The organism is Pseudomonas sp. UMAB-40, from assembly GCF_900095275.1.
Lineage (GTDB): Bacteria > Pseudomonadota > Gammaproteobacteria > Pseudomonadales > Pseudomonadaceae > Aquipseudomonas > Aquipseudomonas mandelii_B.
Genome location: NZ_LT607551.1, coordinates 514,577 through 572,247 on the forward strand (window position 1 = coordinate 514,577; position 57,671 = coordinate 572,247).

Below are 57,671 nucleotides of genomic sequence, written 5' to 3' on the forward strand. Positions count from 1 at the left end.
CGAACCCCGGGGTCTTGTCGAAGTCCTTGCCGACCACGTTGCCCTTGTTCTGGTCGATGCGGTTTTGCGCCGCAACCACGCGCCACAAGGCCCCGGCGCTCCAGTTGTCTTCGCTGTAGGTCAGGCCGAAACGCGCGTCCAGCGGTGGCATTTGCGGCAACGCGTTGCCATCGCTGCTGTTCTTGCCCCAGGCGTAGGCCAGGGTCGCGTCGGCTTTCCAGTTTGAAGTCAGTTGGTAGGCCGCACCGAGTTCGCCGCCCATGATTCGTGCGTCGATGTTCTGAGCCTGGGAGGTGGTGCCCATCATGGTCGGGGGGTAATCGAACAGGATGTAATCGCGCACCTGGCCGACATAACCCGAGGCCCAGGCATCGAGGTTTTCGGTCTTGTATTGCAGGCCGAAATCGAGCTGGGTGGTTTTTTCAGGCTTGATCGAATCGAAGGCATTTACCGATCCGGCGGGGCCGGACTTGGGTGAAAACAGTTCCCAGTAATCCGGAAAACGCTGGGTGTGACCGAGGCCGGCGTAGAGCGTGGTCGGGCTGTCGGCGAGGTCATGCTCGTAGCGCACGAAGCCGCTTGGCAACGTGTCGGCGCGGGTGTCGTCGGCGGTCGGATTGGGGCGCGTCATCATCCCTGAGCCCGTGGTCTGCCGGAAATCCTTGGTCGAGGCACGGTCCAGGCGTGCACCGGTAATCAACCGGTCACGGTCGGCGGCGTACCAGGTCAATTCGCTGAACACGCCGTAGTTGTGGAAGTCGGCATCCTTGGTGTACGGCAAGTCCTTGTAGGTATCGATGCCCATGCTGCCGCGTTGGCGATGCTCGTTGGTCTGCGCATCGATGCCGCTGATCACCTGCACATCAGCCCAGCGCCAAGTGGCCTTGATCCGCGCGCCGAGGGTGCGGCGGTCGACGTTGGAGGCCATTGGGCCGGCCATCATCCCGGTGCCCGACGGCGTGCGCAGCGTGTAGTTGTCCATCACGTGATCGGCGTAGTTGTAGTAGATCTGCGCTTCGACCTTGTCCAGCACCTCGCCGATGTTGGATTTTTCGAAGCGCAGGCCCAGGCTTTCACGCTTGAACTGCGAGCCGTCCATGCCGCGCCCGGCGTAACGCGCTTCACCATCGCCCTTGCCGGCGGTCAGCTCCAGCAGGGTGTCGGCGTCCGGCGTCCAGCCGAGCGCCACATCTCCGTTCCACTTGTCGTAGCGCGACGGCACGGTGTCGTTGTTGCCGTCCTTGTAGTCGTCGGCGTGCGCGGTGTTGCCGATCACGCGCACGTAGCCCAGCGGCCCGCCGGCAGCGGCGTCCACCACTTTGTCAAAGCGCCCGTTGGAGCCGGCCAATACGCTGGCGTTCACACGGGTACCGAGTTCGCCGAAACTTTCCGGCTCACGCTCGAAGAGGATGGTGCCGGCCGATGCGCCCGGTCCCCACAGTACGGTTTGCGGACCTTTGATCACGGTGAGTTTGTCGTAGGTTTCCGGCGAGATGTAGGAGGTGGGCGCGTCCATCCGGCCGGGGCAGGCGCCGAGCAATTGGCCGCCATTGGTGAGGATGTTCAGCCGCGAGCCGAACATGCCGCGCAGCACCGGATCACCGTTGGTGCCGCCGTTGCGTACCAGGGCGAAGCCGGGGATGGTTTTCAGGTAGTCGCCACCGTCACTGGCCGGAACGGGTTGGCGCGGGTCCTTGGGGTTGGTGACGATGGTCAGCGGCGAACTTGGCGCGATGGCGGTGATGACCGTCGGGCTCAGTTCTTCACTGTGGCCCGCGTGTTCGTTGGCCAGCACCGTGGGTGTCAGCAATGCGCCGCAAAGGACGGCGGTGGCGTGCCTGAAACGAATACTCGATTCGTTCGGGGCAAAAGAAGCTTGGGCAGGGCTCAAGCGTGTGTCAGCAGAAAACCTGGACATGACAATTTCCATCGAACAGTCGTAAACGACACGGCCGACAGCCTGTGGCTGTCTGCAAAACCGTGTGAAATCAGAGGTGCGTGTTTACGCGACGATGGGCGGGGCGCGGGTTCGGGCGCCGGGGAAGACGGTGTGCCGGGCATGGCCCAGGCGAGGGGAGGGAGCGGTGAAGGTGGTGGCTGTTGGCGTGTCGAACGTGACGAAGGTCTGGCCGCCGGTCAGGGCCGGGCAATTGAACAGCAGGCTGCAATAGCCACATTTTTCCCAGAGCGCATGATGCGAGGCTTCGGGTGGGCAATGTTCGGCGGCGGCTTGTGCGCTGTGGTCGGCGTGCTCCATGGCCGACATGTCCATGCTCATGTCCATCGACATGCTCATCGACATCGACGAGGCGCGCTGATCCATCGGCATCGACTGGGAAATCAGCGGTCCGATAAAGATCATCAGCATGGCGAACAGGCTGATCCAGCTGCCGCGCGTCAGGCTTGACGACTGACGACGGTGTGCGGATGACCTGGCGCTAAGCGGGCGCATGGGCGTGTTCAGCTCAGTCGATTACTGGGCGTGGGCGTGCATCTGCATGTCTTCCGGCGGCTTCTTCTGCACCGAGACTTCGACGGTGACATCACCGGCCTTTTCGAAATGCATCGTCAACGGGAAACGCTTGCCGTCGCTCAGCAGGCTGCGGTCTTTCAGGTTCACGAGCATCACGTGATAGGCCATCGGCGCAAACGTGACGTTGCCACCGGCAGGAATCTCGACGCTCGGTACCTGCTGCATTTTCATCAGGTCGTTTTGCATGATGTGCTCATGCAATTGCGCTTCACCGGCAATCGGCGAGTCGACGCTAAGCAGGCGGTCGGTGGTTTTACCTGGGTTCTGAATGACAAAGTAGGCCGCTACGGTTGGCGCGTTGGGCGGCAACTCCTGCGACCACGGGTGAGCGATCTCCAGTTCGCCGGCTTTGTATTCGTGGGCATTGGCAAAGCAGGCAGGCAGCAGCAACGCAACCAGAACGATGAGTTTGTTCAACATGGCAGTTCTCCAGAGCGATTCAAGACGCAGGTCAATTGCGAGAAGGAATCACACCAGAGGGGATGCGCGGGGGTTGAGGCTCGGCCATTGCTGGCGCGGGGTGGGGGTGTCGAGAGTGCTGGCAGGCACGCTTCGATTGGCCTCGAAGCGAGCGAAATACAGCTGCGGCACATGCCCCGGCAGCGCCACCAATGGCGCGGAACCTGAACAGCACCAGCAATGCTGCATGTTGGAATGGTCGTCGTTCTGCGGGGCTTTCTGCTCAAGGTCGCCCAGGGAAATCGCCACCATCTTCGTGCCGCTGGACGTACAGAAACTGCCCCACAACAATTGCTCGGCGGGTGATTTCGCCGACTGCACCATGGCTCCGGTCATCGGCATGGCGAGCATGTTGAACAGCACTGCGAAGCAGGCGATCCAGGCAATTGCGAGCCGTTGTCGGGACATGGGACAAAATCCGTTGGGTGGGCGATCAGGCGCGGCTATTTAGCCTGATCAGGGCCGATAAGTAAAAAAGCGGCGTGCGGTGTGGTGTCGCAGTGCGATCAGAGAGCCGTGGCATGCAAGCGCAGGCCCAAGGCTTTCATAACCTTCATGATAGTCGCGAATTCCGGATTGCCAGTGCTTCCCAATGCTTTGTACAAACTTTCACGACCCAGGCCTGCGTCACGGGCAACCTGGGTCATACCCTGTGCGCGGGCAATGTCGTTGAGTGCGGCACGTATGAGCACTCCATCGCCTGCATCTTCGTCAAAGCATGCATCCAGATAAGCGGCCATTTCCTCAGGTGTTTTGAGAAATTCGGCAGCGTCGAAACGGGTGAATTGTTCGGTCATGATGACTCCCCATTACCGATGTTTTGCGCTAGTTGAATGGCGCGTTTGATATCTCGTTTTTGTGTCGACTTGTCACCGCCCATCAGCAGCAGATAAACCACTTCACCTCGTCGGGTGAAATAGATCCTGTAACCGGGACCGTAATGCACGCGCATTTCATAAACAGTGCCGCCTACGGGTTCGCAATCTCCGAAATTCTCATGTTCGGCTGCTCGAAGCCTCGCGATGATCCGAGCTTTGCCAATGACGTCTCTCAGTGAATCAAGCCAATCACCAAATGCTCGGGATCGTTCAAAGTCGATCATGTTCGATCGTATTCCTTGGGATACAGGTTGGCAAGCCGCACTTTCCTCGGGCCGAATTTGATCGTCCCTAAGATGTTGGGTTGGTGTGCTTGTTAGAATTTGAGAACCCGGACTATAGGATTGAAGCCATAGCGTGAATAGCCAGCTCCGTCCGAGAGTGTTGCCGGCAGATTCGCAGGGTTAGGCAGAAATCAGGATTCGTCTGACACCGACAGGGCTTTCAGCACTTCACCCACCGACCCAAACTCCCGATCCACCCCCGGCAACACCGGCCGCTGCAACACAATCACCGGCACCCCACGCTCCCGCGCCACTTCCAGTTTCGGTTCGGTCGCGGTGCTGCCGCTGTTCTTGCTGATCAGCACATCAATCTGCCGACGTTCAAACAGCGCCCGTTCATCCTCGATCAGAAACGGCCCGCGTGCGCCGATGACTTCGCAGCGTTCGTTACCGGGGTAAACGTCCAGGGCGCGCAAGGTCCAGAATTGCTCCGGCGGGATTTCGTGCAGGTGCTGCAACGGTTCGCGGCCGAGGGTGAACAGCGGTCGGCGGAAGGGTTTCAGGGCTTCGATCAGGTCGGCCCAATCGCTGACGTCCCGCCAGTCATCCCCAGCCTGTGGTTGCCAGGCAGGACGGCGTAACGCCCAGCATGCAATGCCGCTCAGCTGCGCGGCGGTCGTGGCGTTGTGGCTGATTTGTGCGGCGTAGGGATGGGTCGTGTCCAGCAGCAGGTCGATGCCTTCATCGCGAATGAATTGCGCCAGGCCTTCGGCGCCGCCGTAACCGCCGACGCGCACCTGGCAGGTCAGGTCCGTCGGCACGCGACCGACGCCGGCCAGGCTGTAGATGTGTTCCGGTCCCAAGGTGCGGGCGATGGCCAAGGCTTCGGTGACGCCGCCCAGCAGTAAAATACGTTTCATTGAAAAGCGCCCGCATGGCCGACAATCCCGCCCTGGCGATCGATGGCGAACACTTCAACCTGAACCTGCGCCGGCACCACGCTGCGGGCGAAATCCAACGCGTGCTGACACACCGCATCACCGAGTGCGATGCCCGCCGCGCTGGCCATCGCCAGCGCTTGCTGACTGGTATTGGCTTCGCGAATGCCTTGCTGCAACGCCTCGTCGGCGCCAATCGCGGCGGCCCATTCGGCCAGTTGCGGCAGGTCGATGCTGGAATGCCGGCTGTGCAAATCCATGTGCCCGGCCGCCAGTTTGCTGATCTTGCCGAAGCCACCGCACAGGCTGAGTTTATCCACAGGCACTTTGCGCACGTGTTTGAGGACGGCGCCGACGAAGTCGCCCATTTCGATCAAGGCGATTTCCGGCAGGTCGTAGACGCGGCGCATGGTGTCTTCGCTGGCGTTGCCGGTACACGCGGCGATGTGCAGGAAACCGTTGGTTTTGGCGACGTCGATGCCCTGGTGGATCGAGGCAATGTAGGCCGCGCAGGAAAACGGCCGGACGATGCCGCTGGTGCCGAGGATCGACAGCCCACCCAGAATGCCCAGTCGCGGGTTCATGGTTTTCAAGGCCAGCGCCTCGCCGTCCTCGACGTTGACCGTGACCTCGAAGCCGCCGGCGTACCCGAGTTCTTCGGCCAACAACGTCAGGTGCTCGGTGATCATTTTGCGCGGCACCGGGTTGATCGCCGGCTCGCCGACGCCCAGCACCAGCCCCGGCCGGGTGACCGTGCCGACGCCACGTCCGGCGCTGAAACGGATACCCGGCTCGCCGCTCAGTCGCACCTGGGAATACAGCAACGCGCCATGGGTCACGTCGGGGTCATCCCCAGCATCCTTGATTGTCCCGGCTTCGGCGCCATCGTCGATCAGTCGGCAGAACTCCAGGCGCATCTGTACCTGCTTGCCCTTGGGCAGCACGATCTCCACGGCATCAGCGCTCATCCCGCCCAATAACAAACGGGCCGCTGCCAGGCTGGTCGCGGTGGCGCAGCTGCCGGTGGTCAGGCCGCTGCGCAGCGGGGCGGGTTGTTCGGCGGTTTCGTCACGCATCGAGGGGCTTCGTCACGTCCAGCAAGGTAATAGGCAGCGCCTGACGCCAGGTGTCGAACTCCCCCAGCGGCTGGGCCTGGGCAACGTGAATGCGGGTCAGCTCACCGCCATGGCGTTCGCGCCAGGCCATCAGGGCGATTTCGCTTTGCAACGTGACGGCGTTGGCGATCAGTCGGCCACCGGGTTTGAGTTGTGCCCAGCAGGTGTCGAGCACACCGTCACGGGTGACCCCGCCGCCGATGAAAATCGCATCCGGGGGTTCAAGACCGGCCAGGGCCTGCGGCGCACTGCCGCGAATCAGTTGCAAACCGGGTACGCCAAGGGCATCGCGATTGTGTTCGATCAACAGCTGCCGACCTTCATCGGCTTCGATGGCCAACGTGCGGCAACTGGGGTGGGCGCGCATCCATTCGATGCCGATCGAGCCGCTGCCGGCGCCGACATCCCACAGCAGTTCGCCGGGCACTGGGGCGAGGCGCGCAAGGGTGATCGCGCGGACGTCGCGTTTGGTCAGTTGACCGTCGTGCTGGAAGGCCGAGTCTGGCAGGCCGGCCAGTCGCGAGAGCCTCGGGGTGTCCGGCGCGGCGATGCACTCGATGGCGATCAGGTTCAGATTGGCGAAAGCTGGAGCGTTCCAGTCATTGGCCACCCCATCGATGCGCCGTTCGTCTGCGCCGCCCAAATGTTCCAGCACCGTGAGACGGCTTGGACCGAAACCGCGTTCACGCAGCAGTGCGGCAATGGCGGCCGGGCTTTGGCCATCGTTGCTCAGCACCAACAAACGCACGCCGCTGAACAACTGCGCGTTCAGTGCGGCGAGGGGCCGGGCCACCACCGAAAGCGTCACTACCTCCTGCAATGGCCAGCCCATTCGCGCCGCCGCGAGCGAGCAGGAGGAGGGCGCGGGCAGGATCCGCATTTCAGCGTCAGGCACTTGCCGGGCCAGGCTGGCGCCTACGCCGAAGAACATCGGATCACCGCTGGCCAGCACGCAGACCGGTTCGCCACGCAGCGCCAGCACGGGCTCAAGGGAAAACGGACTGGGCCACAACTGCCGCTCGCCACGGATGCAGGCCGGCAGCAAATCCAGTTGTCGCTGACCGCCTATGATCCGCGAAGCGCGCAACAGGGCGTGCCGGGCATTTTTGCCCAGGCCCTTAAAGCCGTCTTCACCAATGCCCACTACTGTCAGCCAAGAGGCCATGTTGCTCCTTAATCCAATGCCCATCGTCAAAGGCGACATGATAGCGCGGCTTCTGTCATCTGATGCAGGCCTATGGCGGGGAAAGGTTCTTCGGGTTGCAGACACTTGATGTTGTCGAAAAATTGTCTGTTGTGATGACAGTTTTGGTAGTTTGGTTTTTGTTCGGGCTGCGCAATCTTATATGTATAAATATTGGCCAATAGTTGATGTTGGTCGTGACACGATCAAGGATGAAAGGAACTTAAATGGATAACGGGTTAACTAAAATTGGCATCGCACATGATGCGCTGATGACGAACAATGTTCTGTTGGTCGGCATGGCTGGTCAGACCGCCGCCGATAAAAACTTTGTCAAAAATTGCATTTTCCTGGCCCAGAATGGCGCGGATAAAGTCGCAAAGAGCGATACGCAGCCGGGGCCCTGGTTCGATCATTACGCCGGTATGTTCTGGTCAATGGACTGGACGCTTGCCGAGCCTGTCGAGTACGTCGAACCGCAGTTCTCGGGCAGTTTGAAACAGGCCTGGTTGAAGGTGGCACGCCCATGGCTCGCGAGCGCTCAAATAGCACAGATTGAAGCAGTACTTGGAAGACTGGAGAGTGATGCCACGTTGCTGACGAAGATGGCGGGCTTGAGTGGGAAAATATTCGGATTCAATATCATCCCGTTCAGTTATAAAGCCAACGGAGATCTGGAAATGGTGGTGACTCATGTCAGGTTGATCAAATTGGGCATTACGACACCCTACTTGTTCTGGACAATCGACCAGAGTCTTTCTCAATTGGATATCCGGATTCGGCCGATGGAGATCAAGCGTCGAGAGATGGACGCCGTTCGACAAAGCGTGGAAGACGCCACTCGAGCCCTGGCACTCAAGTTCAGCGAGTACGAGCTTTAATCCACACAAGTCGAAGCGTTCTTTTTTGCTGATGGATACTTCGGCAGCGTTTCCGACCGGCAGACTTTTCATGCGCTCGGGCAAAGCAGGCATAATGGCAGCCCTTCGCCCTTCACGTGCATCCAGTCAGCCGGTCACTCATTGAACGAACACCCGAAGTCCTCAGCCTTACGCCCCTCGGCCTGCCCGGGGTTGCTGCGTATTGTCCAGGCACTGGATGGCGGCATCTGCCGGATCAAGTTGACTGGCGGCTCGATCAGCGCGGCTCAGGCCGAAGCGGTGGCGGATGCGGCCGAGCATTTCGCCGGCGGGGTGATCGAGGCAACCAACCGCGCCAACCTGCAGATTCGCGGGATCGGCAGTGAGCACGCCGCTTTGATCGACAGCCTGATGGCGGCCGGACTCGGCCCGACCAGCGCGGCGGGCGATGACGTGCGCAATCTGATGCTTAGCCCCGGCGCCGGCATTGATCGGCAGATGCTGATCGATACGCGCCCGCTGGCCGAACAGATCCTCGCCACGCTGCAAAGCGATGAACGCTTTCACGACCTCAGCGCCAAGTTTGCGGTGCAACTGGATGGCGGCGAAGGGCTGGCAATGCTTGAACACCCTCATGATCTTTGGTTGTCCGCTGCTGAGCGACACGGTGAGCGAGTGTTTGTCTTCGGCCTGGCGGGTTGCCTTGTCGACCTGCCCGCAGGCGCGGTGTCGCTGGAACAGGGCCATGCGCTGGTGGTCGCGGTGCTGGAATTGTTTCTGGAACTCGCGCGGCCCGACCAGACCCGCATGCGGCACCTGCTTGCCGAATGTTCGCTAGAAAGGTTTCTCGCGCGTCTCGCCGAGCGTGTGCCGTTGATGCCCATCGAGGGGTGGCAGCGCGAGGCAACGCCAAGTGCCCTGCACATCGGCGCTCATCCTCAGCGTGACAGCGGCCGTGTGTACATCGGCGCAGTGCCGCCGCTGGGCCGCCTGAACCCGGCGATGCTCAGAGGCGCCGCACAACTGGCCCGCGAACAGGGCAACGGCACGCTGCGTTTCACGCCTTGGCAAAGCCTCTTGGTGCCCGGGGTCCATGATAACCAGGCGCCTCACGTTATCCACAGCCTTGAACACCTCGGCCTGCGCTGCTCAGCCGACGATGCCCTGGCGCATCTCATCGCCTGTACTGGCTCGACCGGCTGCAGTAAAGGCCTGGCTGACACCAAGGGCGATGCCCGACAACTGGCGGCGCTGTTGCAACGTCACGGCCAGACGCTGAACGTGCACCTGTCCGGCTGCCCGCGTTCCTGCGCGGCGGCGCACATCGCGCCGGGCACGTTGCTGGCGGTTTCTTCCGGTCATTACGACCTCTATTTTCGCGATGCAGCGCAGCCGGGTTTCGGCGCGCTGCACGCACGCAATCTTACTATTGAAGCGGTCGCGACCTTGCTCGACGCCCGCTCACGGAGCCCTTTAGATGCTTGATTACATCCGCGACGGTCAGGAGATCTATCGCAACTCCTTCGCGATCATTCGTGCCGAGGCCAACCTCGAGCGAATCCCGGCCGATCTGGAAAAACTCGCGGTGCGGGTGATCCACGCCTGCGGCATGGTCGACGCCATCGACGGCCTGCAATTTTCGCAAGGCGCGGGCAAGGCCGGGCGTGAGGCGCTCGCCGCCGGTGCACCCATCCTGTGCGACGCACGGATGGTCAGTGAAGGCGTGACCCGCACGCGGTTACCGGCCAACAACGAAGTGATTTGCACCCTGCGCGATGAAAGCGTTCCGGAACTGGCCCGTGAGTTGGGCAACACCCGTTCCGCCGCGGCGCTGGAGCTGTGGCGCCCGCATCTGGAAGGCAGCGTGGTGGTGATCGGAAACGCGCCGACTGCGCTGTTCTATCTGTTGGAAATGCTCGATGCCGGTGCCCCGAAACCAGCGCTGATCCTCGGCTTTCCGGTCGGCTTCGTCGGCGCCGCCGAATCCAAGGCAGCGCTGGCGGCCGACAGTCGCGGCGTGCCGTTTGTCATCATGCAAGGCCGGCTGGGCGGTAGCGCCATGGCCGCCGCCGCCGTCAATGCCCTCGCCACGGAGATCGAATGATGCAGCAGCCTGGACGCTTGATTGGCCTGGGCGTCGGCCCCGGTGACCCGGAGCTGATTACCGTCAAAGCCCTGCGCCTGTTGCGCGAGTCGCCCGTGGTGGCGTACTTCGTCGCCAAGGGTAAAAAGGGCAACGCCTTCGGCATCATCGAAGCGCATTTGCAGGACGCACAAACGCTGCTGCCGCTGGTGTATCCGGTGACCACCGAAGCGCTGCCGGCACCGCTGTCGTATGAGCAAGTGATCAGCGATTTCTACGATGCGGCCGGCGAAGAACTCGCCGCGCATCTGGATGCCGGTCGTGACGTGGCGGTGATCTGTGAAGGCGATCCGTTCTTCTACGGCTCCTACATGTACCTGCACGATCGCCTGGCCGACCGCTACGAAGCCGAAGTGGTGCCGGGCGTATGCTCGATGCTGGGCGGTGCTTCGGTGCTGGGCGCGCCGCTGGTGTATCGCAATCAGAGCCTGTCGGTGCTCTCTGGCGTATTGCCGCACGAGGACCTCAAGCGTCGTCTGGCCGATGCCGATGCGGCGGTGATCATGAAGCTGGGACGCAACTTTCCCAAGGTCCGTCAGGTGCTCGAAGAACTGGGGCTGGCAGAGCGGGCGTTGTACGTCGAGCGCGCGACCATGGCCAATCAGAAGATCGTGCCGCTGGATCAGGTCGAGCCGATGTCCTCGCCGTACTTCTCGTTGATCATCGTTCCCGGCGAACGGTGGCAAGGCTGATGGCCCGTCCAGTTCCGGCGATTGTCATTCTTGGCAATGGCAGCCTCGCGACCGCACGCAAGATCCAGCAGGTCTACCCCGGCGCCTTGATTCATGGCCTGGCCGGACGGGTTGAAGGCGCGGACCGTGTCTATCACGAGTTCGGCGCGACCGTGCGCGAGTTCTATCAGCAGGACACGCCGATCATTGCCTTGTGCGCGGCCGGGATTGTGATCCGCACCTTGGCGCCGTTGCTGCTTGAGAAGGGCGCCGAGCCGCCCGTGCTGGCCGTGGCCGAAGACGGCAGCGCCGTGGTGCCACTGCTGGGCGGCCTCGGTGGCGTGAACGTCATGGCCCGGGAGATTGCTGACGGTCTCGAAGTGGCGGCGGCGATCACCACCAGCGGTGAACTGCGCTTTGGCACTTGTCTGCTCAATCCACCCAGCGGCTACGCCCTCGGCGATCTGGAACTGGGCAAACGTTTTGTCTCGGATCTGCTCGCTGGCCAAAGTGTGCGCATCGAAGGCACCGCGCCGTGGCTGGCGCAAGCGCAGCTGCCGGAAGATCCACAGGCGCCGTTGTCGATTCATGTCGGCAGTGCCGAGCGCACGCCGGCGGCCAATGAATTGCTGATCTACCCGCGCAGCGTGCTGGTGGCAGTGAGCGCCGAGGTGGTGAATCTGCCGAACGCGATTCGCGCGGCGCTGCATCAGGCAAACATCGCCGTGCAATCGCTGGCGTGCTTGCTGGCCAGCGATCTGCACATGGCCAATCCGGCATTGCGTGAAGCGGCGCTTGAGCTGGGCGTGCCGCTGCGGTTTGCCTCGGTCAGCGGCGGCGTCAGCGAGCTGGCCCGCCACACCGTGCCGAACGCTACCGTCGTGGCGGCGGATACCGGCATCGCGATCGCGGTGGCCAGTCAGCCACTGGAGCTTGCGCAGATCGGGCGTGCACGCGGTCGTCTGGCCGTGATCGGCCTGGGCCCTGGCGCTGCCGAACTGATGGTGCCAGCGGTGAAGACCGAACTGGCGCGCGCCAATGACGTGCTGGGTTATGAAACCTACGTGCGCATGGCCGGCCCGTTTCGCGAGGATCAAGTGCTGCATTGCACCGACAATCGCGAGGAAATGCAGCGCGCTCGCCACGCCTTTGAACTGGCAGCCCAAGGGCGGTCGGTGGTGGTGGTTTCGTCGGGGGATCCGGGCGTATTCGCCATGGCGGCCGCCGTGCTCGAAGCGCTGCACGAGTCGAGTGAGCCGGGCTGGCACAACGTCGATCTGGAGATTCTTCCAGGCGTCTCCGCGTCCCTGGCAACGGCCGCTCAGGCCGGCGCGCCATTGGGGCACGACTTCTGCGTCATGTCGCTGTCGGACAACCTCAAGCCCTGGTCGATCATCGAGCAGCGGCTGGACCTGGCATCTCAGGCCGACCTGGCGCTGGCGTTCTACAACCCGATTTCGCGGTCGCGTCCTTGGCAACTGGGTCGGGCACTGGAGATTGTCGCGCAGCACCGCACCGCTGAAACGCCGGTGGTGTTGGGGCGAGACATCGGCCGTCCGGGCCAGACATTGCGTGTCACCACGCTGGGTGATCTGACCCCGGATCAGGTCGACATGCGCACCATGGTGCTGGTCGGCTCTTCCACCACCTGCGTGTTCCCGCGTGCCGAGGGAGGCCAGTGGGTGTATACGCCTCGGTGGTACGGCGACAAGCCCTCTTCGTGAGTGTCGGCGGCCTCGTTCTGAGGCCGCTTTTATAATGTTCTGCCGTGAATGAACAGGACGTAAATGCGGCAGGCCGTTCGATGTTTTGATGTAAGTCGATGTTTTACTCAAGTGTAAGGTAACTGCCGAATTTATTGATGGTTGTCCTTTATCTCGTCTTTTATCTGTTGTTTTTTAATGTTTAAAGTTTCTGAATGTTCGGCTGGTCATCAATTGTTTGTTTTCTTCTTGGAAACGGAAAAATCGTTCGGTTAGTGTTGTTTTATAACCGGATGGGTTCTCCGTCCTGGTGGGTAACCCGCTTTTATTTTTACAGGGAAGTATTTTTATGGGTGAACAAGCAGCTCGTCATGTAAACGGCTACGTCAATTTTATTGATCTATTCAAACTGTCCGATCTTGAACAGGCGTTACTGGAACATAAAGGTACAGACGAATACGACGCGGTATTTCGATATTACTTTGCTTGTATCACAGTGCTCGATTTTCCGAGAATGCTTGCACCGCTGGGTTTGCTCCGCGAGGCCCTCGGGTCTTTTGTTGAACCCAAGCGCCGGCGTCGACGCGCAGCAGGCGTGGAACAGCCCACTGCGCAGCAGGACTACGCCGCGCCGGGGCTGACTGAGATCCGCGACAGGGTCGAAGGCTTTCACTCGCGCCTGTCCAATGGCATTGAACAGTTGAGCATCGCGGCCACCGAAGTGCCAAAAAATCTGCACTTCGTCTGGCTTGGCGGTGGTTTGGGTGCGATCCAGCGCGACTATATTAATGTCTGGCTCAAGGTGTTGGCCGGGCAGGGCTATGCCGTGAAACTCTGGTACGACAGCGATGCACTCCTGGCCTATGAAACCAACCGGATCATTGTCGAAGCCGCGAAGGCCGATGCGATGGTTAATGGCGGGCATGGCAGCGAATCGTATCTTGATCTTGTTGATAAGTATGAGGAGCGGGCCATTGTTCTAAAAAAACAGATGTTCGCCCATATCAATAATGCGGTAGCGCACGGTGTTAATGCGGATGAGGCACGCATTGATCTTCTGGTTCGTGGATATGGCCAGAATGAAACTACCTTGAAAACCTTGCGGGACAAGAATAACCAGAGTCTCTCGGCCATGGCCGAGGGCGGTGTGGAACTTCGTAATATTGCAGCGAATGTAACACCGCTGCACATGCAGGCCATTTACCAACGGGAAATCAGTCTGCGAGGTAACTTTGCCGCGGCTTCCGATGTGGTGCGCATCGAGGCCTTGATGGCTGAAGGCGGAAGTTATGCGGATGTTGATAACCTGCCGCCGCTCCAGGAGCGGCTGGGCGATGTGGATACTGGTCAACTCAAAGACGACGCGCGCCTGGGCGTATTGCAGTTGTTGCTGGATCAGAACCCGGAATGGATGCCGGGTCGTGAGGCATCAAGAAGCAAGTACACCAGCTACTTTGAGCACGTCCCTGAAGAACAGCGTCCAGCGCTGGAACGGTTCGCGAAAAGTCGTCCGCCGTTGAATAGCGTTTTTCGCGCGCCCGCAGAACGTCTCGTGCGGGCGGACGGACTGCGAGCGGTTGCAGAACGGGGCAGCCTGAGTAATGCGTTTCTGATGGCTCATCCCGGATCGGCGATGGTCGGCGCTGTGATCGATCGCTTCAAGCTCAACTATGAAATTGTTGATGCCACCGCCCGCTTGGCCATGGAGAAGCAGGTCTCTGGCGATGTTGAGGCGGTAGGTCGTATTGCGCTGGAGGTCGTCGAAAAACAATTCGGTTCGTTGCAAGCGCTGCCAATGGAGGTAGAGCTCGCCCTGTATTTTCTGGCAAAAGCTGCGACCTTTTACTACAGCGACGGCATTCGCCCACAAAGTGAAGAGACCATCTATTTGACCGGGCCCGCGGCGATGCGCGATGCGCTCGCGGATTACGCAAGCATGCATTTCACCCCTCGCGCAGCAGATGCCTGGCGAACGGATGTGGCGATTGACCCCGCCGCAACGGTGAACCGGGCCACCGAGGAGGAGCTGGACCACTCCTGGAAAGAAAATGAAAGTGACACCGAGGCGTGGCTCAAGAACGAAAAACAACGCTGGGAAGCCGGGCAATTCAAGGCGCGTTACGTGGGCAAAGTGGATCAGTTGCTAAAAGGGCAGACGATCCTGTTCGATCATGGCTGGCCAGTCATTGAAGGACGACATGTGTTGTCGACTGAACTGCTGCAATCCCTGGCGCAACAGCTTGGTGAACCCTTTTGGCGCACGATGAGTCAGCGGACCACCGGTGAGGTGACTTTCGACCAGCCATTGCAGCTGAGCTTTGACGAGCGTCAATCCATGCTTGCGCAGGCGGTCGCGCCACCGCCGTCGCTGGTCGGTGAGCCGGCGACCGCCGATTTACCGCTGGATGAATTGCTTCACCGAATTGGCCGAGGGACCTTGCAGGTTGAGCAGCTTGATCCCCGACAGCGCCTGCTGATGGGTTCATTGCTGGGTGCGCGGGCCATGGATCAACACCACTTTGATCAAGTCCGCGCGCGCCTGGAAAACCTCGCCAATAACGTGTCTGAATTGGGCGTGTCACACCGTTACGGGGCTATTGAGCGGGAGTTGTTCAAAGAAAATCATCCGGCGTTCGTTGACGGTCTGGCCAGTGCCTCGACACCCTCCGTGGCATTGTCCGAGACCAGCATTGAACTGAAGAAGCAGGCGTTGGAGCAGTCGCTGACCTTGCTGCAATGGGGGCGCCAGGTTGCGCGGATTCAGCAGGTCGCAAAACACGAGTTCCGTGACCGCATCAGCGAACGCATGACCGATGTGCTGGAGAGCTTCGATCAAGGCACCTTCAAACTGGTGCCACAGGATTTGTTGCTCCAGGGCGCCGGTGACCGGATCGCCGGGCGTTGCTATCCGTTGGCCTTGGCCATGGCGGCGGCGATCAGCAAGGGGAGCGAAGCGGGCAACATCCTTCGTGAGCGGTTTTACCTGGCGGTCATTGAACCCGGTACCCGCGATTCGAATGCATTCGTGAACGTTATCGAAGAGCTTCGAGACGTTGACGTCCATGACCTCGGCGGGCCGGTGGTGCGCTCGGATCTGGCAGAGGTGATCACCACGCTTGATGCGAAAACCGGCAGCAGCACGTTGATGCTCAACTCGGATAACCACTCGATGCTGCTGGCCAAAAGTGTTGTGGACGAGCGCAGTACCTATCATTTCTACGATCCGAACTTTGGTGTTTTCGAGTTCGATACCGCTCAAGCGCTCAGCGCAGCACTCACCCATTTTTTCGTTAGCCAAGAGATGGCCGGGCCTTATGCCGCTTATGGAGAACCCAGTCGTCCGGCCTTTGACTTGATTGAGCTCGACGCCGGCCGCCTCAATGCAAAAGTGTTGTCGTCGGGTGTCCGGGTGTCGAGTCTTTCCGATTCGGGCAACCTGCCAGAACAGGCGCCTCGGGTCAGGCAGCGGCTGGCCAGCGCGCGAGGGCAGTCACTGGTCAATAATGGGGTGCTGGGCAGTTCGCTACTGGAACTTGACGCCCACTGGTGGGGTAGACAGATCGCGCAGGCGACACGGCAGTTGCAGGCGCAACACGGGCTGTCGTCCGGCGCCGTTGCGTTGTTCGAGACGCTGGAGATCACCCCGGCAGGCGAGTACAAAATCAGCCTGGTCGATACCGATCCAGCGCGGACCGTTGTGCGCGTCACCTCCGATGATCCGCGATTCCTGAGGATCAAGAACTACCTCTCGGAGACCTTCCATACGCTGGCAGCGCAACCGCATGAGTCGGCCAGCTTGTCTGACCCCACGGAGGCCAGCAGCGTCCATACGCTCAATGCCGGTTTCACCGTGCAAGCCTTGATGAACGCGCTGCGTCATCACGAAGGCGCAGCCAGCGGGGGTGACAAGGCGCTGACCACGGCCATTCGCTTGCATGCCTACGTCAATTACGCCCAATTGGTCCACGGCAACGTGGTGGATGTGGTTGGCGTTGTGACACTGGTGCGTCAGGCACTGGACGATGAAAAGCTGATCGCCCGCACCAGCGCGCCGTTGGTGCAAAAGGCATTGGGGCATGTCGCCAATGAAGGCGTCGGTACGGTGCTGGGGATGGTGAATGTCGGGTTTGATATTTACCAGTTGAGCCATGCCACCAATGACATTGAAAAGGCGCAGTTCGGCACGCAACTGGCGTTCGACTCCGCGAGCGCCGTGTTGGGCGCCGCCGGACTGGGTGCGGCATTGGCCGGCGCGGGTACCGTGGCGGCGGTGCTGGGCGGTGCCGGGGTGATTCTGGGCGGGTTGGCGGTGGGCGTCGCTGCGCTGGCCGAAGGGTTTGCCACGATTGCCGAGGAAGCCAAGGAGGTCGCCCTGTTTTTTGAGGGGCTGGAAAAGGCCTATCGACAGGGAGGCTATCATCTGGACAAGGCCTCGAATGCCTGGATTGCTCATCCCTTGCCGGTGTTCGCCGAGCTTGATTTGCGCGCATCCTGCGTCCGTTTCGACAGCCCCAGGCTGTTTCCGCTTCGGGACCATTTCGGGGTTCCCGATTTCGATGTCGATTACGTCCGCGCCACCGACATCCGCGTTGGCCTTGGGTTGCCAGAGTCGGCGCCTTTCTTGCCGCAGCACGGGCAGACGATCGTTTTGCCCGGCACACCCAAAACCTGGTACGGCTATGACTACAAGTTGCTGCCGTTTGTCACGTTTCGTCATGCTGGCGGCTTCGATACAGCCCGTCGACTGGAGAAAAAGAATGAGCAGGGGCAATGGCAGTTTCTGTTTTCGTTTTACTCGTTTCCCGGCGAGTACGTGGTCAACCGGCTGAACCCTGTCTACAAGCCAACGGTATTTAACGTGCGTCTCGACAATATCGAACGCTCGCTGGTGGTGCCGGCCCTGCCGAAGGCCTGGCATGGCCTGGTTTCCTACCGCATAGAAGGTGCCGGTGCCCAGTGTTCCGTTCTGCTTAATCCCGGGGTGAACCTTGTCCTCGAGGCGCCCGGTCACACGGCCATGCGCTGGGTGCTGCAAGCTCCCTGGCTGGCGGAGGCAGACCTGCGGATAGCCCCTGGCGGCAGGCTCGTTTCGGACACGCTGGGTGTGAAGTTCAGTGGCGGCGGCGTTCACAATGTGTTGCTCAAACTGGCGGGCAACACAATCATGCGCGTTGATCTTGTCGACCTGAAGTTGGAGGTGGTCGAGGAAGAGGCCGATCCGGCGCTCGGGGAGCAGGCGCTGCTGGATCACTTCAAGTCATTGGCCCGCGAACATCGCCTGGCCATGCCTTACACCCCCGTTCACAACTTCGTGGTGCCGTTTGAAAAGCCGGACGAACCGAGGACGGTGGCTGCGTATTACGACTCGGCTCAGGATCGTTTCCTTTATATCCGCGACCCGAATGTCCTGCTGGCGGATGAGGCTGTGCTGGGCGCCGTGGTCGAGGGCTCGGCCTATTTCTATCACCCCGAGAGTTTCGATGTCTGGCAGGTCGACGCGATCACCGGCACGCTGGTTCAACGCTATCGGTTACTGATCAGGGATGGCTTGACCATTGCCCGCTGTGAGGCCGTGGCCAACGGCGGTGTTCAGATTGTGCTGCAGTACGTGCCAAAGGACGGCCAGCGCGATGAACTGACTTTCCTGATCCATGGGCAAGCGGTGTTGCTCTGCTCGATCACCCTGGGTCAGGATCCAGCACTGCAGGCTGTTTTAGAGGCTGACACGCTGACGGACTGGAAGCCGGTACTGGGCAATTATGTGGTGCCGCCAGCGTCCATCAATACCGTGAACTGGCGCCCCGGTGCGCTGGTTTCGATCTGTTGGCAGCGCGAAGACAAGTCCCGTGATCTGGTCTGGGTCCGCGATGTTGACGGGTTGATCCTCCGTGCACCTGCCCGGCGTCACCATGTGCGGGGCTGGAAGGATTCGATCAAGGCCTTGAACACCCTTTTACTTATCGCTCCCTACGGTGCCGAGGGTGAGGTCTTCGTTACTTACGACAAGGACATTCAAAGCCTCGTGCGCCAGCAAAGATCGATGGTCGAGGGGCGTGTGCAATGGTCTTCCACAGAAATTGCCCCTGCCGGGTTGAAAAATGTTGTCGCGGTTGAGCAGGGTCATCTCGCTGTGACCGACTCGGGCCTGTTTTTCAATATGACGCCGGACGGCTATTTGCACTTGGGCGGATTGACCGAAACCTGGTTCAAGGATCGAGCCCAGTGGTGGTCCGAACTGCCAGCGGTGGCGACGCAATATCCGGTGTCGAGTTTCGCCCTCCTTGGGTTGACCCTCTTTACGGGGGCCGCCGGTTTGTGCGCCTGGTACCTGGAAGATCGGCTGTTGCTCGCGGACCTTGGCGATGGCAAAGAAGTGCGGTTGCTGAGTATTGTTCCGGACAATCAGGCCGCTTGGTTATTCGATCTTTCAACGGGCAAGATTTTCAGCCAGCGCTTTATCGAAACGACACACTTGAACGCCGCATTTGGCCAGGGAACTCGACTTTTGCAAGCCGAGGCATTGCCCGCCCCGATGCAGGAGTGGGCGTCCTGGACCTTTTCCGACGTGAAAGTGGAGGGCGCTGGCCTGAGGGCAACGACGCTCGATGGTCTGGAGGTGGATTTACAGCACAACGCATCGGTACGGATTACGGGTGTGGGCAGCCGCTGGGTCGCGGCACTGGAAGGGTCATTGAGTGAGGGGCTGGCGGCGCTGGCGAACGAATATCGCTGCGCCGATTTCCTGTCCGTCAAAGCCCCTGACAACCTTCAGTGGTATGTGGTCCGCAGCGGGCGATTGATCCGGGTTCCGAAAGCCGCCGCTGCTGCGCACTACACGCTGGTGGGCACTCGGGATCAAACCAGTGTGATGTTGCACGAACGCGAAGACGGTTTATTGCGCACCTATCCGCAAAAAAGCACGGTCGGGCCGCTCGACTATGTCCAGCGAAACGCCGAAGTGCTGGTGGTGGAGGGGCCTAAGACGGCCCATGATCTTCTGCCGTTGATTGCCGACGATGTCAGCATCCTGGTGCTCAAAATGGGTCAGGGGACCACGACAAGCCGGCTGACCCGAGCGGCTTGGTTGAAACTTGAATCGGTCATCGTCGATTGTCGTTACCCGCTTGAGCGCCCACCGTTGATTCCGGGGAAACTGGTTCTGGATGCTTCAATCATGGATCAGTTATGGGTCAGCCTGGTCGATGAACACTTGGTGATGACCGGCCTGGACAGCGGGCACAGCCTGATTTTTCGTGGCGTTTACTCAGCGGATGTGGCGTTGCGAGGTGACGTGTTTCTTTCGCTCAATGGCTATCGGTCACAGGCGGTTTCGCACATCGTGACCGAGTTGTTGAGGCGAAAGGGCGTTTCCGGCAGCGCAACATTAGCGGAGTTGATGTCGGATTCTCAGGTCGCAGAATTGGCAATTCGGGACGTTGCGCTCCCCGGCTGATCAGGGCACCAGGTAACCTTTCACGCCCGTGAAGATAATCTGTGCCGCCAGCGCGCACACGAACAAGCCCATCAGCCGGCTGACAATCTGCAAGCCCTGGTCGCCGAGAATCCGTTCGATGCGGTTGGACAAATAAAGGACCACGCCGACCGTAAAGCTGGCCAGGGCAATGCTGAGAATGGCCGTGAGTTTGTCGTCCCAATGCGGCTGGCTCACGCCCATCACCAACAAGGCACCGATGGTGCCGGGGCCGACCGTCAATGGAATCGTCAGCGGGACGATCGTCACGTCCTGCTGCACATTGTCGGTCTGCACCGCCGACTTGCCTTGGGCCATGCCCAGTGCCGAGATAAACAGTACGCTGCCGGCGCCGATGCGGAACGCGTCCACAGTGATGCCGAAGACACTGAAAATCACCCGTCCGAACAAGTACAGCAAGACGCTGGACACCAGTGTGGCGGTGGCCACTTTCCAGGCCAGCCGACGCTGTTCCTTGCGTGAATAACCGCGGGTCAGGCTGATGAAGCAGGACAACACGAAGAACGGGCTGTAGAGCACCAGCATCTTCAGGTAAACGCTGAATAACACATGGAGCATGGTTTCGGCTCGCATCAGGAGAGAGGATGACGAGGAGTCTATCAGTCAGTTAATTGCTTGTGGGTGTGAGTTGTGACAGGTGCGTCAGTTAATTTTCCTGTTGGGTGTTTTTTATTAGTTGCCTGGGTGTTGTTGTAACTTATATTTAGTGGGTGGATATGATGTTACAGGTTTAAGTTTGTGGTTGTTCGTTTGTTTGGTTATTGTTCTATTGCAAGTTCATGATGAACTTGTTTGATATTTTTATAAGGAATTCATTGTGTATAATCAAGCTATTCGTGAAAGTTATGTTGCTGCCTGTATTGAAGCGATTGAAGAGTGTGAGATCGACGAGCAGGTCATTATTCGTCCTCGTGGCCTGATGGTTGTGGGCGACCAGATCGAAGCACCGTCGAAAGGCTCCATTGTGGGTGAAGGCACGTTGGGCTTTTCTGGCAAGCTCAGTGCCGAAAACAAGTCGGACGCTCAAAACGCCTTTCTCTTTGCATCCCGTGCAGCAAACAAACTTTACCCTGAAGAACATCAGGGCAAAGAGTGGTACTTGAGGTTCCGGGAAGTCATGACCCTCGCAGGCTGGACGCCTGTCAGCAAGTACTACAGTGATCTGGAAGTCAGCGGCACCAGCGTCCGTATGGACAAACTGGTGTTGGAGATTCTCGGTTCGGTGGTTGCCGGCGTTGCATTGCCTGGTCCAGCGACTGCGTTGATGCTCAAGGTCGCGGGTGATGCGATCGCGGCCCTGCAAAAGCGGGACACGGCTGCCCTGACTGTTTATGAGCGAAATCTGCTGCAAAACGGCGTCGGGGGAATCTCGGCAGGTGCGTGTGTCGAAGTCGAGGGCGAGGCAATCATGGCCGTGGGTGCAGTGCGTTTTCTTCGAAAGAACAGCTCCACCAAAGTAATGTTCGTTGATGTGGATATCCGCAATGTGAACCTGTATCGCGGCGAAACGGTATTTGCCAAAAATACATTGGTCGCTGACGCAGTTCGTGAGTCCATCAAGAGCAAACTTGTCCCGCATAAAGACCAGATCCTGGACATTGATATCTAATTGATCTAAATCGGCAGCCGGTTATCGGCTGCCTTTTTTTATTGTCGAGGAAGTTGATATGAGTTGCGAATATTCTGTATTGATCGTTGGAGCTTGTGTCGTGATTATTCCGGCCGCGGATGGAGCAGCCCACTATAAGGATCTGGTCGACTCCGTGTTGCTGGCGCAATTGATTGCCAATAAGAAGATCGAAAAAGCTCCGGATATCGACTGGTACAACGCTTATGTAGAATTTCTGGATGACTACTGGCTGCGACGTACAAGAATGCGACAGGAATGGCCGATTGCCCAAGGCAGTGTCGAATCTGTCAGCGACTGGGTCATTGCAGCGATTTCACAAGATGCTGGGGATAAAGGAGGCGCTACGGCGGCAACATTGCAGCGGCTGGCAAGGTTGTCCGGCAACGAGCCCGCAATGGGTTTGCTGCGCGGTCACATGCAGAAAATATCCACGGACGAGTCGGGTGATGTTCTTGCGCCCGCAAAGGCTGTGCGTTTGCTGGTGGTTACAGCTCAAACGCCGACATCGCTCACAAGCGTGTACATCGAGCTTAAGACCCGCCAGATCATCAGTGCCAATCCGCTGGCCCAGCGACATCTGGCCGAGGATGTACAAGGCAGCGTTTGCATGCGCTACGCCAGTGCTGACTTGTCCGGAATCCTCTACGGCCCCGTGCGCGACGCCATTGCCTTGAAGGTCAGGGACAAGTATCAGGACAACGTAGCGATGTTGACGCTGACCGATGATGCTTCGACCATGGAGATCTGCGCAGCAGATTGAGTCATGCCGGAGCTGATTGCCCTACACACCTGCCTGGAGCGTTGAGGCCGTGCGATTCTGCTGATCACGCTGGGCAACCCAATGCTCGATCAGATCGCGCAGTTGCGACAACTCGACCGGTTTGGCCATGTGCCCGTCCATGCCGGCCTGGCGCGCGCGCTCTTTGTGCTCGGCAAGGATGTGCGCGGTCAGCGCTACCACCGGGGTGCGAATCCGCTGGTTGCCGACTTCCCAGGCACGTAACTGCTGGGTGGCAGAGAAGCCATCGAGGATCGGCATTTCACAGTCCATCAGGACCAGGTCATAGCGCTGGGCTTTCATTGCCTGCAAGGCTTCTTCGCCATTGCTGGCGGTGTCCGGTTGCAGGTTGAGCTTGCCGAGCATGCCGCGAATCACCTTGGTCGAGATGTTGTTGTCTTCGGCCACCAGGATGCGGAAATCACTCGGGACCTTGACTGGAAGCGTCGGACCGGAGGGCAGGTGCGGCGAGACGGCCGGGCCCTTGTTGCGCTGATTCAGCTCGTCCGCCAGAGTGGTCTTGAGGGTGTAGCCGGCCACCGGTTTGGCGAGGATGCGTTTGATCCCGCAATTGCGCGCGATGATCTTGCTCGGCGCGTTGCTGATACCGGTGAGCATGATCAGCAGAATGTCGTGGTTCAGGCTCGGGTCTTCCTTGATCTTGGCCGCCAGCTGCATGCCGGTCATGCCGGGCATGTTCTGGTCGAGCAGGACCACGTCGAAATAATCGCGCAGGTGAGCCTTGGTGCGCAGCAGCGCCAGTGCCTCTTTACCGGAAGGCACGGCGCTGACATTCAGGCCCCAGGCGCTGCACTGCTGCACCAATACTTTGCGGCAGGTGTCGTTATCGTCCACCACCAGCACACGCGCACCTTGCAGCGGCCCGTCGAGGTCGGAGGTCGGGTGCTCGAGACGATCAGGGTCCAGCGGCAGGGTCAGCCACAACGTGCTGCCTTGGTTGGCGCCACTCTTGATGCCGAATTCGCCCTGCATAAGGCGGATCAACTGACGGGCAATCACCAGTCCCAGGTTGCCGCCCAGGCTGGTTGCCGAAAGGAAGTGCTTGCTATGCAGCTCGGCGTGCATCAGTGCCTCGCGTTCTTCGGCCTCCATCGGCACGCCGCTGTCCTGCACGGCGATGCGCAGGCGCGGTTGGGCGCTGCGTTCGTCGAGGGCGACGACGATCAGGATCTCGCCCTCGTCGGTTTTCTTCAGGGCGTTTTCCAGCAGGCTCAGCAAGGTCTGGCGCAGTCGCGTCGGGTCACCGCTGATGACGCGCGGCACTTGCGGCTGGATGAAACTGATCAGCTCGACGTTCTGCTGTTCGGCCTTGGCGCGGAAGATGCTCAGGCAGTCTTCGATCAAGGCATTGAGATCGAATTGAACGTCGTCCAGTTCGATCTGCCCGGACTCGAGCTTGGAGATGTCGAGAATCTCGTTGATCAGGGTCAGCAGTTCGTTGCCGGCGCTGTGGATCGTCTGCACATAGTCACGCTGCTTGACCGACAGCGGTGTGCCCAGCAGCAGTTCGGTCATGCCCAGCACGCCGTTCATCGGGGTACGGATTTCGTGGCTGATCTTCGCCAGGAATTCGGCCTTGGCGTTGATCTCGGCGTTGCTGGCCGCCAGGTCGCGACTGACGCTGAAGCGATCTTCGGTGATGCTGCGCTGACGTTCGCTCAGTGCAATGCTCATCAACACGCCGCTGATGCAGATCAACCCCAGCAGCGTCATGATCAAGCCCTGCGGCGCGACCAGCGTCAGCCCCAGCAGGGCCGGCAACATGATCAGCGTGCCAATGTTGAACACGATCATCGCCGCGACGAACAGGCGCGCCGGGCGATAACCTTTTTGCCAGTGATAGGCACTGACGAACAACATGCTCAGACCTGCCAGGGCGACCAGGGCGTAGGTCATGATGTTCAGCGGCAGCGTATTGACGAACAGCAGCAGCAAGCCGCACATCACGATGAACAGAATGTCCCCCAGCAGCAGCTTGTTCAGCGGGTGCGGGCCGAGTGGCGCGAAGAAGCGATAGGCGAACATCAGGCCGCACGGCGCCGTCAGCAGCAGGGCGAGGTAGGCGCCGGGTGTCTGCACCGCGTGCCAGTTTGGCAACCAGGGCCCCGCCAGATTCAGCAACAGCAACAGGCTAAGCATCAACAGTGCTTCGCATCCGGCCAGCCAGAGACTGCTGCGCGAGCGGGTATAGGCGTAGCGGACGAGGCTGTGCAGGATGAGCATCCCGAGGCAACCAAACAGAAGGCCGTAAATCAGCATCTGGTTCTGATTGGCCGCGGTCATGATCGCCGATTGCAGGGTGATATACGGCCGCAACTGGTGTTCGGACACCAGCCGCAGGTAGACGTCGAGGGGTTTGTCGCTTTGCGGCAGCGGCAGCATGAATTCGCTGCTGGGCAGGGGACGGTCAGCCTGGGGCTGCTCGGTGCCGGTGTTCAATTGATCGATCAGCGTGTCGCCGTCGAGCACGTACAGATTGAGGTGCGACAGGTCGGGGGCAAATACTCGCAGCAATTGCTCGTGCTTGCCGGGTGCGAGCCGGAAGCGCAGCCACAACGCTCCTTCGGGCTCGGCCGCGGTGAGTCGGTCGAGTTCGATGGGGCTGAATTGATTGGTGTAGCGCGCGGAACGGATGTCGCTCAGCTGCAGGTCGCCCTGTTCGTCAAGCAATACCGCCCAGCCACTGCCTTGCGCGGCCTGGGCCGGAAGCATGCAGAGCAAGGTCAGCAGCGTGACAGTGAAACCTATGGCAATCCTGAGCCAGCGCACGGCGAAATCCCTTCGTAGGTTGATGCCAGATTATAACTATGCGCGGCGCCGGAACAGTCCGGCAAGGGCCTGAAGCACAAGCCCTGCCGAACGGATCGCTTATTCCTGATTTTCGCCACGTTCGCGGGCAATGGCACGGTAGCCAATGTCCTTGCGATAGAAACAGCCTTCCCAATCAATTTTTGCCGCCAGTTTGTAAGCCTGTTGCTGGGCAGCATCAACGCTGGCGCCCATGGCGGTAGCGCAAAGCACGCGGCCACCGGCGGTCACGACTTGACCGTCCTTGAGCGCAGTGCCGGCGTGGAAGACTTTGCCTTCCAGTGCGGCGGCTGCATCCAGACCGTTGATGGCGACGCCTTTAGCGTAGTCGCCAGGATAGCCGCCAGCCGCCAGCACGATACCGACGCTCGGACGTGGATCCCATTGCGCTTCGACCTTGTCCAGGGCTTGCGCCAGGGCTGCTTCGACCAGCAACACCAGGCTCGACTGCAAACGCAGCATCACCGGTTGGGTCTCAGGATCACCGAAACGGCAGTTGAACTCGATAACTTTTGGGTTACCAGCCTTGTCGATCATCAGGCCGGCATACAGGAAGCCGGTGTAGACGTTGCCTTCATCGGCCATGCCGCGCACGGTCGGCCAGATCACCAGGTCCATGACGCGCTTGTGTACTTCAGCGGTCACGACCGGGGCTGGGGAGTAGGCACCCATGCCGCCGGTGTTAGGGCCGATGTCGCCGTCGCCGACGCGTTTGTGGTCCTGGCTGGTGGCCATCGGCAGCACGTTCTTGCCGTCGACCATGACGATGAAGCTGGCTTCTTCGCCATCCAGGAATTCTTCGATCACGACGCGCGAACCGGCGTCGCCGAACGCATTGCCCGCGAGCATGTCGCGCACGGCGTCTTCGGCTTCGGCCAGGGTCATGGCAACGATCACGCCTTTACCGGCGGCCAGGCCGTCGGCCTTGATCACGATCGGCGCACCTTTTTCACGCAGATAAGCCAGGGCCGGCTCGATCTCGGTGAAGTTCTGGTAATCGGCGGTCGGGATCTTGTGGCGCGCCAGGAAATCCTTGGTAAAGGCTTTCGAACCTTCCAGCTGGGCCGCACCGGCCGTCGGGCCGAAGCAATCCAGGCCACGGGAGCGGAACAGATCGACGACGCCAGCGACCAGTGGCACTTCCGGGCCAACGATGGTCAAGGAGACGTTTTTCTCGGCAAAATCGGCCAGCTGCTCAAGGGCCAGCACGTCGATAGCGACGTTCTCGCACTTGGCTTCAATGGCGGTGCCGGCGTTGCCCGGGGCAACGAACACTTTCTGTACACGCGGATCCTGAGCCACTTTCCAGGCCAGTGCGTGTTCACGGCCACCGCTGCCAATGATCAAAACATTCATTTCAAAAACCTCGGATGACGCTAATTCTGTTTTAGAACCTAAAGCGCTTTACGCTGAAGGAGGTCGCAATGAAGTCGGTAGATGCAAGGCGGAGGCTACCTTGATGAGCGGAGTTGCTTTTGGCAATGAGCATCATCAAGGTAGCCTCCAACGCAGCAGATGCCGGCTTCAGTGCGGCCGTTGTCTGATTAGTGACGGAAGTGGCGCATGCCGGTGAACACCATGGCGATACCGGCTTCATCAGCAGCGGCAATCACTTCCGCGTCACGCATCGAGCCACCCGGCTGGATCACCGCGGTGATGCCGACCTTGGCCGCGTTGTCCAAGCCGTCGCGGAACGGGAAGAACGCGTCGGAGGCCATCACCGAGCCTGCCACCTGCAAACCAGCGTGTTCAGCCTTGATTGCAGCGATACGGGCGGAGTTCACGCGGCTCATCTGGCCAGCGCCGACGCCGATGGTCTGACGGTTCTTGGCGTAGACGATGGCGTTGGACTTAACGTACTTGGCAACTTTCCAGGCGAAGATCAGGTCGTGGATCTCTTGCTCGGTCGGGGCGCGCTTGGTCACGACTTTCAGGTCATCGGCGCCGATCATGCCGATGTCGCGGCTCTGTACCAGCAAACCGCCGTTGACGCGTTTGTAGTCCCAGGCAGCGGCGCGATCAGCCGACCACTCGCCGCAGGCCAGCAGGCGCACGTTGGCTTTCGCCGCCACGATGGCGCGGGCTTCTTCGCTGACGCTTGGGGCGATGATCACTTCGACGAACTGACGCTCGACGATGGCCTTGGCGGTTTCAGCATCCAGCTCGCGGTTGAACGCGATGATGCCGCCGAACGCCGACTCGGTGTCGGTGGCATAGGCCAGTTCGTAGGCCTGGCGGATACCGCCTTCTGCGTCCGGGCTGACCGCAACGCCGCACGGGTTGGCGTGCTTGACGATCACGCAAGCCGGCTTGACGAAGCTCTTCACGCATTCCAGCGCGGCGTCGGTGTCGGCGACGTTGTTGTACGACAGCTCTTTGCCTTGCAGTTGGGTCGCGGTGGCGATACCGACTTCGGCAGGCTTGGCTTCCACGTAGAACGCCGCGCTCTGGTGCGGGTTCTCGCCGTAGCGCATTTCCTGTGCCTTGACGAACTGGCTGTTGAAGGTGCGCGGGAACTCGCTGCGACCTTCGGTGCTGAGGGTCTCGGCGGCCTGGTTCACGGTGCCCATGTAGTTGGCGATCATGCCGTCATAGGCCGCGGTGTGTTCGAAGGCCTTGAGCATCAGGTCGAAACGCTGAGCGTAGGTCAGGCCGCCGGCCTTCAGGCTTTCCAGCACGCTGGCGTAATCGCCGGCGTTCACCACGATGGCCACGTCTTTATGGTTTTTTGCGGCCGAGCGGACCATGGTAGGGCCGCCGATGTCGATGTTTTCGATGGCGGTCGGCAGATCGCAGCCAGGCTTGTTGATGGTGGCTTCGAACGGGTACAGGTTGACCGCCACCAGGTCGATCGGCTTGATGCCGTGCTCGTTCATGATGGCGTCGTCGATACCGCGACGACCGAGGATCCCGCCGTGGATTTTCGGATGCAGGGTTTTCACCCGACCGTCCATCATTTCCGCGAAACCGGTGTAGTCCGCGACTTCCACTGCAGCAACACCGTTGTCGCGCAGCAGCTTGAACGTTCCGCCGGTGGAGAGGATCTCGACGCCCAGGGCTTCAAGCTCTTTGGCGAATTCGAGGATCCCGGTCTTGTCGGAAACGCTGATCAAGGCGCGGCGGATCGGCAGGCGGGTAGTCTGGTCGGTCATTTCAATTTCCATCAAAAGCAAAGGAGTCAGCAAAAAAGGCGACCGTTTTTACGCGGGCGCCTTTCTGGTTTGATTGAATGCTTACAGCAAATCGTACTGCTTGAGTTTCTTGCGCAGCGTGCCTCGGTTCAGCCCGAGCAGCTCGCTGGCCTTGGTCTGGTTGCCCTTGACGTAGTTCATCACGCACTCGAGCAGGGGGGCCTCGACTTCGGAGAGCACCAGGTTGTACACATCCGTGACGGCAGCGCCCTCAAGGTGGGCGAAATAATTGTGCAGCGCCTTCTCGACACTCCCGCGAAGGGTCTGACCTTCTTCGCTCGGCGTATTGAGGTGCTGTTTCAAATTCACGTTGTCGCTCACGGGTGTTGTTCCACTCACTAAAGTCTCGGTCATCATCGTCATGCGGCCACCCCTTCTCCGTCCCCTGTCAGGCTCTTGTAACGTTCGGCGAAGAAGCCCTGAACGTTGGCGCATTGTGCTTCCGTATCTTCCAAACGATTGAAGTGGGCGCGAAACTCCCTGGCGCCCGGCAAGGTTGCGAGATACCAGCCCACATGCTTTCGAGCGATACGGACGCCCATCACGTCTCCATAGAAGACGTGCAGCGCAGCCAGATGCTCTAGCAGAATGCGTTCCACCTCGATCAATGCCAGCGCCGGGAGTTTTTCACCGGTACGCAGAAAATGATCGATCTCACGAAAAATCCATGGCCGCCCCTGGGCGGCCCGGCCTACCAGCAGGCCATCGGCACCGGTCGCGTCGAGCACGTACCGGGCCTTCTCGGGTGAATCGATATCGCCGTTGGCAAAGACCGGCATCGACACCGCCTGCTTGATCGCGGCAATGGTGTCGTACTCGGCTTCACCGGTGTACAGGTCGGCGCGGGTGCGGCCATGGACCGCCAACGCCGTAATGCCTGCCTGCTCGGCGATCTTCGCCACCGTCAGGCCGTTCTTGTTGTCCCGGTCCCAGCCGGTACGGATCTTCAGGGTGACCGGCACATCAACCGCAGCCACGACGGCTTGCAGGATCTCGGTCACCAATGCTTCATCCTTCAACAGCGCGGAACCGGCGGCCTTGTTGCAGACCTTCTTCGCCGGACAGCCCATGTTGATGTCAATAATCTGTGCGCCCAGTTCGACGTTGGCCCGGGCCGCATCCGCCAGCATCTGTGCATCACCTCCGGCGATCTGGACCGAGCGTGGCTCGGGATCACCTTCGTGGATCATGCGCATCCGCGATTTGCGGGTGTTCCACAAGCTCATGTCGCTGGTGACCATTTCCGAGACTACAAGCCCTGCGCCCAGTCGCTTGCACAGCTGACGAAAGGGCTGGTCGGTGACGCCCGCCATGGGGGCGAGAATCAAGCCGTTGTGCAATGTATATGGACCGATGCGTACCGCCGACATAGGACTTCCCTGTTGTGGGGCCGGATCATGAGAGTTCGAAAAAGGGTTGGCATGATACCCGCTCTCGATGACTGGATAAAGGCTGAATTGAACAAAATCTGAACAGTAATTCTGTTATCGCCAGTGGTTTGGTAAGAGCGGTCAAAGTCAGAAATATGCCGTCAATGCCGTAACACTGAAGCGTTTCACTCGGGCGAATGGAAGCTCAGGCTGTAATTCACCGCTTTGGAGCCTGGATCGAGGATATCCAGTGCGATGTGGATCGGCGTTTGCGGCGGCATCTCTGCCAGGCCTTCGAGGTCGCCGTTGAGGTACTCGCCGGGCTTGAAGCGCCGGCTGGCGATCAGGTGGCCGTTAAGGTCGGCGAAGCGCAGTTCCAGCAGCGGGAAGGGCTGGGAGAAGGGCGCGCGGTTGTAGATGATCGCATCGACCACCAGCGCACCGTTGAATTCAGGGTGACTGCGGACCACCAGGTTGCTGCTTTTGATTTTCGCGATATCAACTTTCGATGGCACCGTGCAGCCGACTTGCGGGCACAGTTGCTGGAACCACGGACGGTACTGATCCTGGCGCGCCAGTTCGTCGAAATGGTAAGCGATGTATTGGCCGGCGAGAGCGCCGGCACCGAGCAGGACCAGCAGCAGCCAGAAAAGCCGTCGGCCCCAGGGGGAGCGACGTTGTTGCCAATCCAGTTGCAGCGGGTCGTCGGTCAGGTCCTGCAAGGCGTCGGCCCGTTCGGTCGACTCGCTGCGTTCGTGCCGCTTGCGCAGAGGGGCAATCGGGGGCAGGTCGTCGTCAGGTGCATCGGTTGCCGACAGGCGATCATGGTGCAGGGGCATGTCGAGCGGATCATTCAGGCGCAGTTGTGGCACCTTGGGCTCGTCGTCCAGATCAACCGGTTCCAGCGAGAACGAAGGTTCCGTGCGCGAGTGCTTGCCCGGTTCGGTCTGCGTTTCCCGTTGGTCGGCTTCGATCGCCTGGGCGCGATCGGTTGCCGATTCGCTGAAGAGGCTGTCGGACCAGGGTTCATCGTCGTGCTCGACAGAGTCGCGGCGAGCACTGAGGCCGTTTTCGTGGTGCCGGCCGAATTCCGTGGTGGGCTGGATTTCCCGCTGTTCGAGCCGGGCGAGTTCTTCGTCCAGGTCCAGGCTGTCCAGATCCAATTCGGCGGCGGACCATTGCTTTTGGCTGATGGCGCGCTGTGCCGGCGGTTCGACAATGGCGGGGGCGACCGGTTTGACCGCTTCCTTGTCGGCCCGTTGCTCAAGCAGCTGCTTGGCGGCGTTGAACACCTGCAAGCACGAGCCGCAACGAACCACTCCACGGGCCACGCTCAATTGGGCATGGCTGACGCGGAAGCTGGTTTGGCAATGCGGGCACTGGGTGACGAAGCTGTCGGTCATGCGGCGATCCGGTTTATGCAGGCGCTCATTCTAGCGCCGACGGCCAGTGATGCGCACCCAGCCATCGCGATTGGCGATCGGGTCCAGATCGAAGTCTTGAGCGTAGGCTTTGGCGACTTCTTCGCCTTGCTCGGCGAGGATGCCCGACAACGCCAGACGACCACCGGGCTTGACCAGGCTGGACAATTGCGGCGCCAGGGAAACCAGCGGTCCGGCCAGAATGTTGGCCACCAGCACGTCGGCCTGAACCTGTGGCAGATCTTCCGGCAGGTACAGCGGGAAGAGTGCGTCGGCAATGTTGTTGCGCCCGGCGTTGTCGCGGGAAGCTTCGAGCGCCTGCACGTCGATGTCGGTGCCGACGGCTTCCTTGGCACCCAGCAGTAGGGCGGCAATCGCCAGAATCCCCGAGCCGCAACCGAAGTCGAGGACGTTGCAGTCTTTGAGGTCCTGACCGTCGAGCCATTCCAGGCACAGTGCGGTGGTCGGGTGCGTACCGGTGCCGAACGCCAGGCCGGGGTCCAGCAGAATGTTCACGGCGTCGGGTTCAGGGGCGGCGTGCCAGCTTGGGACGATCCACAGGCGTTGGCCGAAGCGCATTGGCTGGAAATCGTCCATCCAGCTGCGTTCCCAGTCCTGGTCTTCGATGACTTCGCTGTGATGTTCGGGCAGCGGGCTGCCGGTCAGCAACTCAAGGTGGGCCAGTACGGTGGCGGCTTCGGTGCCACCTTCGAACAGGGCCAGCAGGTGTGTGTGCGACCACAGCGGCGTGGTGTTGAGTTCTGGTTCGAAGATCGGCTGATCTTCGGCGTCCATGAACGTCACCGATACGGCGCCCACTTCAAGGAAAGCGTCTTCGTAGGTTTCGGCTTGTTCTGGGCTGATGGCGAGACGGACTTGCAGCCAAGGCATGGCGGGCACCTTTGAAAAATATTGATTGCAGCCTAGCGGGCTGCGAGAAGCGCGCAAGTTTACGCGAGCGCGGCGCAGAAGACGACCGGGTTGCCAGGGTTCAGCGGTTAACAAATCACCTGTGGCGAGGGCGCTTGCTCCCGCTGGAGCGCGAAGCGCTCCCAAAATGGCAAGGTCGGATCAGTCTGATACAGCGAAGTTGAATGGTTTTGCGGTTGCTGCGCAGCCGAGCGGGAGCACGCCCCCTCGCCACAGGGTTTCTGTGCGTAGCAATCTCCAGAAACAACAAAGCCGCCCTAGGGCGGCTTTGTTGATCGGGCTAAAGCTTAGTGCTTTTCGCCAGCCAGCTTGTGTTCCAGGTAGTGGATATTGATCCCACCTTTGCAGAAGCCTTCATCGCGGACCAGGTCGCGGTGCAGCGGGATGTTGGTCTTGATCCCGTCGACAACGATTTCGTCCAGCGCATTGCGCATGCGCGCCAGCGCTTCATCACGGGTTGCGCCGTAGGTGATCAGCTTGCCGATCAACGAATCGTAGTTCGGCGGAACGGCATAGCCACTGTACAGGTGCGAATCGACGCGAACGCCGTTGCCGCCTGGTGCGTGGAAATGCTTGACCGTGCCTGGGCTCGGCATGAAGGTTTTCGGGTCTTCGGCGTTGATTCGGCATTCCAGGGCATGACCGCGGATAACCACGTCTTCCTGGGTGTACGACAGCTTGTTGCCAGCGGCGATGCTGAGCATCTCCTTGACGATGTCGATGCCGGTGACCATTTCCGAAACCGGGTGCTCAACCTGAACGCGGGTGTTCATTTCGATGAAATAGAACGCGCCGTTCTCGTACAGGAACTCGAAAGTGCCTGCGCCACGGTAGTTGATGTCGATGCACGCCTTGACGCAGCGGGCGAGGACTTCCGCGCGAGCCTTCTCGTCGATGCCCGGTGCCGGCGCTTCTTCGAGAACCTTCTGGTGGCGACGTTGCAGCGAGCAATCGCGGTCGCCCAGATGGATGGCGTGACCCTGGCCGTCGGAAAGCACCTGGACTTCCACGTGACGTGGGTTAGTCAGGAATTTTTCCAGATAGACCATCGGGTTACCGAACGCCGCGCCTGCTTCGGTGCGGGTCAGTTTGGCGAAGGAGATCAGGTCTTCTTCTTTATGCACAACGCGCATGCCGCGACCACCACCGCCGCCAGCGGCTTTGATGATCACCGGGTAACCGACTTCGCGACCGATGCGCAAAGCGGTTTCTTCGTCTTCAGGCAACGGGCCGTCGGACCCCGGAACGGTTGGAACGCCAGCAGCGATCATGGCGTGCTTGGCCGATACCTTGTCGCCCATCAGGCGAATGGTGTCGGCTTTCGGGCCAATGAACGCGAAGCCGGAGTTCTCGACCTGTTCAGCGAAATCAGCGTTTTCCGCAAGGAAACCGTAGCCTGGGTGAATGGCGGTGGCGCCGGTCACTTCGGCCGCGGCGATGATGGCCGGTATGTGCAGGTAAGAGTGTGCGGCCGAGGCCGGACCGATGCAGACGGATTCGTCTGCCAGGCCCAGGTGCATCAGCTCTTTGTCGGCCTTGGAGTAAACGGCGACAGTCTTGATGCCCATCTCTTTGCAGGCACGCAGGATCCGCAGGGCAATCTCACCGCGGTTGGCGATCAGAACTTTTTCCAACTTCGCAGTCATCAAAGTTTCTCCGCGGTTCAAACGATGGTGAACAGCGGTTGGTCGTACTCAACCGGCTGGCCGTCTTCGACGAGGATGGATTCGATCACACCGCTGGTTTCAGCTTCGATGTGGTTCATCATCTTCATGGCTTCGACGATGCACAGAGTGTCGCCTTTCTTCACGGTCTGGCCGACTTCAACAAAGGACGGCGAGCTTGGCGAAGATTTGCGATAGAACGTACCGACCATCGGCGAACGGGCAACGGTGCCGTTCAGCGCGGGCGCGGCCGGAGCAGCAGGTGCTGCCGCGGCAACCGGAGCAGCAGCCACTGGCGCAGGCGCCTGTTGCATCGGTGCCGGTGCGTAGAACTGCTGAGCCGGGGTCTTGCTATGACGGCTGATGCGTACGGACTCTTCGCCTTCCTTGATCTCGAGCTCGTCGATGCCGGACTCTTCCAGCAGTTCGATCAGTTTCTTAACTTTACGGATATCCATGAATCATCAACTCCCAAGGGTCGGTCAGGGGCGTATAGCTTGTTGTTCAAGCTGTTCCAGGGCGGCCTCCAGGGCCAGTCGATAACCGCTGGCGCCAAGGCCGCAGATCACTCCCACCGCTACGTCGGAGAAGTAAGAGTGATGGCGGAAAGGTTCGCGTTTGTGCACGTTAGACAAATGCACTTCGATGAATGGGATGCTCACCGCCAGCAGCGCGTCACGTAATGCGACACTTGTGTGCGTAAAAGCTGCTGGGTTGATCAGAATGAAGTCCACACCTTCGCCTTTCGCAGCGTGGATGCGGTCAATCAATTCGTACTCGGCGTTGCTTTGCAGGTACAGCAAATGGTGGCCGGATTCACGGGCACGGCGTTCCAGGTCCTGGTTGATCTGCGCCAGTGTCGTAGCGCCATAGGTGCCCGGTTCGCGGGTGCCGAGCAAGTTCAGGTTGGGTCCGTGCAGAACCAATAGCGTCGCCATCTGCTGTTCCTTGTTATCTGTGTGCAGTTATCAGAACTCGGCGACTATGCCGCAAAGCCTTTGTGACTGTCCAGTTCTATGCAAAAGCCAGCACGATGGCCGATGTTTGCGCGAAATATGTGACCGGGTTGTTAAATCCGGTCATTTGCTTTCGCAACACGTTCGGCGAAGTCTGCTGCGTTGATCTCGCCGATCACTCGCACATCGGCGTGTTCGACACCGTCCTTGCCGAAAAACATCAGGGCCGGAGGGCCGAACAATTTGTAGCGATCGAGCAAGGCGCGTTGTTCGGCATTGCTGGCGGTGATGTCGAAACGCACGAGGCGATAGCCTTTCAGGCGTTCGATGACGGTGGCGTTGTTGAGCACTTCGCGTTCGATGACTTTGCAGCTGATGCACCAGTCGGCGTACCAGTCGAGCAGCAGCGGAGTGCCGGCGGATTTGGCCTCGGCGAGGGTGCGATCAAGGTCGGCCGGGGTGCTGATGGTTTGCCAGGCGCTGGTGTTTTGCGGCTGTTCGGTGCCGGCAATGATGCGCGGTTGGCCAATCGGGTTGAACGGGTCGGTCTGCCCGCTGAACGCCCCGAACCAACAGGCCAGTGCGTAAAACAGCAGAAACATCCCGAGCAGTTGGCCGAGGCGTTTTCGCGGCGGTTTGTAGACGAATTCCAGCGCGCCCATGAACAAGCCGACACCGCCGGCCAGCAAACCGATCAGCAGCAAGGTGATTTGCCCCGGCAATACGCGACTGACCAGCCCGATTGCCAATCCCAGCAACAACACGCCAATCGCATTTTTCACATAGACCAGCCACGGCCCGCTTTTCGGCAGCCAGGCTGCGCCGCCGGTGGCCACGAGTAACAACGGCGCGCCCATGCCGAGGCCGAGCATGAACAGTTTCAATCCACCCCCCAGCGCATCGCCGCTGGCGCTGATGTAAAGCAGCGCACCGGCCAGCGGCGCCGACACGCAGGGCGAAACCAGCAGGCTGGACACCACGCCCAGGACCGCGGCGCCCCATAGCGAACCGCCTTCGGTGCGCCCGGCGATCCGGTCCAGGCGACTGCTGATGGCCTGTGGCAACTTGAGTTCAAACACGCCGAACATCGCCAGGGCAAACACCGCAAAAAACATCGCGAACGGCACCAGCACCCACGCCGATTGCAGGCGTGCCTGAAGGTTGAGCTGGGCGCCGAACATCCCCATCAACGCCCCCAGCAGGGCGAAGCAGGCGGCCATGGGCAGCACATAAGCGAGCGACAGATTGAAACCGCGTAACCCACCGACCTGGCCGCGCAATACCACGCCGGAGAGGATCGGTAGCATCGGCAACACGCACGGGGTGAAGGTCAAGCCCAGACCCGCGAGAAAGAACAAGGCGAGCTCGCGCCAGCTCCAGCTCCAGCTCTGGGCCGTGGCGGGCGTCGGTGCGCCAATGCCATCAATGTTCAGTCGTTCGGTTTCGGGCGGATAACACAGGCCTTTGTCCGCGCAGCCCTGATAGGTCACGGCCAGCGTGAAGGCGCGGGGATCGGTGCGCGGCACTTCCACGTCGAGCACGCCGTGATAGACCTCGACGTCGCCGAAGTATTCATCGTGCTTTTGTTCGCCCTGGGGCAATTGCGCCGCGCCAAGGCCAACCTCAGCCGGTTCGGCGCGAAACTGAAAGCGGTGCCGGTAGAGGTAGTAGCCTTCTGTGGCGACAAATCGCAGCTTGATCGATTGCGGCGTGCTGTCGACCAGGCTCAGCTGAAATGCCTCGCGCACCGGCAGGAAGTCGGCGCTGTTGTTGATCGAGCCCAACGTGGAACTGGGTCGACTCTCCAGCAACCCGGCGGCGTTTGCCGGCAGGGCGAGCACTAAAAGCAGCAGGCAGAGCAAACGGCGCATGACAATCTCGCGTATCGGAATTGGGGGCATGATAGCGGACAGTCGCGCGGATTGCCCCGCCCCTGTAGGAGCGAGGCATGGCGGTGTGTCAGACCCGGAAAGCCTGAACGGCTGTATGCAGTCGCCCACCTAACACCAACAAGTTCTCCCCTTGCACGCGCCCCTCACCAATACGCAACAAGTTATCCCCACCCAATTGGTGAATCCGCTCGCTGTGATCGCGGATCTCACTGACGGCACCACTCTGCTGCGCAGTGACATCGGCAATGCGCACGGCAGTGTCGGAAATGGTCTGGATCGCCCCGACGATTTTATCCAGTGCACCGTCGGCCGCTTGCGCCTGATTGGCCGTGGCTTCGGCGTGTTCGACCTGCGCGCGCATGCCTTCCACCGATTGCCGCGCGGCGGTTTGCAGGCCGGCGATCAAGGTCTGGATCTCTGCCGTGGCCCCGGCGGTGCGTTGCGCCAGTGAGCGAACCTCCTCCGCCACCACCGCAAACCCGCGACCCATTTCCCCGGCGCGGGCGGCTTCGATGGCGGCGTTCAGGGCCAGCAGGTTGGTCTGGTCGGCAATCGAGCGGATCACCGTCAGCACGCCGCCGATGGTTGCCGATTCTTCAGCCAGGTGCTCGATCATCTGCGCATTGCCTTGCACTTCACCCACCAACGCATGCAGGCCGGTGAGGCTCAGGCCGATGACTTTCTGCCCGTGCTCGACCGCCAGTCCGGCGTGACGACTGGCGTCGGCGGCCTGGCTGGCATCGCCGGCGACTTGTTGAATCGTTGCTTCCAGTTCACCCAGAGAATCGCGGATCAGCGCGGTGTCGCCCGCCTGGTGTTCGGCGCCGCTGTGCAAGTCGTTGCTTAATTCGGCCAGGGTGCGGCTACTGCCGGCGACCTGTTCGGCATTGAGACGAATAGTCCCGACCAGGTCCACCAGATACGCACGCAAGCGATTGAGCGAGGCTTCAATGTCGTGCAGTTCGCGATTGGTCTTGCCCAGTTGAATGTCCTGGCTGAAGTCGCCTTCGGCCCAGGTCGACAGGGCCGGGGCGAGGTTGGTCAGTGTCCGGGCCAGTTTTCGTTGCAAGGTGTCGATCAACAAGGCGATCAGCAGAATCAGGCCGATCATCACGCCTTGCATCAAGCGCACTTCGCCCTGAATCTGCCCATGTTGGGCGCGGACCACCGGCTCCAGGCCGGCAATGGCCTGCTGCACGTCGGCGATTTTCAGGTGCGTCGCGGTGCTGAGGTCGGTGCGTTTCTGGATCTGCTCGCGAGTGCGCGCCAGTTCAGCGGGGTAACGCGTCAGCAGGCTGTTGAGTTCCCGTTTGAGGCCGACGCCGGCATCTTCGGCGACGGTTTTTTCGGTGTTCTCCAACCCCATCATCGCCGCGAAATCATCGGTGCCGGATTCGCTGCTGGCGGCCACCCCGAGCAGCGGCAAGGCGCCGATCAGCTCAGCCTGCGCACGAATGCTGGCGACTTCGCGCTCGACATCGGCGGCCAGTTCACTGCGACCGCTGCTGACCAGCTTATCCCGGGCCAGCGACAGCTTGCCCAAATGCTGGGACGCGGAGAGCAAGGGCGCGAGGTACGCCGGGTTGCCGTTGGCGTATTGGCTGAGTTGGTCGAGACTGGCGCCGAGTTCGCGTTCAGCTTGCAGCAGCAACGCTTGAGGATCACCGGCAAGTTTGCCGGCAGCCAGCAGGTCGGTCTTGCTGAATTCACTCAGGTTCGACAGGCTCGGGCGCAAGGTGTCGGCCAGGGCTGGGGGCAACTCACCGAGTTCCTTTTGCAGGCTGTCGATGGCCTGGCTGGCGCTGCTCAGGCGCAGGGCATCGCCGCTGGCGAGGTAATCCTCGACGTTGCGCGCCACTTCATTTTGAAATTGCTGGGACAAGCCGAGGTAGCGCTCCATCAGCAGATAGGGGCGCTCGAGGGCTTTTTGCGACCACCAGAGCGTCGCGCCAAGGGCTACGCACACGGCGACTAAAAGGAGGGTGTTGAGATTGGTCAGCAGCTTCAGGCGCATCGCGGGTCTACCAACGGCAGAATGGTAAGCGCCTGAAGTTATTGCGTTTCTGTTACAGGGTTATGACCGAATGGGTCCATTCCGATGAAAAAGTGGCACTTTGCTTTGACGTCCGCGCAGCCTGCACGCGGTTGCGTCCACCGTCCTTGGCGCGGTACAGCGCTTCGTCGGCCTGGCTGGCCATCATCAGGCTGTCGGAGTGTTCGCACAGCTCCACCACCCCGGCGCTGAACGTGCACCACAAATCCTGGGGCTGGGCCGGGTAGTGGATTTCGGCAAACCGCTGACGGATCTCATCGAGCACTTTGTGCGCCGATTCGAGATCGGTGTCCGGCATGACAATGGCGAATTCCTCGCCACCGTAGCGGCCGATGAAGTCGGTTTTGCGCAACCGCTGCTTGAGAAACAGCGCCAGACTCTTGATGACCCGATCACCCATGGGATGGCCGTGGCTGTCGTTGACCCGTTTGAAGTGGTCGATGTCGAGCATCGCAAAACTCAACGGCTTGCTCTCGCGGCGGGCGCGGAAGCTGCAGTCTTCGAGCAATTGCAGGATGTGGGTGTGGTTGTACAAACCGGTCAGGCTGTCGCGGACCATCCGCGCTTTCAGATTGCGTGCCCGCGCTGCGCGGTTGCGCACGGTGGTAATCAGGTGCCGCGGCTTGATCGGCTTGGTCAGGAAGTCGTCGCCGCCTTCACTCATGGCGTCGAGTTGCTTGTCCAGATCGTCTTCGGCCGACAAGTAAATGATCGGTACGCTGACGTAGCGGTCGTTGTGCCGGATCACCTTGGCCAGCTCCGTGCCGGTGCAGGTCGGCATGTACATGTCGAGGATGATCAGGTCCGGCTGAAAGTCCGCCAGTTCGGCCATGGCCTGAATCGGGTCGATCAAGGTGCGCGTGACGATCCCGGCGCTGTTCAACAGGCGCTCGGTGTGCAAGGCCTGGGCGCGGGAGTCGTCGATGATCAGCACTTTATAAGGTTCGTACTGGGCGACACAGGTCAGGACTTCGATCTTCTCCAGCAGGCTCGAGGCTTCGAGGGTGCCGGTGAGAAATTCCTGGCCACCGGCGCGCACGGCGGCGAGGCGGGTCGGGGTGTCGGTTTCGAGCAAGCTGAAGAACAGCAGCGGTAAAGGCTCGTCCAGTCCGACCTGGGCTTCGGCGGCCAGTTTCAGGCCGATGCCGGTCCCACTGAAGTCCACGTCCATGACGATCGCTGCGGGCAAGCGCTCGATCATCGAGGAGCGAAACGCCGCAACGCTGTCCAGGGATTGGGCGCTGAGCCCGAAAAATTCCAGTTGCTTGGCCAGGCGCTCGGCGCGGTCGTGATCCTGCAACATCACGTAGATCGGCTTGCGCAACGGCGGCAGGAAGGTTTGTTCGAGCTGGTCGCCGTGGCGCAGGCCGGTACGCGACAGGCGCTGCATCAAGCGATTGAGGTCGGTGATCAGGCCGCTGCTCAGGCGTCCGCGATTGGCGTCGACAGCCTCCAGCGACTGGCCGATGTGGCGCGCCAGTTGCGTGTGTTCCGGCTGCTCGAAACGTTCGGCAAACCGCAGCAGGCGCAGGTTGGCCTCGCTCAGTTCCGATAAATCGGTGGTGGACCACTCGCTGCGTTGCAGGCGCTGCCATATCTCAAGAATCTGACGTGCCTGATGAATTACCCGCTGGGCAAAGTGGTGCTTGAGGCGCTCACGGCTGGGGTCTTCTGGCTCGGTCATATCCTGACTACTAGTTAGGGTGCATGCTGAGATCGACTGGTGGCTCTATGCTAGCACCTCTTTTCAATCCCATGAGCGTCGTGTGTCAATAATCTGCAAAGCGGCCTCATTCAGTTTCTGACTGGTTGGTCGCATAGGCTCGCCGCTGCGCTTCATTTATAGTGGCCCCTGATCGCGGTCATTGTAAGTCCCGCTGTTTCCCGCCGGATTTAATGCGCGGCAAACGAGGCACGATGGCGTAGGGTTGTGGTCGAACCGATGAACTCAAGTGATTGAAAGGATATCGCCATGCTGGACTGGAAGAATCGCGCGGGCAGCGCGCCTGAACGTGCCGCTGAACCGAAATCGGCCACCCGCAGTTACGTCGGCGGCCTGTTGTTCAGCCGGGCGCTGGCCACGCTGATTGGCCTTTACCTGCTGGTGGCGATCGGGCTGGGCTGGTATTGGAGCCAAGAGCCTGCGCTGTTCCCGGTTCAACAGAATGCGCAAGTGGCGGCCGAGAAAGAAGGCAAGCAGATGGTCATCGGGTACACCACGGTGGAAACCCTCAAGACTGTCGCCGGTACGTTGCTGAGCAAGCCGGGTGGCTATATTTCCAACGACCGTTTCCCGCCGGGCCTGTGGATGGACAACACGCCGAGCTGGGAATACGGCGTGCTGGTCCAGGTCCGCGACCTGAGTCGAGCACTGCGTAAAGACTTCGCGCGTTCTCAGTCGCAGTCCACCGAAGACGCCGACCTGGCCAAGGCCGAGCCGCGTTTCAACTTCGACAACAAGAGCTGGGTGCTGCCCTCCAGTGAGTCCGAGTACCAGGAAGGCATCAATTCCCTGAGTCGTTACCAGGCGCGACTGTCCGACCCAAGTCAGAAAAGTGCGCTGTTCTATGCTCGCGCCGACAACCTGAATAACTGGCTGGGCGATGTCGGTACCCGTTTGGGTTCGCTGTCGCAACGGCTGTCGGCCAGCGTGGGCCGGGTCAAGCTCAACACTGCTCTGAAAACCGAAGTCCTGGCCCCGGGTCAGGTGCCGCAGGTCGATGAAGAAATCGTCGAAACCCCGTGGATGCAGATCGACAACGTGTTCTACGAAGCCCGCGGCCAGGCCTGGGCGCTGTCGCACTTGCTGCGCTCCATCGAAGTCGACTTCGCCGATGTGCTGGCCAAGAAGAACGCCACGGTCAGCGTGCGTCAGATCATTCGTGAGCTGGAAGCTTCGCAAGAGCCGGTCTGGAGCCCGATGATCCTCAATGGCAGCGGCTTCGGTGTGCTGGCCAACCACTCGCTGGTCATGGCCAATTACATCTCCCGGGCCAACGCCGCAGTGATCGATCTGCGTCAATTGCTCAATCAGGGCTGAGTCATGGTCGATACCGCCAAAGAGGCCGCCCATCGCGCGGCCTCGGATGCCGAACACATCGCCTGGGTCGACGAGCAGGACAACCTGCTTGGCGCCCTGGTCCGTTCCGACCTGCGCGAACGCGGGCTGATCGGGCGCGGCACCTACATCATGCTGTTCAATTCGGCCGGTGAACTGTGCGTTCACCGTCGAACCCTGAGCAAAGCCATTTACCCCGGCTACTGGGATGTGGCGGCGGGCGGCATGGTGCTCGCCACCGAAACGTATGCCGAATCGGCTGCACGTGAACTGGAAGAAGAGCTGGGTGTGAGCGGTGTGGAACTGAGCGCCCACGATCACTTCTTCTTCGAGGACACCGGCAACCGTCTCTGGTGTTCGGCGTTTTCGGCGGTGTGGGACGGCCCCTTGATCCTGCAACCGGAAGAGGTGCTGGAAGCGCGCTTCCTCCCCATCGATCAGGTCCTGCTGGAAATCCAGCAAAAGCCTTATTGCCCGGACTCGCTGGCCGCGTTGAAGCGCTATCTGCGCGCCCGTGGCGAGGACGTCGCAAAAGAGCTGTAAATTGGCGCCGATTGGCTCTTAGCAAGTCGGCTTTTTGCCGTTACACTGCGCGACCTTTTCAAACTGAACCAGCGTTACCTGGCTCAGTAGCGCTGCCCCTGCCTGAGTGGGGCTTCGCGGTCGATGGCAGCTTCCCGAGTTGCCGCGACCAGTCTTTGTCCTCCCAAGAGGATTGCCGGTGGCCAAAAAAGCCGCATCCTTCGCCGCCCTTGGTGGCCTGGTATTTTCCACCGACGCAGGTCGTCATTGCCCGGATTGCAGTCAACCGGTGGACGCCTGTATCTGCAAACAGACCGTTATCCCTGCCGGCGACGGCATCGCTCGCGTACGTCGCGAAAGCAAGGGGCGTGGCGGCAAGACGGTGACCACCATCACCGGCGTGCCGTTGGCGGAAGAAGCGCTCAAGGACCTGGCCACCACGTTGAAGAAACGCTGTGGCACCGGGGGAGCGTTGAAAGACGCAATCATCGAAATCCAGGGCGATCATGTCGAGCTACTCTTGGCTGAACTGATCAAGCTGGGTTTCAAAGCGAAGAAATCCGGCGGCTAGCAGCCTCTGTGAAAACCACCCTCGGCTTGATCCAGTCCCGACTCAACTCTGGCCTGGCGTCGTCTACATGGTTTTCACAGAGCCTGTTCTGACCGGTTTCTAAACTCAGTGCTGAATGTGAGGTCTATGGCCCTTGCATGCAGGCTAATCGTCATTTTCATTCTTTAGACTGCGCCGGCCTGAACCCAGGCGACGCTCTATGACTTCTTTATAGGGGACTTCAATGTCCGTAAGACGCACACGCAAAGACGATGGCAGCCAATGGACAGTTGCGGACAGCCGCAGTGTTTACGGGATTCGCCATTGGGGGGCCGGGTATTTCGCGATCAATGACGCCGGTCGCGTCGAAGTTCGTCCGAACGGTCCGACCAGTTCGCCTATCGACCTCTTCGAGCAAGTCGACCAGCTGCGCAAAAGCGGCCTGTCCTTGCCGTTGCTGGTACGTTTTCCTGACATCCTCCAAGACCGCGTGCGTCAGCTGACCGGCGCCTTCGATGCCAACATCGAGCGCCTGGAATACCAGAGCAAATACACCGCTCTGTACCCGATCAAGGTGAACCAGCAGGAAGCGGTAATCGAAAACATCATTGCCACCCAAGACGTGTCCATTGGTCTTGAAGCCGGCTCCAAGCCTGAGTTGCTGGCCGTATTGGCCCTGGCACCGAAGGGCGGCACCATCGTTTGCAACGGTTACAAGGACCGCGAGTTCATCCGACTGGCGCTGATGGGCCAGAAGCTGGGCCACAACGTGTTCATCGTGATCGAGAAAGAATCCGAAGTTGAGCTGGTGATCGAAGAAGCCGCCTCGCTGAAGGTCAAGCCTCAGGTCGGCCTGCGCGTGCGCCTGTCGTCCCTCGCTTCGTCGAAGTGGGCCGACACCGGCGGCGAGAAATCCAAGTTCGGTCTGTCGGCGGCGCAGTTGCTGTCGGTGGTCGAGCGCTTCCGCGCGGCCGGCCTGGATCAGGGCATTCGCCTGCTGCACTTCCACATGGGCTCGCAGATCGCCAACCTGGCGGACTACCAGCACGGCTTCAAGGAAGCGATTCGGTACTACGGCGAACTGCGCAACCTCGGCTTGCCGGTTGACCACATCGACGTCGGTGGCGGTCTGGGCGTCGACTACGACGGTACGCACTCGCGCAATGCCAGCTCCATCAACTACGACATGGACGATTACGCCGGTGTGGTTGTCGGGATGCTCAAGGAATTCTGCGACGCGCAGAGCCTGCCGCACCCGAACATCTTCTCCGAAAGCGGCCGTTCCCTGACCGCTCACCACGCCATGCTGGTGGTGCAAGTGACCGACGTCGAGAAGCACAACGACGACGTGCCGAAGATCGATAACAAGGAAGAGCTGCCGGAAACCGTACAGTGGTTGGTTGACCTGTTGGGCCCGACCGACATCGAGATGGTCACCGAAACCTACTGGCGCGCCACGCACTACATGAGCGACATCGCGACCCAGTACGCCGATGGCAAGCTGACCCTGGCCGAGAAAGCCCTGGCCGAGCAATGCTACTTCGCCGTTTGCCGTCGCCTGCACAACTCATTGAAGGCGCGTCAGCGTTCACATCGCCAAGTGCTCGACGAACTCAACGACAAGCTGGCCGACAAGTACATCTGCAACTTCTCGGTGTTCCAGAGCCTGCCGGACACCTGGGCCATCGGCCAGGTCCTGCCGATTCTGCCGTTGCACCGCCTCGACGAAGAGCCGCTGCGCCGCGCCGTGCTACAGGATCTGACCTGCGACTCCGACGGCAAGATCAAGCAATACGTCGACGAGCAGAGCATCGAAACCAGCTTGCCGGTTCACGGTTTGAACGAAGGCGAGGACTACCTGCTGGGCATCTTCCTGGTCGGTGCCTACCAGGAAATTCTCGGCGACATGCACAACCTGTTTGGTGACACCGACTCGGTGAACATCTACCAGAACGCCGACGGTAGCGTGTACCACGCGGGTATCGAAACCCACGACACCATCGAAGACATGCTGCGTTACGTGCACTTGTCGCCAGAAGAACTGATGACCCACTACCGCGACAAGTGCGCGAGTGCGCGCATCACTGCCGCCGAGCGCACCCAGTTCCTCGACGCGCTGCGCCTGGGCCTGACCCGTTCGTCTTACCTGTCTTCTTGAGGTAAGGCACAGGTCTCATCAGGTTGTCGGAAAATGTTCCGCGTGCTGCGGAAATTTCAGATGACCTGGTGGGACACTTCCCTGATTTCAAGCGAAATGACTCACATCCTCGCTATCCAAGCGATGTGGTCCTCTTTTCACGTAGGTCATTTCCTAAGTTGTACTTCGGCTCTCTACTCGGCCAACTCTCTCGGAGAGAATCCCCGGCCGCCCCTCCTGTAGAGAATCGCCGATGTTCGATCCAGTCAACGAGCCGTCATTTCGTCTGGATGTAGAGGGTCTGCCCGGCCCCGTTGAGGTCTTGGCCTTTACCGGCAGTGAAGCGATCAGCGAACCCTTCGTGTTTGACGTGGACCTGCTGATCGATGACCCGACACTGGACCTGGCAAGCCTGCTGTACCGTCCGGCCTTTTTGCATTTCGGGCCGCCGGGGACCGGTTTTCACGGGCAGTTGCATGAGCTCGTCCAGGCGGGTCATGGTGCTGCGCCCAGGCTTTGCCGTGTGCGCCTGAAGCCGAAACTGGCCTGCCTGGCCCAGCGTTTCAGCCAGCGCATCTTCAGCAACCTTTCCGTGCCCGAGATCCTCACCCAGGTGCTCAAGGAGCATGGCATTACCGGTAAGGATCGGCGCTTTGACTTGAGCGGCGATTACCCGCCGCGTGATTTCTGTACGCAGTACCGGGAATCGGATCTGCAGTTCCTCCAGCGCCTGTGTGCCCAGGAACGGCTTCATTATCACTTTGAGCATCGTCGGCGCGGGCACTGTCTGGTCTTTGGTGACGGGCCTGGCCCCTTTCAGCGGGAAGCCGAGATGGTCTTTGAGCCCGACACCGAACAGCCTGGCGTGCGGCAGTTCAAGGTTCAATGCAACATGCAGACTGGCGAAGGTCAGACGAACCTGGCCACGTTGCGCAGCGGCCAGCGGGTTCTACTGTCCGGCCATCCGTGTACGGACTGGAACCGTCTCTGGCTACTGATCCATGTCGAGCATCAGGGCGGGCAGACGCCGGGGGGTGCTTATGGCAACCAGATCCGCGCTGTTGCCGGGGCGTTACCGCTCGCGGCGCCTCATTCGATCATGATCCCCCGGATGCACAGCCTGCAGCGGGCGTGGGTGGTCGATGTCGATGAGCCGCAACCCGATTCATCAAGGCCGGTTGCCGTGCAATTTGACTGGGTCTATCAGGGCGAAGGCGCTGCGCCCAGCCACTGCTGGCTGCCATTGGCGCCGGAATTGGGCGGTGCGCATGCCATGCCGTTGAGAGAAGGCGCGCAGGTGCTGGTGAGCTTTATCGAAGGGGATCCGGATCAACCGTTAATCACCGGGTTTCTTCCCGGCCCTTCTTTCCACCAAGCGTCAGGCTTGCCCGAACTTCCAGCCACCGCGACAACAGATGCCGACACTGCTGGCGACGGATTACTGCGTTTGTTGCAATCGAGCGAACCGATCGTGCTGCTGTGTCTGTTGCCTGGCGGGGGTAGTTTCAGCCATTGCGCGCAAGCCTTTTGCACCTGCCGGGCCGCGACAAGGCTTGGCCAGAGCGGTGCGGCATGATCGTCGCCCAGGCGCCCGACTCAGTCGCGCAATGGTTGTTGCTCGACGTACCGGGGACGCCCCGGGCTGGCGCGAGGCTGATCCATCAGTTTGCGCAGGCCCGGCGGTTCTGGCTGTTCGATAACACCGAGTTGCAGCCGTTACGCGAGCACGGGCCGGTGTTGGTCGACCTCAAGGGCTGCCCGGCGCTGGCCGAACTGTGCCTGCGCGAACCGCACCTCTGGAGCGGTTTGTTACTGGTCAGTGAGGCTTCGCCGTCGCAGTTGCTCGAGCATTTGCGTCGCATGCTGACCGTCACCTTTGGCCTGCATCACCGTGCGTTGTTGAGTTACTACAACCCCCACACCGCCAGTTACTTTTTTGATGCCTGCGATGCCCTGGAACTGAGTCGCTGGATGGGGCCGATCACTCAGTTGCGCTGGTTCGGCGGAACCTGGGCCGACCGGGCTATCGGCAGTCAGGGGTGGCAGCAGCTGTTCAATCCGGGGCTTGCCGTCAGCCCGTTGGCCATCGAAGAAAACCTGTCGCCGCGTCAGCGCGACACCTTGCAAACCTGCTTGCTTGAACAGCACGTCTGGCATTGGAGCCGGTCCACCGGGACCGACTACAACAATCTGTGGGCCCTCGTGCAGGAAGGGCTGGCGCTGGGTTTCAGCGAACGCCCGGTGCTCGATGGCTGGTTATGGCTACGCTTGCAGTACCCAAGGGCTACGCCCGTGCAGCCATTGCCGGGAGCAACCCAGCAGGAGCGTCTCGATAGCCTGCGCAACCTGTGGCAGAACGATTAACCCTGAACACGAGGTTCGACATTGATGGCGAGTAAAATCCGCTGGCTGTTCGGTCTGGTCATGGGCGTTTTTTTGCTGGCCATGATGACGGCGTGTTCACCGTTGAAAATGCTCAATGCCCTGACCCCCGACAGCACGTTCGACAAGACCGAGGGGATTGCCTATGGCGATGATCCGCGGCAGAAACTCGATGTGTATGTGCCTCGTCATTCTGTAGAGAGCGCCCCGGTGGTGGTGTTTTTCTACGGCGGCAGCTGGAACAGCGGTTCACGCAGTGATTACGGTTTTGTCGGCGAGGCTCTGGCGTCGCGAGGGGTTGTTGCGGTGCTGGCGGACTATCGGCTGTATCCACAGGTGCGCTATCCATTGTTCCTCGAGGATGGCGCCAAAGCCGTGGCCTGGACTCACGAACACATTCGGCAATTTTCCGGTAACCCGCAGCGGCTGTACCTGATGGGTCACAGCTCCGGGGCTTATAACGTCGCCATGCTGGCGCTGGACCCCGGTTTGCTGAGAGCGGTGGGGATGTCGCCGCACGATCTGAGCGGCTGGATCGGTCTGGCCGGGCCTTATGATTTTCTGCCTATCCAGAATCCGGATGTGCGGCCGGTATTCTTCTGGCCTGATTCACCGCCCCAGTCGCAGCCCATCAACCACGTCAGTCGAGGCGCACCGCCCGCCTTGTTGATGGCTTCGCGCGACGATGAGGTGGTCAACCCGACGCGCAACACCGGTGGCCTGGCGCGCAAATTACGCCAGGCCGGAGTGCCGGTTCAGGACTTCTATTTTGCCCGCACCGGCCACGCCACGCTGGTGGCGACGTTGTCTCGGCCCATGCGGGGTTTGGCGCCGGTGCTGGATGCGGTCACCGCCTTCATCAGAGCCACGCCGACTCAGTGAGCTTTGCCCGCAAACCAGCCGTCGTTCTTGCGCAAGTACCAGGCGAAAGCGCCGAGGGTCAGGCTACGCAACGCCATGAACAACAGGAACGTTATCCACAGCCCATGGTTGCCCAAACCTTGCAGTGCCCAGGCGAACGGCAGCAGCAGAACGACCGTCAACAGCATGCCGTTGCGCATTTCCCGGGCACGCGTGGCGCCGATGAACAGCCCGTCGAGCAGGTAACTCCAGACGGCAATCAGCGGCAGCACGGCGAGGTAGGGCAGGTAGATGAACGCGGTGTCGCGCACGCTCTGAATGTCGGTCTGCATCTCGATGAACAAATGCCCGGCGAAGGCGAACAGCACGGCAAAGCCCAGACTCGCCAGCAGCGACCAGCCGCAGGCAACCACCAATGAGCGACGCAGCGCCTCTCGATCGCGAGCACCAATGGCGTGCCCGCACAGGGCTTCCACGGCATGGGCCAAGCCATCCAGCGCGTGGGCGGTCAGCAGCAAGCCGTTGAGCAGCAGTGCGTTGGCCGCGACGGTGGCATCACCGAGTCGCGCGCCCTGTACGGTGATCAGGAAAAACACCGATTGCAGCGCCAGGCTGCGGATGAAAATGTCGCGGTTGACGGCCAGCAATGGCCGCCAGCTCTGCCACAGCGCCAGTGCGGCCCAGGCGATGTGGCCGGGATAGGCACGCAGGGCTTTGCGAGTCATCAGCAGGCCGATCAACGCACCGATCCATTCCGCGATCACCGACGCCCGGGCCGCACCGACCACGCCCCAGTCCAATCCGAGTACGAACCACAGGTTCAGCGCGATGTTCACCAGGTTGGTGCTCAGCAGAATCGCCAGTGGCGCCCGGGCGTTCTGGGTGCCCAGGAACCAGCCGACCAGCGCATAACTGGCCAGCGCCGCCGGCAGGCCGAATAGCCGTGTGTGGAAAAACTCGCGGGTGAGTTGGTCAAGCTCGGCGGAGGGTTGCATGAAGTGCAGCGCGACGCCGCTCAACGGGACGCCCAATGCGCCCAGGACAATCGCCAGCCCCATCGCCAGCAACAAGCCCTGCAACAGAATCTGCCGCAACGCCGCGCCATCCCCGCGCCCGGCGGCCTGGGCGGCGAAACCGGTGGTGCCCATGCGCAGAAAACCCATGCCCCAGGCCAGAAAGGTATACAGGCTGGCCCCGACCGCGACGGCGCCCAACTGATGGGCGTGGGGCAGGTGGCCGATGACGGTACTGTCGACCAGTGCCACCAGCGGAACGGAAATGTTCGAAAGAATCATCGGCGCGGCCAGCGCCCAGACCCGACGATGGGTAGGGCGGTCGCGCCAATCGGCAATCAGGTTGGACATGCAGGCTCCTTGGGGAGCGGGCATTGTAGCGATACATTCGGAATCTGCAGCGATCCATTGTGGGAGCGAGCTTGCTCGCGATAGCGGTGCGTCAGTCAAGATAATGCCGGATGTGTCGACGCTATCGCGAGCAAGCTCGCTCCCACAGGGATGGGTGGTGTCAGTGGATGATCCAGCTCAGCAACCAAAGGCCCAACACCAACCAGATAATCCCCATGATGATCGACGCATTCATGAACGCCCGGATCGCCGACCACAGCAGCATCAACCCCAGGATCAGCGCAATGATGCTGATGATCGACGTATCCATCCCCAGCGCACGGGACAAGCCTTCGACAAAATTGCTGCCGGCATGGCTCAACAGGTTGAACAAGCCGCTGAGACCATCAACGATAAAGCGGATGACCGAACCGAGTGCCTGGCCGAGCCATTCGAAAAAACTTTCTACCTGCATGTCGTGAACGTCCTGATGTAAGTGGAGGCATGCTTGCCGGACTTGAGCCTTGGGCCATGGATTGCGCTGGCGAGTTCCCCACAAGCATAGAGGGTTGCATAGCCCCTGTGGGAGCGAGCCTGCTCGCGATGGCGATCTGTCAGGCAACATTGATGTTGAATTTGAGGCCGCTATCGTGAGCAGGTCGGATCGCCGCACCGTCGCTCCCATACAAAATCACCCACTTGCCATCCTCGGCCATCCCCCCGAAGCTATACGCCTTCAGGAGAGCCCGATGAACCTTGTTGAACTGACCGAACGCCTGCACGCCATCCGTGACCGCAACGACTGGCGGCAATTTCACAGCCCGAAAAACCTGGCCATGGCCGCGAGCGTGGAAATGTCCGAGCTGGTGGAGATTTTCCAGTGGCTGACCGAAGACCAGTCGCGCCAGTTGCCGGCGGACAAACTGGCCCACGCCGGGCAGGAAATTGGCGACATCGTGCTCTATCTACTGCTGTTGTGCAGCGAGTTGGGGCTGGACATGAATGACGTGGTGCGCAACAAACTCGCTGACAGCGAACGGAGGTTCAGCTGATGAGCGATCGTCATTTCGATCAACTGGCGACCCGGTTTGCCGAAAAAATCTACGGCGGCGCCAAAGGTGCGATCCGCCTGGCGGTGCTTCAGGCCGACCTGGCCGAAACCCTGCCGGACCGGCCGCTGCGCGTGTTGGATATCGGCGCGGGCCTGGGCCACATGTCGTTGTGGCTGGCCCAGCGTGGTCATGATGTCACGCTGGCCGAACCCGCCGAACCGATGCTCGAAGGCGCCCGCCAGCGTTTCGCCGACGCCGGGCAGAGCGCCACGTTCATTCAGGCTCCGTGGCAGGAATTGCTCGGTCAACTCACCGAGCCCTATGACCTGGTGCTGTGCCACGCCGTGCTGGAATGGCTGGCCGAACCCCACGCGATCCTGCCGGTGCTGCATCAGTTGACCAAACAGGACGGCTGGCTCTCCCTGGCCTTCTACAACCGCGACGCGCTGATCTACCGCAACTTGCTCAAAGGCCATTTCCGCAAGATGCGCAAGAACGACATGGCCGGCGAAAAACAGAGCCTGACCCCGCAGCAGCCCCTTGATCCACGTGAACTGGCGGCGCAACTTGAGGGCCTGTGGCAGGTCGAAACCCAGAGTGGGGTGCGGGTTTTCCACGACTACATGCCGGTGGAATTCCAGGCCCGCGCCGAACTCGTGGACTTGCTCGAAATGGAGCTGGCCCACCGTCGTCATCCAAGTTTTGCCGGGCTTGGACGCTATTTGCACTGGATCTGTCGGCCGGTCTGATCGGAGCGCAACATGAAAAGTTGTTCAGGGTTACTGGTGATCTGTCTCGGGTTGGCGGCCTGCCAGGGCAGCAACCCTTATGTGGCGACCTCCAACCCCTTGCCACCCGCACCGCCCCAGGCGGCCAACACCTTCGACCGCAGCGCCTACCCGGCACCGCCGCGTGACTATGGGCGCTATCGCAGTTGGGCCTGGCTCAACGGTCAACTGCCACCGGGCAGTGCCTGGGCGGACTCGGCCCAGGTCGCCGAAGCGGTCAGCAACGCCCTCGATCAGCGCGGCTTGCGCCCGTTGCACGATAACAACCGCCCGGCGGACCTGTTTGTCAGCGCCAATCTGCACCTGGAAACCCGTTTGCGCCAGGTTCGGGACGACTACGGTTATTACGGCGGTGGTTATGGCGGCTACAACCGTTACGGTAATGGTTACGGCATGTACAACACGGTGCCGATCGTGCGCACGTATCAGGAACAGGTCGTAGTGGTGAGAGTGGATCTGTTCGATGCGGGCACAAGCCAGCCGGTGTGGAGCGCCAGTGCAGAAACTGGCAATCGGGGCAGTCAGAGTGAGCGTGCCGACGCGATAAGGGAGGCTGTAGAAAAGGCCATGTCGGCGTATCCTCCCAGTTAGCTTCTGTCGTCTGGAAGCCTTCCACAGGTTCATGTCTTCAACCGGAGAACCATCATGATCCGCCGTTTCTCTTTACTGGCTATGGCCGCGCTGCTCAGTGCCTGCGCCGCCAATCAGGTCAATAATGACTTCGATGCCAGCCGCGACTTCGCCGCCTATCGCAGCTGGACCTGGAAAGAACCCGCCCTGCAATATCGCCCCGATGACCCTCGGATCAAGAGCGACCTGACGGAACAGCGCATCCGCCAATCGGTGGCCGATCAACTGGATCAGCGTGGCCTGCGCCCGGCCGCCGCCGGCAGCAAGGGTAATTTGAACGTCCAGACCTACCTGATCGTTGAAGAACGCCAGCAACAGGTGACCACCAACTATGGCGGCGGTTGGGGTAATCCCTGGAACGGCTACTGGGGCGGGCCGATGTACAACGAAACCCGCAACGTGACCTATAAAGTGGCGACCATCCAGATCGACCTGCTCGATGGCAAGGACGGCAAACTGGTGTGGCGTGGCAGCGATGAGCAAATGCTCAGCCGCACCACGAATCCGTCGGACCGCAGCACGGCGATACGCGAAACCGTGGGGCGAATCCTCGCCAACTATCCACCGCACTAACCACCGGGTCCTTGTGGGAATGAGTCTTGATAAATTGACGCCATCACTTTGACATTTCTATAGTGTCTAAATGATGGCTCGTGTACATTTGCCGCGCCCGAACGAGCAGCCTGCTGACGGGCCGGTAGGGATGCCTCATTGAAACTGTGAACCCTGCTGGAACATTTACGTTTCGGAAGGGATTCTCGATTGAACACCTCGCCACTGCGCCGCTCTTTGCTGGCGCTGTCTGTTTGTATTGCCACTGTTCACGCCCCTGGCGTTCATGCGGTTACGTTCACCTACGATCTGGGCAACGGCCCGCTGATCAGCAACAACCAATATTATGATTTCGTAAGCCTCATCGGCAGCGCGAACGTGGTGCAAACCTCGCCGTCGGCGCTGACCAGCGCTGCGCAGTTCACCAGGCCGATGGCCAATTACGATGTCACCAACAAAGCGTCGATCACCATCGATGGCGCCACCCACGGTGTCGGTATCGGCTTGAATTCGGGTGGGGTGACGTGGGCGAAAATCAACAACAACCTGTTCAATGAGGGAACGATCAAGATCAATGGTCTGGCCGATAGCGGCGAGTCGATTGGTGTTGCCGACCAGGGTGTCCAGCTTGGCGGTAATTTCCTTAACACTGGCGAAATTGCCATCACCGGCAACAACGCTACCGGCGTCTCGCTCATAGACTCGCGGTTTGGCAACGGGGTAATCAACAACGGCACAATCACGGTCAGCGGCACAAATGCCCACGGCATTTACCTGGAAAACACCACACAAGCGTTGTCGGTCTATAACAGCCGGATCATCAGGGCTACGGGTACGAATGCCGAAGCGCTCACCCTAAAAAATGCGATGTTCAGCTCGCCTGTCGGTGTAAAAAGCAGCAGCATTGTTAACTCAGGCACGATCTCGGGCGAAGGCATCGGCATTCATGTCAGCCATCAACCTGTCGGCATGGGCCCGCTGAGCATTTATCATTACGGCAGTCTGGAAGGGGGCAGGGCCGCCATTCAGGTCGACGATGGCCAGAGCTATCTTTACTGGACCGGTGGCGACGTCAAAGGCGATTTACTCGGCCTGTCCGGCGTATTGGTCAACGGTGAATCAAGTTTTGACGGTTCGACCATCAAGGCTGGCTACGTGACGATTCAAGAGGGCCAGCTGACGCTGGTGCAGCCTCACACGACGATCTTCGGCGACTTCGACATGGAAGAGGCCGATTCGATTCTTGCAATGTCTGTGGGCAACGATACTGACATCAATCGACCGATTCTGACCGTCACCGGCACCACCGATATCAGCCCCGGCGGACACCTGCAATTGCAGGCGCGCTCCACTGATTTCCGCACCGCAGCCGGTGGCAATCGCTACACGTTGATCCGCTCGGGCACACTGGTCGGGGGTGAAAACCTGGCAGTGGTGTCTTCATCCGCATTGCTCGACGTGAAGAGTTATGGCGCCGAAGGTAATGACGTGAAGGCGTTGGTCAGCACCAAAGCGGATGACGTGGTAGCGCAAAACACCCTTGACGCTGGCGGCACGCCTAACGCTGCAGTTGCAGTGGGACGTCTTTCGAATTCGTTGATGGCCAGGCTCGACGAACAAGACCCGGTCTTCCAGGCCTTCGCCAACGCCGGCACCGATGCCGAGCTGGCAACGCTTGCCGAAAAACTCAGCCCCGACGTGAGCCGTGGTGTTCTGCACGCCGCCACCAACAGCCAGACGCTGGTGTCGAGCGTGATCAATGATCGTTCGAGCCGCGCGCGCGCACTGAATTCATCCGCTGAAAAAGGCGTGTGGCTGCAAGCGCTGACGAGCAATGCCGACCAGAACACCCGCCGTGGAGTCGATGGCTACGACGCCGATAGCCAGGGTATCGCTGTGGGTGCCGACGGCCAGTTGAACGCCGACACCACCGTTGGCCTGGCGTACAGCTACCTCACGACCGATGTGAAATCCGACGCCGGCAGCAAAACCGACGTGACCGGACATGCGCTGACGCTGTACGGCAACTGGACTCACGACAACTGGTTTGTGGACTCATCGCTGATGTACGGCTGGAACGACAACGAGTCCAAGCGCTACATCGCCGGTACCCGCGCCAAGGGCAATTACGACAGCGACATCTTTGGCGTGAGTGCGTTGGCCGGTTATGGCTTTCGCCTCAATAACAGCCTTCTGCTGGAGCCGCAGATTGGCGCGCGTTATGCCAACGTAGGCCTGGATGCTTATCACGAGAAGGGCAGCTCGGCGTCGTTGAATGTTGGCAGTCAGCGTTACGAAGTCGGCGAAATGGGTGTGGGTGCGCGGCTGGCCGCTGCGTTCGATATCGGTCAGGGCCGTCTCGAACCTGAAGCCAAGGTCATGGCTTGGCACGACTTCATCGGTGACAAGACCGCCACCACCTCGGCGTTCGTGCTGGGTGGGGATTCGTTTACCACGCGCGGCACGACCCCGGTGCGTGACAGCTATGAAGTGGGTCTCGGTGCCAACTATCGCGTTGGCGCGTGGAGTGTGGGTGGTTCGTACAACTACGTGACCGGCAGCGACTTCAATGCGGATACGTTTACGGCGAAGGTGCGGTACGCGTTCTGATCCTCTTCGGTGGTGCCTGAGCCACCGCCATCGCGAGCAAGCTCGCTCCCACAGTAGATCTTCAGTGTTCACAACATTTGTGGACGACAAAGATCAATGTGGGAGCGACCTTGCTCGCGATAGCGATCTGACAGACACCAATGAGCAATCAGGCAATCGGCCGCCAATGCCCCACCATGTGCTCCAGATCCCCCGCACCCATTAACTGAAAGTCCCCACTGGACCCTGCCGCACTGGCCAGCAATATCACCTCGCTGGGCAACCGCACCGGTTTCCTGAACTGCACCGCAATCTCGACATTTGCCGTGGGCAGATGCTCACTCAACGCTGCCAATGTCCGGGCCTTGTTCCACAACCCATGAGCAATGGCCGTCGGAAAACCAAACAGCTTGGCGCTTGCCGCACTCAGGTGAATCGGGTTGTAGTCCCCGGACACTTTCGCGTACTGCCGGCCAATATCCGCCGGCGCATTCCAGCGAGCCACTTCCGTCATATCCAGGGTTGATGCCAACACGTCCTCGACCGGTTCGCCTTCCAGCTTGACCCCGCGGCAGAGCATCTGGCTTTCAGCCTCCCACAGCGGCCCCAACTGATCGTCCAGCGACGTCACCAGGTCGAACGTCGCCCCTTTGGCATGGGGTTGCAGGTTCTGCACCTGCACGCTGACCCGCACGCGGTTGACCCCGCCCATGGGGCGCAAGACGCGGATGCGATTGCTCAGATGAATCAGCCCCAGCAGCGGGAACGGAAAGTCCTTGGCCGTGAGCAATTGCATCTGCAAGGCAAACGCCAGGATGTGTGGATAGGTCGGCGGCAGTAGCCCGTTATCGGCAAAACCACAGACCTTGCGATACGCTGCCAGGCGTTTCGGATCGACTTCGACCCAGCAGCGCAAACCGGTATCGGGCAACGTGGTGCCCGTGATTTTGCGCCGCGTTGCCGCCTTTACGTACAGCCCCGTCAGGCTCGGTTCGCGGTTGAGGGTGTGCCAATCGGTGATCATTTTCATGCCCCCAGGACGCTTTGGCCGCAGACTCGCAACGCTTGCCCGGTGAACGCGCCGGTCCCCGGTTGAGCAAGCCACGCGACTGCTTCGGCAACGTCTTGTGGCAGGCCGCCCTGGCCCAATGAACTCATGCGTCGCCCGGCCTCACGGATGCCGAACGGCAGGTGCGCGGTCATCTGGGTTTCGATGAACCCCGGTGCCACCGCGTTGATGCTGATGCCGCGTTGATCGAGCAGCGGCGCCCAGGCCTGGGCCAGCCCGATCAGCCCGGCCTTGCTCGCCGCGTAGTTGGTTTGCCCGCGATTGCCGGCGATACCGCTGATGGACGCCAACAGAATCACTCGCCCGTTGTCATGCAAGGCGCCGCTGTCGAGCAGGGCCTTGGTCAGCACTTGCGGCGCGTTGAGGTTGACCGCGAGCACCGCGTCCCAGAATTCCGGGGTCATGTTGGCCAGGGTTTTGTCGCGGGTGATGCCGGCGTTGTGGACCACGATGTCGATGCCGTCGGGCAGCAGTTCGATCAACTGCGCGGCGGCGTCTTCGGCGCAAATGTCCAGGGTGATGCTGCGCCCGCGGAGACGCGCAGCGAGTGCATCGAGATCGGTTTTGGCCGGAGGCACGTCAAGCAGGATGACCTCGGCGCCGTCACGGGCCAGGGTTTCGGCGATGGAGGCGCCAATGCCACGCGCTGCACCCGTGACCAGCGCCTTGCGCCCGGCCAGCGGGCGAGTCCAGTCCGACACCTGCGTAGCGCAAGCCTTCAAGCGGACCACCTGACCTGACACAAACGCACTTTTGGGCGAGAGGAAAAACCGCAGCGGCCCTTCGAGTTGATCCTCGGCGCCTTCACCGACGTAGATCAGCTGCAAGGTGCCGCCGCTGCGCAGTTCCTTGGCCAGCGAGCGACTGAAACCTTCCACTGCACGCTGTGCGCTGGCGGCGAACGGGTCGGTCAACGTCTCTGGCGCACGCCCCAGGATCACCAGGTGCGCGCTGTGATCGAGGTTTTTAATCAGCGGCTGGAAGAACTCGCGCAGCTGTTTGAGCTGATCGGTCTGCACCAGGTCACTGGCGTCGAACACCACGGCTTTGAGCTTGGGGCCGTGGCCGGGAATCCACGCGGTGGCCAGGGAAGGCTCGGCGCCGTAGCTGTAGATCGCGTCGGTCAGGCGGTTGGCGAAGGCACTGACTTTTTCCGCCAGCGGGCCGCCGCCAATCAACAGCGCCCCCTCGACAGGCCGCAGCCGGCCTGCTTGCCACCGCTCCA

General features: G+C 60.5%; 47 protein-coding genes (2 of these 47 running past the window's edge). 20 read left to right on the top strand and 27 right to left on the bottom strand.

Annotation, left to right across the window (positions count from 1 at the left end; genetic code table 11):
- The 9 genes from K0F88_RS02260 to cbiE all read right to left on the bottom strand — a co-directional run.
- A protein-coding gene (locus K0F88_RS02260) for a TonB-dependent copper receptor (protein ID WP_219093759.1) crosses the window boundary here: on the bottom strand, positions 1-1,918 show its 5' portion. The gene continues 200 nt to the left of window position 1, outside the view; the window shows 1,918 of its 2,118 coding nt (coding positions 1-1,918); its start codon is at positions 1,916-1,918; its stop codon lies off the left edge, out of view.
- Between the two features lie 84 nt (positions 1,919-2,002).
- Positions 2,003-2,452 (bottom strand): DUF2946 domain-containing protein, encoded by a 450-nt coding sequence (locus K0F88_RS02265; protein ID WP_219093761.1) that lies wholly within the window; start codon positions 2,450-2,452, stop codon positions 2,003-2,005.
- 21 nt (positions 2,453-2,473) lie between these two features.
- The gene (locus K0F88_RS02270) at positions 2,474-2,953 is read right to left on the bottom strand and encodes a copper chaperone PCu(A)C (protein ID WP_094469341.1); all 480 of its coding nucleotides are present in this window, start codon (positions 2,951-2,953) and stop codon (positions 2,474-2,476) included.
- Between the two features lie 48 nt (positions 2,954-3,001).
- The gene (locus tag K0F88_RS02275; RefSeq protein ID WP_094469340.1) at positions 3,002-3,400 is read right to left on the bottom strand and encodes a DUF2946 domain-containing protein; all 399 of its coding nucleotides are present in this window, start codon (positions 3,398-3,400) and stop codon (positions 3,002-3,004) included.
- 98 nt (positions 3,401-3,498) lie between these two features.
- Positions 3,499-3,789, bottom strand: coding sequence for an addiction module antidote protein (locus K0F88_RS02280; RefSeq protein WP_109627766.1), 291 nt, complete (start codon positions 3,787-3,789; stop codon positions 3,499-3,501).
- Complete coding sequence (locus tag K0F88_RS02285; RefSeq protein WP_219093764.1) at positions 3,786-4,094, bottom strand: type II toxin-antitoxin system RelE/ParE family toxin; 309 nt, start codon at positions 4,092-4,094, stop codon at positions 3,786-3,788. The genes K0F88_RS02280 and K0F88_RS02285 overlap by 4 nt, the downstream gene beginning before the upstream one ends.
- A gap of 191 nt (positions 4,095-4,285) precedes the next feature.
- On the bottom strand, positions 4,286-5,014 hold the full coding sequence (locus K0F88_RS02290; protein ID WP_219093766.1) for a cobalt-precorrin-6A reductase: 729 nt from the start codon (positions 5,012-5,014) through the stop codon (positions 4,286-4,288).
- A complete protein-coding gene (locus K0F88_RS02295; RefSeq protein ID WP_094469333.1) occupies positions 5,011-6,108 on the bottom strand; it encodes a cobalt-precorrin-5B (C(1))-methyltransferase in 1,098 nt (365 codons plus the stop codon). The genes K0F88_RS02290 and K0F88_RS02295 overlap by 4 nt, the downstream gene beginning before the upstream one ends.
- Positions 6,101-7,312 (bottom strand): precorrin-6y C5,15-methyltransferase (decarboxylating) subunit CbiE, encoded by a 1,212-nt coding sequence (cbiE, locus tag K0F88_RS02300; protein WP_219093768.1) that lies wholly within the window; start codon positions 7,310-7,312, stop codon positions 6,101-6,103. Before cbiE ends, K0F88_RS02295 begins: the two co-directional genes overlap by 8 nt.
- A gap of 245 nt (positions 7,313-7,557) precedes the next feature.
- On the opposite strand from cbiE, the gene K0F88_RS02305 reads away from it, so the two are divergent.
- The 6 genes from K0F88_RS02305 to K0F88_RS02330 all read left to right on the top strand — a co-directional run bounded on the left by K0F88_RS02305 (position 7,558) and on the right by K0F88_RS02330 (position 20,160).
- Complete coding sequence (locus K0F88_RS02305; RefSeq protein WP_219093770.1) at positions 7,558-8,211, top strand: hypothetical protein; 654 nt, start codon at positions 7,558-7,560, stop codon at positions 8,209-8,211.
- Between the two features lie 141 nt (positions 8,212-8,352).
- Positions 8,353-9,675 carry a precorrin-3B synthase gene (gene cobG, locus K0F88_RS02310; protein ID WP_094469330.1) on the top strand — a complete coding sequence of 441 codons (1,323 nt, stop codon included), beginning with the start codon at positions 8,353-8,355 and terminating at the stop codon, positions 9,673-9,675.
- On the top strand, positions 9,668-10,294 hold the full coding sequence (locus K0F88_RS02315) for a precorrin-8X methylmutase (RefSeq protein WP_010463912.1): 627 nt from the start codon (positions 9,668-9,670) through the stop codon (positions 10,292-10,294). Before cobG ends, K0F88_RS02315 begins: the two co-directional genes overlap by 8 nt.
- Positions 10,294-11,025, top strand: coding sequence for a precorrin-2 C(20)-methyltransferase (locus K0F88_RS02320; RefSeq protein ID WP_219093862.1), 732 nt, complete (start codon positions 10,294-10,296; stop codon positions 11,023-11,025). The genes K0F88_RS02315 and K0F88_RS02320 overlap by 1 nt, the downstream gene beginning before the upstream one ends.
- Positions 11,025-12,728: a precorrin-3B C(17)-methyltransferase gene (gene cobJ, locus K0F88_RS02325; protein WP_219093772.1), complete on the top strand. Its 1,704-nt coding sequence runs from the start codon at positions 11,025-11,027 to the stop codon at positions 12,726-12,728. Before K0F88_RS02320 ends, cobJ begins: the two co-directional genes overlap by 1 nt.
- A 328-nt stretch (positions 12,729-13,056) precedes the next feature.
- Complete coding sequence (locus tag K0F88_RS02330) at positions 13,057-20,160, top strand: TcdA/TcdB pore-forming domain-containing protein (RefSeq protein WP_219093774.1); 7,104 nt, start codon at positions 13,057-13,059, stop codon at positions 20,158-20,160.
- On the opposite strand, the gene K0F88_RS02335 is transcribed toward K0F88_RS02330, so the two are convergent.
- A complete protein-coding gene (locus tag K0F88_RS02335; RefSeq protein ID WP_007937197.1) occupies positions 20,161-20,757 on the bottom strand; it encodes a MarC family protein in 597 nt (198 codons plus the stop codon).
- Positions 20,758-21,016: 259 nt separating this feature from the next.
- Between K0F88_RS02335 and K0F88_RS02340 the strand changes: the two genes are divergently transcribed.
- A complete protein-coding gene (locus K0F88_RS02340; protein ID WP_094469326.1) occupies positions 21,017-21,808 on the top strand; it encodes a hypothetical protein in 792 nt (263 codons plus the stop codon).
- Positions 21,809-21,866: 58 nt separating this feature from the next.
- Entirely contained in the window at positions 21,867-22,589 is a 723-nt protein-coding gene (locus K0F88_RS02345; protein WP_094469325.1) for a hypothetical protein, read from the top strand.
- A gap of 21 nt (positions 22,590-22,610) precedes the next feature.
- On the opposite strand, the gene K0F88_RS02350 is transcribed toward K0F88_RS02345, so the two are convergent.
- From K0F88_RS02350 to gcbA, 13 genes are all read right to left on the bottom strand, one after another.
- Entirely contained in the window at positions 22,611-25,397 is a 2,787-nt protein-coding gene (locus K0F88_RS02350; RefSeq protein ID WP_219093776.1) for a hybrid sensor histidine kinase/response regulator, read from the bottom strand.
- A 99-nt stretch (positions 25,398-25,496) separates the two neighbouring features.
- A complete protein-coding gene (gene purD / locus K0F88_RS02355) occupies positions 25,497-26,792 on the bottom strand; it encodes a phosphoribosylamine--glycine ligase (protein ID WP_219093778.1) in 1,296 nt (431 codons plus the stop codon).
- Between the two features lie 188 nt (positions 26,793-26,980).
- Entirely contained in the window at positions 26,981-28,588 is a 1,608-nt protein-coding gene (purH, locus tag K0F88_RS02360; protein WP_219093780.1) for a bifunctional phosphoribosylaminoimidazolecarboxamide formyltransferase/IMP cyclohydrolase, read from the bottom strand.
- An 81-nt stretch (positions 28,589-28,669) separates the two neighbouring features.
- A complete protein-coding gene (fis, locus tag K0F88_RS02365; RefSeq protein ID WP_007907419.1) occupies positions 28,670-28,990 on the bottom strand; it encodes a DNA-binding transcriptional regulator Fis in 321 nt (106 codons plus the stop codon).
- Positions 28,987-29,997 carry a tRNA dihydrouridine synthase DusB gene (dusB, locus tag K0F88_RS02370; protein WP_219093782.1) on the bottom strand — a complete coding sequence of 337 codons (1,011 nt, stop codon included), beginning with the start codon at positions 29,995-29,997 and terminating at the stop codon, positions 28,987-28,989. Before dusB ends, fis begins: the two co-directional genes overlap by 4 nt.
- Positions 29,998-30,182: 185 nt before the next feature.
- Positions 30,183-31,400, bottom strand: coding sequence for a DUF3426 domain-containing protein (locus K0F88_RS02375; RefSeq protein WP_219093783.1), 1,218 nt, complete (start codon positions 31,398-31,400; stop codon positions 30,183-30,185).
- A 30-nt stretch (positions 31,401-31,430) separates the two neighbouring features.
- Positions 31,431-32,309, bottom strand: a complete 879-nt coding sequence (gene prmA / locus K0F88_RS02380; protein ID WP_219093785.1) for a 50S ribosomal protein L11 methyltransferase — start codon at positions 32,307-32,309, stop codon at positions 31,431-31,433.
- A 326-nt stretch (positions 32,310-32,635) separates the two neighbouring features.
- Complete coding sequence (gene accC / locus K0F88_RS02385) at positions 32,636-33,994, bottom strand: acetyl-CoA carboxylase biotin carboxylase subunit (RefSeq protein ID WP_008153754.1); 1,359 nt, start codon at positions 33,992-33,994, stop codon at positions 32,636-32,638.
- A gap of 17 nt (positions 33,995-34,011) precedes the next feature.
- Positions 34,012-34,470, bottom strand: a complete 459-nt coding sequence (accB, locus tag K0F88_RS02390; protein ID WP_219093787.1) for an acetyl-CoA carboxylase biotin carboxyl carrier protein — start codon at positions 34,468-34,470, stop codon at positions 34,012-34,014.
- 24 nt (positions 34,471-34,494) lie between these two features.
- Complete coding sequence (gene aroQ, locus K0F88_RS02395; protein WP_219093789.1) at positions 34,495-34,950, bottom strand: type II 3-dehydroquinate dehydratase; 456 nt, start codon at positions 34,948-34,950, stop codon at positions 34,495-34,497.
- 131 nt (positions 34,951-35,081) lie between these two features.
- Entirely contained in the window at positions 35,082-36,839 is a 1,758-nt protein-coding gene (locus tag K0F88_RS02400) for a protein-disulfide reductase DsbD (RefSeq protein WP_094469316.1), read from the bottom strand.
- A gap of 88 nt (positions 36,840-36,927) precedes the next feature.
- On the bottom strand, positions 36,928-38,874 hold the full coding sequence (locus tag K0F88_RS02405; protein ID WP_219093791.1) for a methyl-accepting chemotaxis protein: 1,947 nt from the start codon (positions 38,872-38,874) through the stop codon (positions 36,928-36,930).
- Positions 38,875-38,926: 52 nt separating this feature from the next.
- Positions 38,927-40,597: a diguanylate cyclase GcbA gene (gcbA, locus tag K0F88_RS02410; RefSeq protein WP_219093793.1), complete on the bottom strand. Its 1,671-nt coding sequence runs from the start codon at positions 40,595-40,597 to the stop codon at positions 38,927-38,929.
- 288 nt (positions 40,598-40,885) lie between these two features.
- On the opposite strand from gcbA, the gene K0F88_RS02415 reads away from it, so the two are divergent.
- From K0F88_RS02415 to K0F88_RS02445, 7 genes are all read left to right on the top strand, one after another.
- Entirely contained in the window at positions 40,886-41,953 is a 1,068-nt protein-coding gene (locus K0F88_RS02415) for a DUF2333 family protein (RefSeq protein WP_219093796.1), read from the top strand.
- Positions 41,954-41,956: 3 nt separating this feature from the next.
- A complete protein-coding gene (locus tag K0F88_RS02420; RefSeq protein ID WP_094469312.1) occupies positions 41,957-42,514 on the top strand; it encodes an NUDIX hydrolase in 558 nt (185 codons plus the stop codon).
- A gap of 178 nt (positions 42,515-42,692) precedes the next feature.
- Positions 42,693-43,064 (top strand): translation initiation factor Sui1, encoded by a 372-nt coding sequence (locus K0F88_RS02425; RefSeq protein WP_219093798.1) that lies wholly within the window; start codon positions 42,693-42,695, stop codon positions 43,062-43,064.
- A gap of 223 nt (positions 43,065-43,287) precedes the next feature.
- A complete protein-coding gene (speA, locus tag K0F88_RS02430) occupies positions 43,288-45,201 on the top strand; it encodes an arginine decarboxylase (protein WP_219093800.1) in 1,914 nt (637 codons plus the stop codon).
- 232 nt (positions 45,202-45,433) lie between these two features.
- Positions 45,434-46,756: a type VI secretion system Vgr family protein gene (locus tag K0F88_RS02435; protein ID WP_094469309.1), complete on the top strand. Its 1,323-nt coding sequence runs from the start codon at positions 45,434-45,436 to the stop codon at positions 46,754-46,756.
- Complete coding sequence (locus K0F88_RS02440) at positions 46,753-47,544, top strand: DUF4123 domain-containing protein (protein ID WP_094469308.1); 792 nt, start codon at positions 46,753-46,755, stop codon at positions 47,542-47,544. The genes K0F88_RS02435 and K0F88_RS02440 overlap by 4 nt, the downstream gene beginning before the upstream one ends.
- Before the next feature lie 24 nt (positions 47,545-47,568).
- Entirely contained in the window at positions 47,569-48,444 is an 876-nt protein-coding gene (locus K0F88_RS02445; protein WP_094469307.1) for an alpha/beta hydrolase, read from the top strand.
- Here K0F88_RS02445 and K0F88_RS02450 read toward each other — a convergent pair.
- Both K0F88_RS02450 and K0F88_RS02455 read right to left on the bottom strand, forming a co-directional pair.
- Complete coding sequence (locus K0F88_RS02450) at positions 48,438-49,787, bottom strand: MATE family efflux transporter (protein WP_219093802.1); 1,350 nt, start codon at positions 49,785-49,787, stop codon at positions 48,438-48,440. The two genes, K0F88_RS02445 and K0F88_RS02450, sit on opposite strands and share 7 nt — an antisense overlap.
- A gap of 160 nt (positions 49,788-49,947) precedes the next feature.
- Positions 49,948-50,241, bottom strand: a complete 294-nt coding sequence (locus tag K0F88_RS02455; protein WP_010463857.1) for a hypothetical protein — start codon at positions 50,239-50,241, stop codon at positions 49,948-49,950.
- A gap of 274 nt (positions 50,242-50,515) precedes the next feature.
- Here K0F88_RS02455 and K0F88_RS02460 point away from each other — a divergent pair, with 274 nt between their 5' ends.
- The 5 genes from K0F88_RS02460 to K0F88_RS02480 all read left to right on the top strand — a co-directional run bounded on the left by K0F88_RS02460 (position 50,516) and on the right by K0F88_RS02480 (position 55,398).
- The gene (locus tag K0F88_RS02460) at positions 50,516-50,818 is read left to right on the top strand and encodes a MazG-like family protein (RefSeq protein ID WP_094469305.1); all 303 of its coding nucleotides are present in this window, start codon (positions 50,516-50,518) and stop codon (positions 50,816-50,818) included.
- Positions 50,818-51,567: a methyltransferase domain-containing protein gene (locus K0F88_RS02465; protein WP_172792125.1), complete on the top strand. Its 750-nt coding sequence runs from the start codon at positions 50,818-50,820 to the stop codon at positions 51,565-51,567. The genes K0F88_RS02460 and K0F88_RS02465 overlap by 1 nt, the downstream gene beginning before the upstream one ends.
- A 12-nt stretch (positions 51,568-51,579) precedes the next feature.
- The gene (locus tag K0F88_RS02470) at positions 51,580-52,197 is read left to right on the top strand and encodes a DUF4136 domain-containing protein (protein ID WP_094469303.1); all 618 of its coding nucleotides are present in this window, start codon (positions 51,580-51,582) and stop codon (positions 52,195-52,197) included.
- A 54-nt stretch (positions 52,198-52,251) separates the two neighbouring features.
- Entirely contained in the window at positions 52,252-52,809 is a 558-nt protein-coding gene (locus K0F88_RS02475; RefSeq protein ID WP_219093804.1) for a DUF4136 domain-containing protein, read from the top strand.
- A 189-nt stretch (positions 52,810-52,998) separates the two neighbouring features.
- Positions 52,999-55,398: an autotransporter outer membrane beta-barrel domain-containing protein gene (locus K0F88_RS02480; protein WP_219093806.1), complete on the top strand. Its 2,400-nt coding sequence runs from the start codon at positions 52,999-53,001 to the stop codon at positions 55,396-55,398.
- Between the two features lie 148 nt (positions 55,399-55,546).
- Here the strand turns inward: K0F88_RS02480 and K0F88_RS02485 are convergent, their stop codons facing one another.
- A complete protein-coding gene (locus K0F88_RS02485; protein WP_094469336.1) occupies positions 55,547-56,401 on the bottom strand; it encodes a MaoC/PaaZ C-terminal domain-containing protein in 855 nt (284 codons plus the stop codon).
- 2 nt (positions 56,402-56,403) lie between these two features.
- Positions 56,404-57,671, bottom strand: the 3' portion of a protein-coding gene (locus K0F88_RS02490; protein ID WP_219093808.1) for a 3-oxoacyl-ACP reductase. The gene runs 85 nt beyond the window's last position; only the last 1,268 of its 1,353 coding nucleotides appear in the window; the start codon falls outside the window, past its right edge — the gene reads right to left on this strand; the stop codon is at positions 56,404-56,406.

What these genes read in the sequence shown, in the direction of transcription:
- K0F88_RS02265 (WP_219093761.1), bottom strand. Translation starts at nt 2,452, where the DNA reads ATGCGCCCGCTTAGCGCCAGGTCATCCGCACACCGTCGTCAGTCGTCA.
- K0F88_RS02270 (WP_094469341.1), bottom strand. Translation starts at nt 2,953, where the DNA reads ATGTTGAACAAACTCATCGTTCTGGTTGCGTTGCTGCTGCCTGCCTGC.
- K0F88_RS02275 (WP_094469340.1), bottom strand. Translation starts at nt 3,400, where the DNA reads ATGTCCCGACAACGGCTCGCAATTGCCTGGATCGCCTGCTTCGCAGTG.
- K0F88_RS02280 (WP_109627766.1), bottom strand. Translation starts at nt 3,789, where the DNA reads ATGACCGAACAATTCACCCGTTTCGACGCTGCCGAATTTCTCAAAACA.
- K0F88_RS02285 (WP_219093764.1), bottom strand. Translation starts at nt 4,094, where the DNA reads ATGATCGACTTTGAACGATCCCGAGCATTTGGTGATTGGCTTGATTCA.
- K0F88_RS02290 (WP_219093766.1), bottom strand. Translation starts at nt 5,014, where the DNA reads ATGAAACGTATTTTACTGCTGGGCGGCGTCACCGAAGCCTTGGCCATC.
- K0F88_RS02295 (WP_094469333.1), bottom strand. Translation starts at nt 6,108, where the DNA reads ATGCGTGACGAAACCGCCGAACAACCCGCCCCGCTGCGCAGCGGCCTG.
- cbiE (WP_219093768.1), bottom strand. Translation starts at nt 7,312, where the DNA reads ATGGCCTCTTGGCTGACAGTAGTGGGCATTGGTGAAGACGGCTTTAAG.
- K0F88_RS02305 (WP_219093770.1), top strand. Translation starts at nt 7,558, where the DNA reads ATGGATAACGGGTTAACTAAAATTGGCATCGCACATGATGCGCTGATG.
- K0F88_RS02315 (WP_010463912.1), top strand. Translation starts at nt 9,668, where the DNA reads ATGCTTGATTACATCCGCGACGGTCAGGAGATCTATCGCAACTCCTTC.
- K0F88_RS02320 (WP_219093862.1), top strand. Translation starts at nt 10,294, where the DNA reads ATGCAGCAGCCTGGACGCTTGATTGGCCTGGGCGTCGGCCCCGGTGAC.
- cobJ (WP_219093772.1), top strand. Translation starts at nt 11,025, where the DNA reads ATGGCCCGTCCAGTTCCGGCGATTGTCATTCTTGGCAATGGCAGCCTC.
- K0F88_RS02330 (WP_219093774.1), top strand. Translation starts at nt 13,057, where the DNA reads ATGGGTGAACAAGCAGCTCGTCATGTAAACGGCTACGTCAATTTTATT.
- K0F88_RS02335 (WP_007937197.1), bottom strand. Translation starts at nt 20,757, where the DNA reads ATGCTCCATGTGTTATTCAGCGTTTACCTGAAGATGCTGGTGCTCTAC.
- K0F88_RS02345 (WP_094469325.1), top strand. Translation starts at nt 21,867, where the DNA reads ATGAGTTGCGAATATTCTGTATTGATCGTTGGAGCTTGTGTCGTGATT.
- purD (WP_219093778.1), bottom strand. Translation starts at nt 26,792, where the DNA reads ATGAATGTTTTGATCATTGGCAGCGGTGGCCGTGAACACGCACTGGCC.
- purH (WP_219093780.1), bottom strand. Translation starts at nt 28,588, where the DNA reads ATGACCGACCAGACTACCCGCCTGCCGATCCGCCGCGCCTTGATCAGC.
- fis (WP_007907419.1), bottom strand. Translation starts at nt 28,990, where the DNA reads ATGACGATGATGACCGAGACTTTAGTGAGTGGAACAACACCCGTGAGC.
- dusB (WP_219093782.1), bottom strand. Translation starts at nt 29,997, where the DNA reads ATGTCGGCGGTACGCATCGGTCCATATACATTGCACAACGGCTTGATT.
- K0F88_RS02375 (WP_219093783.1), bottom strand. Translation starts at nt 31,400, where the DNA reads ATGACCGACAGCTTCGTCACCCAGTGCCCGCATTGCCAAACCAGCTTC.
- prmA (WP_219093785.1), bottom strand. Translation starts at nt 32,309, where the DNA reads ATGCCTTGGCTGCAAGTCCGTCTCGCCATCAGCCCAGAACAAGCCGAA.
- accC (WP_008153754.1), bottom strand. Translation starts at nt 33,994, where the DNA reads ATGACTGCGAAGTTGGAAAAAGTTCTGATCGCCAACCGCGGTGAGATT.
- accB (WP_219093787.1), bottom strand. Translation starts at nt 34,470, where the DNA reads ATGGATATCCGTAAAGTTAAGAAACTGATCGAACTGCTGGAAGAGTCC.
- aroQ (WP_219093789.1), bottom strand. Translation starts at nt 34,950, where the DNA reads ATGGCGACGCTATTGGTTCTGCACGGACCCAACCTGAACTTGCTCGGC.
- K0F88_RS02400 (WP_094469316.1), bottom strand. Translation starts at nt 36,839, where the DNA reads ATGCGCCGTTTGCTCTGCCTGCTGCTTTTAGTGCTCGCCCTGCCGGCA.
- K0F88_RS02405 (WP_219093791.1), bottom strand. Translation starts at nt 38,874, where the DNA reads ATGCGCCTGAAGCTGCTGACCAATCTCAACACCCTCCTTTTAGTCGCC.
- gcbA (WP_219093793.1), bottom strand. Translation starts at nt 40,597, where the DNA reads ATGACCGAGCCAGAAGACCCCAGCCGTGAGCGCCTCAAGCACCACTTT.
- K0F88_RS02415 (WP_219093796.1), top strand. Translation starts at nt 40,886, where the DNA reads ATGCTGGACTGGAAGAATCGCGCGGGCAGCGCGCCTGAACGTGCCGCT.
- K0F88_RS02420 (WP_094469312.1), top strand. Translation starts at nt 41,957, where the DNA reads ATGGTCGATACCGCCAAAGAGGCCGCCCATCGCGCGGCCTCGGATGCC.
- speA (WP_219093800.1), top strand. Translation starts at nt 43,288, where the DNA reads ATGTCCGTAAGACGCACACGCAAAGACGATGGCAGCCAATGGACAGTT.
- K0F88_RS02435 (WP_094469309.1), top strand. Translation starts at nt 45,434, where the DNA reads ATGTTCGATCCAGTCAACGAGCCGTCATTTCGTCTGGATGTAGAGGGT.
- K0F88_RS02440 (WP_094469308.1), top strand. Translation starts at nt 46,753, where the DNA reads ATGATCGTCGCCCAGGCGCCCGACTCAGTCGCGCAATGGTTGTTGCTC.
- K0F88_RS02445 (WP_094469307.1), top strand. Translation starts at nt 47,569, where the DNA reads ATGGCGAGTAAAATCCGCTGGCTGTTCGGTCTGGTCATGGGCGTTTTT.
- K0F88_RS02450 (WP_219093802.1), bottom strand. Translation starts at nt 49,787, where the DNA reads ATGTCCAACCTGATTGCCGATTGGCGCGACCGCCCTACCCATCGTCGG.
- K0F88_RS02455 (WP_010463857.1), bottom strand. Translation starts at nt 50,241, where the DNA reads ATGCAGGTAGAAAGTTTTTTCGAATGGCTCGGCCAGGCACTCGGTTCG.
- K0F88_RS02460 (WP_094469305.1), top strand. Translation starts at nt 50,516, where the DNA reads ATGAACCTTGTTGAACTGACCGAACGCCTGCACGCCATCCGTGACCGC.
- K0F88_RS02465 (WP_172792125.1), top strand. Translation starts at nt 50,818, where the DNA reads ATGAGCGATCGTCATTTCGATCAACTGGCGACCCGGTTTGCCGAAAAA.
- K0F88_RS02470 (WP_094469303.1), top strand. Translation starts at nt 51,580, where the DNA reads ATGAAAAGTTGTTCAGGGTTACTGGTGATCTGTCTCGGGTTGGCGGCC.
- K0F88_RS02475 (WP_219093804.1), top strand. Translation starts at nt 52,252, where the DNA reads ATGATCCGCCGTTTCTCTTTACTGGCTATGGCCGCGCTGCTCAGTGCC.
- K0F88_RS02485 (WP_094469336.1), bottom strand. Translation starts at nt 56,401, where the DNA reads ATGATCACCGATTGGCACACCCTCAACCGCGAACCGAGCCTGACGGGG.